The sequence below is a fragment of the Pseudoalteromonas sp. NZS127 genome (genome assembly GCF_015864805.1).
Taxonomy (GTDB): domain Bacteria; phylum Pseudomonadota; class Gammaproteobacteria; order Enterobacterales; family Alteromonadaceae; genus Pseudoalteromonas; species Pseudoalteromonas nigrifaciens.
Map to the genome: position 1 here is coordinate 1 of NZ_JADYWN010000019.1, position 57,671 is coordinate 57,671.

Here is a 57,671-nt window from a genome sequence, read left to right on the forward strand (position 1 = left end):
CTGTTACCGCTCGACTTGCATGTGTTAGGCCTGCCGCCAGCGTTCAATCTGAGCCATGATCAAACTCTTCAATTAAAAAGTTTTATGTCTTTCGACAGCTCAATGAATTCTGAATTTATTTAATATCTTTCGATATTGAATTGACTGTGCTGCAATTCCTACCTAAGTAGTTATTGCTGTTGGTCACTCAGTTTCAATTGAGACTCTAAATTTGTTTGCCTCACTACCTAAGTAGCTTGGCTGTTAGAACTCAATCTGTACGAGTGCCCACACAGATGATTGCTTTATATTGTTAAAGAACGTTGCGATTAAAGCGCTTAACTTTATCTCGCTAGGGCTGCGCATACTACGCTTTCCTATTTTTTTGTCAACACTTAATTTTAAACTTTCTTTTTGGAAGATTTAAAACCGAAGTTTTATTTAACTCTCTGAGTAGTTCGCGTCTCGCTAAGCGTTGACGTTTCCCGTCTCAGTGGGGTCGCATTATAGGGAGCCGCAGATTTTACGCAAGCGTTTTTATCGCCTTTTTTGCATTTAATTTTTACCCCAAAGATACACAAGCCAGGCTCACAGGTTACCCACAAAACCCTGTGGATAACTGCGCTTTTTATTCCTTAAACAAGCTTACTGTTATATTGCTATAAACTTAAAAATGTAAAAAGCACCTAGATAAGGTGCTTTTAAAAGTAATAGTTATTAAGTTTTAGTACAAAATACTATATAACTTGCGACGATACTTTGCTGCAAGTGCATCACCGTCGGGTAAAGAGGCAATAATAGCTAAAAAACTTGGTTTTGCTTCGTTAAAATTCAGATCTTTTTGCAGCACTGTAAATAGTACATCTAATGCTTCTTCTTTTCTGCCGGCTTCATTGAGTAAAATACTTAGCTCTTCTTTTAATTCTAAGTCATTTGGGTACTTTTCTACTTGTTGTTGCTTTTCTTTAATCTCTGGTGAATCTTTTGCTTCAAGCGCAGCTTCGCATTTTGCTTTTATATTATTAAAGTAAGCATCTTGCTCTTGTACATCTATTGTATTAATTAGTGCTTGCGCTTCATCTACTTTATGAATTTGAATACATATATCTGCAAGTACTAATTTAATACGCGCGTTGCTGTTGTCAATTTCATAAGCTTGCTTTGCATAATTAAACGCGGCATTTAAATCTGACTTTAATAATGCTTGCTTTGCTTGCTCTAATAGTAAGTCTTGTTGAGCGGGTAAATGTTTAGCTAATGCTTCACGAATTTTCGCTTCAGCTTGGGCACCCGATAATACATCAACGGGCGCTGAGTCTTTTAACAACACCAGTGTTGGTAGTGTTTGTAAACCAACTTGCTGTGCTAATTGCGAAGCCAGAGCTTGCTCGGCATCGCAATCTAAATTTGCTACTACTATATAGGCGGTATATTCAGCGGCTAATTTATCTAATATTGCTGCCTGGTTAATACATTCAGGACTTTGCGCTGAGTAGAAGTTTAGCAGTACCAACTTTTGTTGTGATGTTTCGCCGAGTACTTGCTGAAAATTTTGCGCGTTGATACTAACTATGTTGCTCATTGAATTGATTGCCATATTCATTTATTTAGGTTTTTATATGGTGCTGAACATAATTATTACAAGTCATATATCTAAATCACTTGGATATACATTTATCTCAATAAGGGAAAATCATGAAGTTAACTTACTTAGGCACAGCGCTATTATTAGCTAGCCCTCTATTGGCGGCTAAATCATTAGACTTAAATTTACATAGCAGCATGCCAGCCATTGAAAGCTTTTACCTCGATCTGCATCAATCACCCGAGCTTTCGTATCACGAGCAACAAACCGCAAAAAAAATAGCAGCGCAGTTAAACAAGCTTGGTTTTGAAGTTACAAGCAATGTAGGTGGTTTTGGCGTTGTAGGCATTTACAAAAATGGTGATGGCCCCACAGTAATGATACGTACCGATACCGACGCCTTACCTATTACAGAACAAACAGGTAAGGCGTATGCTTCTAAAGTAACAGTAATAGACGAGCACGGTGCAAAAGTAGGTGTTATGCACGGCTGCGGTCACGATATACATATGAGCTCATTCATTGGTACTGCTGAACAACTAATTGCTCACAAAAATGCATGGCAAGGCACGCTAATGATGGTGGCACAACCCGCAGAAGAAGTAGGCGGTGGCGCTAAAGCCATGCTAAAAGAAGGCTTATTTAGTAAATATGCAAAACCTGATCACATAATTGCGCTACATGTAAGTGCAAGTGTGCCTGCCGGTAAAGTTGCGATGAAAAACGAATATACTATGGCCAGCGTCGATTCTGTTGATATAACTATAAAGGGTAAAGGCGGACATGGAGCTTATCCGCATACCACTATTGATCCGGTTATTATTGCTGCGCGCACTGTGCTTGCACTGCAAACTATTACGAGTCGTGAGCTTTCACCATTAGAGCCATCAGTTATTACTGTTGGATCTATTCATGGTGGCTCAAAACATAATGTAATTTCTGATGAAGTAAAGTTACAACTTACATTACGCAGCTATAACCCTGATATTAGAAATGCACAAATTGCAGCAATTAAACGCATTACCGCCGGTATTGCACAAAGCGCAGGCCTAGAGGAAGCGCTCTACCCTAAGGTGCAAGTACATGAAGATGAGTCAATTCCATCTACATATAACAATCCGGCACAAACCAACCTTGTGCGTCAAAGTATTGCCAGCGCTATTGGTGATGAAAATGTGCTTGAAACCCTCCCTGTAATGGCAGGTGAAGACTTTGGCCTATATGGCCGCACTGACGAAAATATTCCTATCACACTATTTTGGCTCGGTGGCGTTAACCAAGCAAAATATGCAAGTGCAATAAAAGCGGGCAAAACATTACCTTCACTGCATTCAAGTAAGTTTGCCCCTGACTATAAAGTCGCACTACCAACTGGCATTAAAGCCATGAGTAATGCAGCGGTAACTTTGTTTAATCAATAGTTTTATTTAAATAATAGCTCTGTAGTTAACCTGTAACAGAGCTTTTTTTATAACTCGACTTTTTATAAGGCGTTTTTTGGCCACGTTTAATAAAACGCTTTTTAGCTGAAGTTTTAGGCAGCTTTGCAAATACATTGCTATCGCAATTTGCAGCTTGTTGTACAAAACTATTTAAGTCGGCAAGTAAAGGCTGTAAAAATTGCTGATAGCTCATTACTTGCTGTGCAATATCACCTAAGCTCGATTCCCATTTAGCGGTTAAATCGGGGCGAACTAAACCTTGCGGCAGCACGCTAATAAGTGCACTCCCGGTTTCGGTTGTTTTAATTAATTTGCCTTCACGTTTTAAAAAACGGCGTTTAAATAATAATTCAATGATCCCCGCTCGCGTTGCCTCTGTGCCTAAGCCATCGGTGTCTTTAAGTACTTTTTTTATCTGTGGATCTTGTACATAGCGGCTTATGCCTGTCATGGCTGCAAGTAAAGTCGCATCACTAAAGTGCGCTGGCGGAGAGGTATATTTTTCAACAACTTCCCCCTGTGAGCAAAAAAGTAACATGCCTTTTGTTAAAGGCGGTAGCGTGGCTTCATCTTTTAATTCAGACTTACCCATTAGCACCTTAAAACCCAAGCTTACATCTTGCTTTGCATTTGCTTTAAATAACCCGCCAGCAATAGTTATCTCTGCTTTAGTTTCGTTGTAAATATAGTCGGGATAAAACTGTATTAAATAATGACGACATATTAATTGATAAACCTTTGTCTCATCGCTACCTAAACTTGCCGACTTTAACTGTTTTGCCGTAGGGACAATGGCGTGATGCGCAGCCACTTTTGAATCGTTAAAACATTTACTACGTTTTTTACTATCAGCTGCTTTTACTAACTCAACACCTTGCCCGCCATTAGTGCTTATAGCTTTTAAAATAACAGACGCATCTTGGTGATGATCATTAGGTAAGTAGCGGTTGTCTGAACGCGGGTAGGTAATTAACTTATGACGCTCATAAAGAGTTTGGCATATATCCAGCACCTTTTGCGCTGGCATAGCAAATGCTTTTGCCGCGTCTATCTGCAAAGCAGATAAGTTATAAGGCAGTGGCGCAGTTTGTTTTTTTTGCTTTTGTTCAAGCGCCGTTAGCTCAGCATTTTGCTGTGTGATACGCGAGGCTACGTTTTCAGCCAATGCTTTATTTAATACTCGCCCTTCTTCGTCTTGATAAGGCTCACATGCCTTACTGGGTATCCATTTTGCACTAAATGATTGTTTTTCGGGGGTGACTAAGTGGGCTAATACTTCATAAAATGGCTTCGATACGAAATTTGCTATGTCATTATCTCTATTAACCACCAAGCCAAGTATGGGTGTTTGTACTCGTCCCACAGAAAGTACGTTACCAAACCCAGCTTTTTGCCCTGCTAAAGTATAAGCGCGGGTTAAATTCATACCAAACAACCAATCAGCACGAGAGCGCGCTAAGGCTGAAACGCTCAACGGAATAAACTCACGGTTAGATCGCATAGTCGTTAATGCTTTTTTTACTGCAGCTAAGTTTAAATCACTAATTAATAAGCGTTGAATATGCTGCTTTTTAGTTTTACTTATTTTGGCTTCTTCAATAACTTGATCGACAAGTAATTGCCCTTCTCTATCGGGATCACCTGCATGCACTAGTGCTGTAGCCTGTTTGATTAGCTTTTTTAACACAGTAAGTTGCTTGCGAGTTTTAGTTTTTGCTTTTAATTGCCACTGCTCAGGAATGATAGGTAGGTGCTCAAACTGCCACTTTTTAAAGCGCTCATCATAGTCATCGGGCTCGGCTTGCTCGAGCAAATGACCAATACACCAAGATACGCAATCACCATTTGCAACTTCAATGTAGCCATCGTGCTTTTTGTGCGGTTTTGGTAACGCGTCGGCAATAGCACGCCCTAATGACGGCTTTTCGGCAATATAGAGTTTCATAAGCAAGCTCTTTTACTGTTTATATACACAGTAGTTTAGCATATCAATTCACAGCGTGGGATGTTTTTATTAAACCGTACTATTTAACAACTCTGAGGTATTTGGCTGAGGTGGTGACTTTTAGTTAATTTTGACTAAAAGTCACCTGAAATCAATTACACTTAGTTTGCTTAAGCCAAGTGTATTTTTAATAAAATGACTGCTACCTTACATCGATAGGATCAGACTCTTTGGCCTTTCCTTGTAAAATAGATATTTCAACGCGACGATTACGACGGCGATCTTCATTGCTGTCATTTGGCACTAACGGCCGGGTTTCAGCACGCCCTACTACCATCATTCTATTTTTATCAAATCCAACTACTTTTTGCAGCTCACTGGCTACTGCAACTGCACGCTTAGATGAAAGATCCCAGTTATTAATATATAACTCGTTTGAAACCTGAAAATCGTCGGTATGCCCAGACACAGTAATTTCTCCAGGCACATCTTTTAATAGCACGCCAATTTCTTGAATAATGGGTTTAAACTTAGGTTGTAAAAATGCACTACCCGAAGGGAAAGAGCCATTTTCACGAATACGAATAATTATTTGCTGCCCTAATGATTCAAGCTCTATGGCACCATCAATTATTTGTTTTTCTAATTGCTGGGCGATTTTTTTAACTAAGTCGTTTGTTTGCTGTTGATCGGCCGCTGAAATTGCTTGCTCCGATGCTTGCTCTTTGGAAGTACTACGCGACTCGCCACCACGTTTATCGCCCCGCTGCTCTTGCCTTCCGCCTGCTGAGCTTTCATCACCTGCCTGAAACTCTAACATTTGCTGGGTCATTTCTACCGTTTGCTGTTGAATTGTTTCAATTGGGGTAGGCTCTGGCTTGCCCGGAGTAAACTCCATAGCAATAACTGATGTGCCTTTGGGAATATCTTTAACTTCTATTTTATTTTGTACACCAAATGCAAATTTCATCGAACCGGCAATTTGTTTAAATTTAAGTACATCCATTTCAGAAAACGCAAGCAAGAGCACAAAAAAGCACATTAATAGCGACATTAAATCTGCGAATGTCCCCATCCACGCAGGTAAACCTGGGGGTGGGCACTTGCACTCTTGATCAGACATAGTTAATCCTCAGTGTTTACTTTACGTTTTGATTCTGCAAGATAGTTTTTCAAAATACCTTCTATTACTTTTGGATTTTGACCATCTTGAATACCTAAAACCGCATCTAAAATTAAACGTTGATTCATTGCCTCTTCGTCTTTACGCAGCTCCAATTTTGTTTGAATAGGAATAGCGACTACGTTAGCTAAAAATGCGCCGTATAATGTGGTTAACAATGCCACCGCCATAGCCGGACCAATTGCTTTAGGATCATCCATATTAGATAACATCGCAACTAAGCCTATTAAGGTGCCTATCATTCCCATTGCTGGGGCTATATCACCCAAAGATTTAAATAAAGTAGCACCCGACTCATGCCGTGCTGTAGTTAATGAAATATCTTTTTGCAGTGTGGCCCGCACTACGTCTGCGTCGTGGCCATCTACTAGCATGTCAACGCCTTTGCGCATAAATGGATTCGGTATTTCTGCCTCTTCAAGTGCTAAAAACCCGCCTTTACGTGCTGAATCTGCAAGTTCAACTGCTTTTTCGATTAACTCTTCTGGCGACTCAAGCTTAAACATAAACGCTTTGGTAACCACCTTACCTATGCCAAAAAACTGTGACATAGTAAAGTTTGATAAAACGATAAATAATGAACCGCCAAATACGATTACAACAGAGGGCGTGTTGTAAAACATAGCCATTTCACCGCTACTACTCATAAACATGGACATGACAATTAAGCCAATTGCGCCAAGGATCCCAATAATGGTTGCTAAATCCACATTCCCTCCAAAGGTTTTTGCTTTTATATGCAAACGTTTGTTATTAATTGTTTATCGGCAAGATACTGAATTGCTTAAGCCATTTTTTATAGATAAACATAAAAAGCTGGATTAAGCACTATTCTAGATCAACTTGTGTTATCTATCTAATTATCAATTTTTTAAAACATAAAACGTTTATTAACGAAAAAACCATTTCATCCTTTGACCTAGTTTAGCATTCCCCCTAAAATTGACTTCTAAATTTATTATGTAAGTTGAAATAAAGATGGCGACTAAAAAACCTGAAAACTTAAGTTTCGAGCAAGCACTAGAAGAATTAACAACAATCGTTAGTGAAATGGAACAAGGTGATTTATCGCTTGAGCAGTCATTAAAACAGTTTGAGCGTGGCATTGCTTTAGCAGGCGCATCGTCTAGTAAGTTGCAACAAGCTGAGCAAAAGGTGGCTATTTTAATGGGCAAAGATGAGAAGTCTGTATTAACCGACTTTGATAATGATATGGAATAGCCGTGACTATTAAAGAACTTATTACACATGCTCAAACTGATGTAGCCAATACTCTTAACCTTTATTTTGACCAATCGCTTAATACTGACGAGACCATAAAAGCCGCCACCCATTATAGTTTAATGAATGGCGGCAAAAGATTGCGTCCTTTTTTGGTTTACGCAACGGGTAAAATGCTCGGCGCAGATAAGCAAGATTTAGACGTACTTGCTGCAGCTATAGAATGTATTCATAGCTACTCGTTAGTTCACGATGACTTACCAGCTATGGATGATGATGAATTGCGTCGCGGACGCCCAACCTGTCATATAGTGTACGGTGAAGCACACGCAATTTTAGCCGGTGATGCACTGCAAGCTTTAGCATTTGAGTTAATAGCCAAGCATAATTTTAACTGTAGTGCTCAAGCTCAAGTTAAAATGATTGCTGAACTGGCACATGCCTCTGGGTTACAAGGTATGGTGGCAGGCCAAGGGCTTGATATTGCAGCTACTGATAAAGTAATAACCGTGGCTGAACTTGAGCGTATTCATAAGTTAAAAACCGGTGCGCTAATAAGCTGTGCAATTACACTGGGGGCTTTGTGCTCGAACAATGTTAGTCAAAACACGTTAGAAAATTTAGTCACTTTTGGCTATGCCATAGGGCTTGCATTTCAAGTACATGACGATATTTTAGACGTAGAAGGCGATACCGTTACTTTAGGTAAGCCTCAAGGGTCAGATATCGCTGCGAATAAAGCGACATATCCCGCTTTATTAGGTATGCTAGGCGCTAAAGAAAAAGCGCAAAACTTAATACAACAAGCCCATGCAGCGTTAGCAAATATAGACGCCGATACCAGTGCTTTAGCGTCACTAGCTAACTATTTAATTGAACGTGACCACTAAACACGGCTTAAATGTATTGCAACTTAGCACTAAAATTATTACTGAACATCAAATAACTCAAACAACGCGTTTGCACAGTTAGTTGATGTTAGCGAAGGACATATATAAAACCATGACACTTGATAGCAGCAAGTATCCATTACTTAATTTGGTTAACGAACCAGCCCACTTGCGAGACTTAGCACAAGATAAGCTTCCTGCATTTAGCCATGAGTTGCGTGACTACTTACTCAACTCGGTATCGCAAAGTAGCGGGCATTTAGCGTCTGGTTTAGGTACCGTAGAGCTCACTGTGGCACTACATTATGTGTATAACACCCCAGATGATCGCCTTGTATGGGATGTAGGCCATCAAGCTTACCCACACAAAATACTCACCGGGCGTCGCGATTTAATGCACACCATTCGTAAAAAAGATGGTTTGCACCCTTTCCCATTTCGCGAAGAAAGCCAATACGATACGTTTAGTGTGGGCCACTCTAGTACCTCTATTTCAGCTGCGTTGGGCATGTCTATTGCTGCGCAAAAAGAAGGTAAAGGACGCAAAACGGTTGCCGTTATAGGCGATGGTGCTATTACAGCAGGCATGGCTTTTGAAGCCATGAACCACTTAGGTGATGTAAAATCAGATATGTTGATCATTTTAAATGACAACGAAATGTCGATTTCTGAAAACGTTGGCGCGTTAACAAATCACTTTGCCCGTATTTTATCGGGTAGCTTTTATACTAACATTCGCGAAGGTAGTAAAAAACTACTCTCGGGTGTGCCACCAGTTAAGCAACTTGCCAGTAAAATGGAAGAGCATATTAAAGGGATGATGATCCCTGGTACCTTCTTTGAAGAATTAGGCCTAAATTATATTGGCCCAATTGATGGCCATGATGTAAACATGTTAGTAGATACGCTGCGTAATATGCGTAACTTAAAAGGCCCGCAATTACTGCATATAAAAACCCAAAAAGGCAAAGGGTATAAACCCGCTGAAGCCGACCCTATTGGCTATCACGGCGTACCTAAGTTTGATCCTAATACATCAAGTTTACCTAAATCAAAACCCGGTGCGGCTACATTTTCTAATGTATTTGGCGACTGGTTATGCGACATAGCAAAGCAAGACAGCAAGCTTATGGCGATAACACCGGCTATGCGCGAAGGCTCTGGCATGGTGCGTTTTTCAAAAGAGCATCCTGATCAGTATTTTGATGTTGCGATTGCCGAGCAGCACGCTGTAACCCTAGCCGCTGGTTTTGCTTGTGAAGGCTTAAAACCCGTTGTCGCAATTTACTCAAGCTTTTTACAACGTGCGTACGATCAGCTAATTCACGATGTAGCGCTGCAAAACTTACCTGTGTTATTCGCTATTGACCGTGCTGGTATTGTTGGCGCAGACGGCGAAACACATCAAGGTGCGTACGATTTAAGCTTTATGCGCTGCATTCCAAATATGGTCATTATGGCGCCAAGCGATACAAATGAGTGTCGCCACATGTTATATACTGGTTATCAAGCAAATTGCCCTGTTGCTGTGCGTTATCCGCGTGGTAGTGCTGGTACGGCAGAAATTGCAACTAATATGCAATTACTTGAAATTGGTAAAGCCGATGTTGTTAAGCAAGGTGCTAAAGTGGCTATATTGTCATTTGGTACATTACTTGAAAACGCGCAACTAGCAGCTGATGAACTCAATGCGACTTTAGTTAATATGCGCTTTATTAAACCGCTTGATACTGCGTTACTCAATGAGTTAATAAACAGCCACGATGTAATAGTAACGCTTGAAGACAATGCAATTTCTGGCGGTGCTGGCTCTGCGGTTAATGAGTATTTAGCAACGCAAAAAGCACAGGTTAGCATTCTTAACTTGGGTATCCCTGATGAATTTATTAAGCACGGTACACAAGACGAAATGCACGACGAAATGGGCTTAGGCGAGCAAGGAATATTAACTGCTATCAAAGCGTTTATTAATTAACCTCCTACTCATTTAAAGCATATTAAAAAAGGAGCCTAGGCTCCTTTTTTAATATCTAAATATTAGTTACTTATCGCATCCATACTTTAATATCAGCTAAACCATTGGCTTGTAGCAAGCCTATTTGCTGTTCAACATTAGGGTTTTGCTCAAACTCAAACGCATCTAACTGCTCATCAAAGGTAATATTAGCGACCCCATCGCCACCGCGTTTTTTAACTTGATGCAGTGCAATATCAGCTAAATTAATCGAGGTTTCCCAGCTAATAACTTGGCCACCTAATAATGGTAGCGGATAAAACGACCAACCAATTGAGGCCGAAATATGAGTGCTTTTACCATTTGGCAATTGAAATCCATGTTCGGCAATTCCTTGGCAAAGATCCGACACATAGCTGTCAATTAAGTTACATTTAAAGTCACGTAATAAAAGTAAAAATTCATCGCCGCTCCAACGTGCCACATAATCTGAGCCCTGAGTACGCGAATTAAGTAATACCGCCATTTGCTGCAAACAACTATCTCCGGCAATTGGCCCATACGCATCGTTAATACGGCTAAAATTATCTAAGTTTATAATTAATAATACTAGCGACTTGCCCTGCGCTTGCAGTGACTGTGAGTTACGCTGAAAATGTTCAATATCTTTAGGTAGTTGGTCGAACAAAAAGCGGCGGCTACGTAACCCTGTAAGCTCATCTGAATGGCTCACCAGCTTAAGCTGTGAGTTAACCTTATTAAGCTTATCGTTTGCTTGGCGAAGCTCTAAGGTACGATCAGTGATCAACCCTTCTAACACTTCTTGTTTACGGCGCTCTTGCGCTCTAAATACCCAAAACACTAAATAAAACAATAAAACGAAACCACTTGTGATCAGTAATCTAAAGTAAATTGTTTCATCAAAACGCTCAGGTACTACAAAAGCGTAATCAACAGATTGGGCTATGTTCCAATCCTCGCCTTGGCGTTTTGTTTCTAACTGAAACAAAAATGCACCGGCTGGAAGGTTGGTATAAATAGCTTCGCGGCGAGTATTAGCGTATCGCCAGTCAGTATCTAAACCATTTAATTTATATCTAAACTCAATACTATTTGGCGCGTAATAATCTATAGCTGTGTATTTTAAAGTAACATCGCGCTCGTCTATTTTTAATCGCGGTTTATTACCTAATGCAGCTGTGGTTAAACTACGTAATGGTGTAGTTAATGTTTCTATTTTAGGTTTTAAACCACGTAAACCAAACAGCTCAACGCTTTTAGGTATTTCAACTACACCTTGTAAACTGGGATACCAAATGGAGTTATCCATATCAACAACCGCGTCATGCCCTAAGCCATTACAACATTGGCTCGCTTTACCATCGAGTTGGCGATCGAACGAGGAAATAACCTCTTCAACTTTTAAGCTTTGGATCTGCGTTTTAAATTGATCTACCGGCATCCGATAAACACCTTTCATGGTGCTTACCCATATTCTTTTTAATTTTTCATCGTACTTTAAGCTAAAAATAGAACCATAGGGTAAGCCATTTGCCGCATCTAATTGCTGCCATTGTCCTTGTCCACTACGATAAAACAAACCATCGTTTAACGAGCCAACTAATATTCCAACTCCATCTATATGCAAAATACTGGTTACATAAGCACTTTCTAAGGTAGTTTGGTCGCCTATTTTTTCTATTCCTCGGTCAGTAAAGTAATACGCGCCTTTACTAGTACCGATAATGCCAAAGTTTGGTGCATCTAATACAAAAGTAATAAACTTACTGCCTAAAAATGCATTATAAGCAAAGGGCCTTAAACCACTATAATTGAGTCGATACAAACCTCGGCCAGTACCAATCCAAAATCCGCCTCGGGTAGCTGAGCTAATCGCAAATACCGGGTTGTCGTTTAATGCGCGCCCAGGAAAGCTGTAAAGTGTGTCGTCTTCATAAAAGAATAACCCCCGCCCAGTAGCAATATAAAGCCGATCGCCATCAAACTGTAAATCATGCACCGAGGCATGCCCATACTTGCTACTGTTTATTATATTAATAAAGTTTTTATTGGTATCAAAGTAACCAACACCGCTTCTGTTAGCTATCCACAGTTTGTCATCGGGTGATTTACTAATCGCCATTACCGTTTCAGTCATTTTAGAAATTGCCGAGTGACGCTCAATGCGACCTTCGTGTGCCAGCCATAAACCTTCACTAAAACTGGCTAGCCAAACATTATTTTGATCATCGCGAAACATGTCAGCAAACCAAATACTTTGATCTAACTGACTTGGCTCAACCCATTGCCAATCACCTGACTTGCCACGAAATAATAAACGCCCATAAGTAGATACCCATAAGCCACCATTGGTGTCGCTCATAAATTTATAAACTGCAGAGTTATTCACATTAGGCAGTGGGAAAGAACGTAGTTCGTCATCTAAATCTAAAAAATAAGCACCCAACTCAGAGGCTAAATATAAATTACCATTTAAAAAAGAGAGATCGTGCACTATGGTTTGCGCTAAGCTGTCGGGTAATGACACTTTGGCAGTAAGCTCTAAGCGTAATTTAGAAAAGTCGGCAGCGCTTTTTGTCAGGCGCAGTAAATGTCTGTCGTTTACTAACCAAATACCTTCAGGTGCGAGCGCCATTTTGCTCACAGAGCCAACTATTTGAGTAATAACAGTGGGATTAACTATGGGTGATGGCTCATTAGTTTGATCGCGTAAATCAACCAAACTACGATCAACATAATACAGGCCATTAGCGGCTATCCAAATACCGCCTTTAGAGTCCTCTAAAATATCTCTAACCGGGCCTTTAATATTAAACTCTTGTGCACTAAGTGTTGCAGGGTCAATAACCACTAACCCATTTTTGGTGCCGATCCACAAAAAGCCTTGGCCATCTATTAGTAATTTATTAATACCATTACTTGGTAAAAAAAGACTATTTTGCGTGTTGTAGTTGGTAAAAGTATTGCCGTCAAAACGACTTAAACCAAATTGAGTTCCCAGCCACATATAACCTTGTTGGTCTTGCACAACACTTTTGAGTGATTGCGAGGGGAGTCCATCTTTAATATTCCATTGTTTAACTACGTAATCAGTAATTGAGGCCCAACTTGGCATAGCACAGGTTAGTAGTACAAAAACTAGTAAAAATCGCATCATATTGCTGCCACCTAGCTAAACAATCAAATAATAAATTAAAAGGGTAGTAAACCTACTTTTATCAGCGCTTGCAAACAAATAAGTGAAAATATACCTGCAAGTACGTCATCAATCATAATTCCAAATCCACCATGGGCACGCTTGTCGAGCACACGGATAGGGCCTGGTTTGACTATATCAAAAAAACGAAACAGTAAAAAACCAACCAATAATGTTTGCCAGCTCAGTGCGGCACCAATCATAGTGATGTAATAGCCTGCCACTTCATCCCATACAATCGCGGGGTGATCGTGTACCCCTAAATCATCAGCGGTTTTGCCACAAGCCCAAATACCAAAAACACTGATCACTACAGCAAATACTATTTGTAACCACAACGGGTAGTGCATGGTTATAAAAATAAAAGGTAAAGCGGCCAAAGTACCAAATGTGCCTGGGGCTATAGGTGCAAGCCCAGTACCAAAACCTAAACCAAAAAACTGATGTGGACGCTTTAGGTTAAATAAACGCTTGTTGTTCAACTTAAATCCTTAGAAAAGTGCTCAAAACCTTGGTGCTTAAAAGTAAATTTTTCGCCTTTATGTAACAGGTCAATTTGCCCTTCGCCACTTTTTATTTGGCCAATACAAATTGCCTCTACGCCATATTGACGCAGTTTTACATCAAGCATACTTTTATTGCTATCAGGCACGGTATAAAGCAGTTCATAGTCGTCGCCGTAATTTAGTATAAACGGTAATTGTTGTTCAAAATCAAGGCTAGCTTTCATTGCATCCGAGGTGGGTATGCTTTCAATATTAACCGTTGCGCTAACCTGCGACATATTTAGTATATGGCCTAAATCGGCTAGTAAACCATCTGAAATATCAATAGCAGAAGACGCAAGCCCACGTAATACCTGCCCTGCAGCCACTCTAGGTGTAGGGAAGTTAAGGCGCTTTTTAATATGTTTTAGATGCTCAGGTTCAATCGTTAAGCCTTGCTTGCGAGACTCTATTGCAAGCCCCGCATCTCCTAACGGCCCAGTTACAAAAATCCAGTCACCTACTTTTGCGCCATTTCGGCATAGTGCAGTGCCTTCAGGTACTGTACCTTTTGCACAAATAGTAATACTCAAAGGTCCTTGAGTCGTGTCGCCACCAATTATTTGTACATTAAAATATTCGGCAATTTCATGCATGCCGTCAGTCAATTCTTCAATCCATTGCTGATCAATACTCGGAAGTGTTAAAGCGATAGAAACCCATGTAGGCTCTGCCCCCATTGCCGCTAAATCACTTAAATTTACAGCCAATGCTCTGTGCCCGAGTGCGCGAGGTTCAATGTCATCAAAAAAATGTACACCAGCAACGAGCGTATCGGTTGTTATAGCAAGCTGACAATTTTGCGGCACAGTAACTAATGCGCAGTCATCTCCAATCCCTAAATTAACATCGCGGCGAGTAATACCACGGCCTTTAAAATAACGATTAATTAATTCAAATTCCTTCATACACAAAAAAGCCGACCTATGCCGGCTCTCCTTTTTAACGGTAATTTATACCAGCCAGTTTTGATAAAATAATTATCAAAAACCTGACTAAATATTACTTACGTAAATGCTTAACTGCTTTATCAAGTACACCGTTTACAAATTTATGGCTATCTTCAGCGCCAAACATTTTAGCTAATTCAATGCTTTCGTTGATAGCCACTTTGTATGGAACATCTTCACGAAATTTTAGCTCATAGCTGCTTAAACGTAATATTGCGCGTTCAACCATATCTAACTCATCGAATGGACGGGTTAAATGCGGTGATACAGCCTCGTCTAGTTGCTTATAATTTACCGCAACGCCACTGGCTAAATCTTTAAAATATTCAACATCAATTTTAGTCACGTCGTTTTCGATCAACATTTGTTGTTCGATATCGGCAATTGCATTGCCACTTAATTGCCAAGAATAAATGGCCTGAAGTGCTAATATACGTGCTTTACGTCTTGCTGCTGGTTTCACAAAAATTCCTTAAACTTAAATTTTATCTAACACATTAACCATTTCAAGCGCGCCTAAAGCAGCTTCGCCGCCTTTATTGCCCATTTTGGTGCCAGCACGCTCAATTGCTTGTTCAATGCTTTCTGTGGTTAATACGCCAAATGCAACCGGTATATCATACTCAAGTGATACTTGCGCAAGACCTTTGTTTGATTCGCCAGCAACTAGGTCAAAGTGTGGAGTACCACCTCTGATCACTACGCCTAATGCGATGATTGCATCATACTGTTTTTTTGCCGCAATACGTTTCGCTGCTAAAGGTAATTCAACCGCGCCAGGTACATAAACTACGGTAATATCGTCATCCGATACACCACCTGTGCGTTTTAATTCATCAATAGCGCCTGCTAATAAGCTACTACCAATAAAGTCATTAAAGCGAGAAATGACAATGGCAAATTTTTTGCCCGGAGCGTACTTACTACCTTCAATAATTTTCATTTGATAACCTTAAAAATAAGTTTGAGCGATTTCGATTGCGCAAAAATTCCAGCGCATCATACCATAAAAATAAAATAATAGCCTAGCGTCTAATTACTGCGGCTCTATGTAGTCAACAACTTCTAAATGAAACCCTGAAAGTGCATGATACTTTTTAGGGCGACTCATTAAGCGCATTTGTTTAATGCCTAAATCGGCTAAAATTTGTGAACCCACGCCTACAGTACGAGACGTACCTGTAAATTTATTCGGTGTTACGTCTTCACCCGAATCTTCGGCTGCAAACGCCTTTACGGTTGCCTCAAGCTCTGCGGTACTTTCTTGTTTGCCTAAAATAACTAATACACCATTGTGCTTAGCTATATAAGCCATTGCGTCAGACACGCCCCAGCTACGCTCAGAGTTTCTATCTGAGAGTAAAATATCGTTAAAGGTGCTTTGTAAATGCACTCGCACTACGGTTGGCGCTTGTTGTTTTATTTCGCCTTTTACTAATGCGTAATGTAGCTGTCCGTCAATGGTGTCTTTGTAGGTTACTAAATCAAACTCACCGTGCTCGGTAGGTAACTTACACTTTGCCACTTGCTCTATCGTGGTTTCGTTTAAGTTACGGTATTCAATTAAATCAGCTATGGTGCCAATTTTAATATCGTGCTGTTTAGAAAACACTTCTAAGTCAGGACGGCGCGCCATAGTGCCATCTGCATTGAGTATTTCAACAATAACCGATGAAGGCTCAAGCCCTGCTAAACGGGCTAAGTCGCAGCCTGCTTCAGTGTGCCCTGCACGCGTTAAAACACCGCCAGGTTGTGCCATTATAGGAAAAATATGCCCAGGCTGTACTATATCGCTAGGCACTGCGCCTTTAGCTATAGCGGCCTGTACTGTACGTGCTCTATCTGCTGCCGAAATACCTGTAGTAACGCCTTTTGAAGCTTCTATCGACATTGTAAAATTAGTTGAAAACGCAGCACCGTTATTTTTTACCATAAGCGGTAAATCAAGTTGCTCGCATCGCTGTTGCGTCATAGTTAAACAAATTAAACCACGGCCATGCGTGGCCATAAAGTTAATAGCTTCTGCACTAATATGCTCGGCGGCAATAATTAAATCGCCTTCATTTTCCCTGTCTTCATCGTCCATTAAAATAACCATTTTACCGGCTTTAATGTCTGCGATAATTTCTTCTGCGCTGTGTAAGTTCATAATTCACTCTTATTAGTTGTTAGTTGCGTTACTTAATAAAGCCCGCTTTTGCGAGTAAGCTCATTGAAATATCAGCGCCCGTAGGCTGCTCTGCGCCTTTTATAAGCCGCTCTAAATAACGCGCAATTTGGTCGACTTCCAAATTAACTTGGGTGCCCACTTTAAAATTAGCTATCGTAGTTTGCTCGCTAGTATGGGGCACAATCGTTAATTTAAATTTATTACCTTCTACTGCGTTCACTGTTAGGCTAATACCATCAATACATACAGAACCTTTATACGGTATGTATTTCATTAGGTTTTCATCTGTGGTTAGCCAATATTCTGTAGCACGTGCATTTGGCGTAATGGCGGTAATTGTAGCAATGCCATCAACATGGCCAGACACTAAATGCCCACCTAAACGCGAAACCGGTTGCATGGCTTTTTCAAGATTAACTGTTTGCCCTAATGTGTAATGAGCAAAACCAGTTAAATCTATCGTTTCATTCGATAAGTCGGCACTAAAACCATCGGCATGTTTATCAACAACAGTTAAACACACACCATTAGTGGCAATACTATCTCCTAACTTAACATCACTCATATCAAGGTCAGGGCTTTGTACACGAATAGCTAAATCGCCTTGTTTTTTTTGTAATAAAGCAATTTTGCCTGTGGCTTCTATTATCCCAGTAAACATAGCATTACTCTTTTGTATCAAGTGGTTTTAATGAGCTTTTTACTGCGCTAATACGTAAATCATCACCTATACGCGTACACTCATTAAAAGTTAAATTAATCGTATTTTGCATACTGATCAACTCAGGAAAATTAACTAAACTCTTGCCATCACACCCAATTAATTTAGGCGCTAGATAAAAAATAAATTCATCTATTAAATCCAGTTCAACCATTTTACCCGCAAGGGTTGCTCCAGCCTCTAGCCACACAGTATTAAATTGCAGCTTTGCGAGCTTTTTTAAAACCGCGGTTAAATCAACTTTTGAATTACTAGCAGTTACTACTATATGCTTTACAAAATGCGGCCAATGTTGCGATTTATCAACCTTGGTAGTAAAAATTATTATTTCACTTTCAATAGCAAATAAAGCAAGATTTGGGGTTAAACGATTTTGCGAGTCAATAATAACACGCACAGGTTGGCGAAGCGGTAACTGTGTAGGTAATGCCTGCGGTAATTCATTTTTACGCACATTTAATTTAGCGTCATCTACTAATACTGTGTCGGCACCGGTTAAAATAGCGCAACTTTGTGCACGATATAACTGTACGTCTTGGCGTGCTGCTGCGCCTGTTATCCACTTACTTTGGCCATTATTAAGCGCCGTTTTACCATCAATACTGGCGGCCATTTTACACGTTACATAGGGCAGGCCATGCTCCATGCGTTTAAAAAAGCCTAAATTAAGCGCCCTAGCCTGTGCTTCAAGTAACCCATACGCAACCTCAATACCAGCGTCGCTAAGTATTTTCAGCCCCTTACCAGCCACTTGTGGATTACTATCGACCATGGCGGCAATTACTTTTACTACACCGGCGGCTTTTAAACCTTCTGCGCACGGTGGTGTACGACCATAATGGCTACATGGCTCAAGCGTAACATAAGCAGTTGCGCCTTTTGCTTTACTGCCAGCCATAGCAAGTGCATTTACTTCTGCATGCCCTTGTCCGGCAAGCTGATGAAATCCCTCGCCTACTATTTCATTGTTTTTAACTAATACACAACCTACGTTTGGATTAGGCGTGGTAGTAAACCGGCCTTTTTTAGCCAGTTCTATAGCACGTGCCATATACATTTCGTCATCTTGGTTAAAAACACAGTCGCTTTGCATACTTACTCCCCTAAACGGGCAATTTCTTCGCCAAATTCGCGAATATCTTCAAACGAGCGATACACCGAGGCAAAGCGCACATAAGCTACTTTATCGAGCTTTTTAAGCGCTTCCATAATGCACTCTCCCACTAAATGGCTCGAAACCTCTCGCTCACCGGTTGCGCGTAATTGCGACTTTATTATATTAACTACTTCTTCTACTTGTTCGGTACTTACGGGGCGTTTTTCCAGTGCGCGGTTTAAACCATTTAACAATTTATCTTCGTTAAAGGGTTCGCGGCTGCCATCTTGTTTTATTACCCGTGGCATAACCAGTTCTGCGCCCTCAAACGTAGTAAAACGCTCATGGCAGTCATTGCATTCACGACGACGACGCACTTGGTGACCACCGCCAACCAGGCGAGAGTCAATAACTTTGGTATCTTTTGCGGTACAAAATGGGCAATGCATAGCTAGGTACTTCCGTTTTAAAAAACAAAAAAGGCCGCTTTAAAGCGGCCTTTATCTTAGCAAAAAACTAAGCGATTGTGATCTAAATTACTGTTTTACTTTTATTAAGCGTAAACAGGTAGTTTTGCACAAATTGCTTTTACTTTTTCTCTTACTTGCGCCTGTACTGATTCATCATTGATGTTATCTAGTACGTCACAGATCCAGCCAGCAAGCTCTTTAGATTCTGCTTCTTTAAAACCACGACGAGTGATTGCAGGTGAACCAATACGTAGGCCAGATGTTACAAACGGTGAACGTGGATCGTTAGGCACTGAGTTTTTGTTAACTGTAATATGAGCGTTACCCAAAGCAGCATCAGCATCTTTACCGGTAATATCTTTATTGATTAAATCAAGTAAGAATAAGTGGTTTTCAGTTTTGTCAGATACAATTTTGTAGCCACGTTCCTGCATAACAGCAACCATAGCTTGTGCATTTTTAACAACTTGTGTTTGATATACTTTAAATTCTGGTTGTAGGGCTTCTTTAAATGCCACAGCTTTAGCAGCAATAACATGACATAAAGGACCGCCTTGGCCACCAGGGAAAACAGCACTGTTAAGCTTTTTGTAAATAGCTTCGTCGCCACATGCCGAAATAATTAAACCACCACGAGGGCCTGCTAAGGTTTTATGTGTAGTTGTAGTAACAACATGTGCGTGAGGAACTGGGCTTGGGTAAATACCCGCCGCAATTAAACCAGCAACGTGCGCCATATCTACAAAAAAGTAAGCGCCAATTTTATCAGCAATTTCACGTAATTTAGCCCAATCAACAATACCTGAGTATGCTGAGAAGCCACCAATAATCATTTTTGGTTTGTGCTCAAGTGCTAGCGCTTCAACCTGTGCGTAATCAATTTCGCCTGTAGTTTCATCTAGGCCATACTGAATTGCATTATAAAGCTTACCTGAAAAGTTTACGTGTGAACCATGCGTTAAATGGCCGCCATGAGCTAAGCTCATACCAAGTACAGTGTCACCGGCGTTTAACAAAGCTAAAAAAACAGCCGCATTTGCTTGCGAACCAGCATGTGGTTGTACGTTTGCATAGTCAGAACCAAATAGTTCGTTAGCACGGTCAATCGCTAATTGCTCAACAACGTCTACATGCTCACAACCGCCATAGTAACGTTTGCCCGGATAACCTTCTGCGTATTTATTAGTTAACTGTGAACCCTGTGCTTCTAGTACGCGTGGGCTACAGTAGTTTTCAGAAGCGATTAATTCAATGTGATCTTCTTGGCGCGCAGTTTCTTTTGCAATTGCGTCAAATAACTCTGGGTCAAAATCTGAAATATTCATGCTACGTTCTAACATTGGGGTCTCCTGGGGCAAGGTGTATGGTATTTTTTAGAGGCTTTATTGTACGCTTAAAACGACTATTTGCCTACGCTCTTAAGTTGAGGATATTTAAACAGGGATTGAATTTATTTCACAGGCTTTTTAAGATGATATTTTTTAATCATTACATAAAAAATTAAAATATATATTAATTACTATATTTGCATAGCTAATGAAAGTATTAACACCCACACTAAAATATACCTATAAAAAAAGCGACCAAGGCCGCTTTAATTAGATCTTACTTTCAACTTAATTTTTTAAGTATTTCAGTACGTAAGGCATCATAATCAGCATTTATATCATTAGCTAAACATGGCTTGGCTAATGCATCTGCAAGTGGCTTTGGCATAGCTAGTTCAATGTTTAAAATACCTTCAACACTGTCTTTAAATTTAGCTGGATGAGCCGTTGCTAAAAAGATTCCGGCAGCGCCAGGAGCGCGATTTTCAACAAGTCCTTGGTATGCAATAGCGGTATGCGGCTCAGCAACATAACCTGTTTGTTGAATATTTTTCATCACTGTTTGCGTATCTTGCTCGTTTACGCTAGTTGAATAAAAATTATCGTAGCTAAACCAATTGTTGTCGAGCATAGATTGCACTCGTGGCCAGTTATTTGGCTTGCTTACATCCATTGCATTTGAAAGTGATTCAAGTGTCGCGTTTGGCGTCCAGTTTTTATCCAGCATAAAGCGCGGTACTGTATCGTTTTGATTAGTAGTTGCACTAAGTTTGCCAACAGGCAAACCAATAACAGCACCTATCATTGCCGCGCACACATTACCAAAGTTACCACTTGGAACCGAAATATGCGCAGTAGCCCGTTTTGCTTTTGGTAATTGTGCAATTGCCTCAAAGTAATAACAAACTTGTGCCACTAAGCGACTAATATTAATAGAGTTAGCAGAGTTAAGCCCCAGTGTAGATTTAACTTCTTCATCTAAAAAGGCATTTTTAACTAACTCTTGGCAATCATCAAAGCTGCCTTCAACCGCATAACAATGAATGTTGCCACCCAATGTAGTAAAAAGCTTTTGCTGCGCCAGTGAAATTTTGCCTTTAGGGTATAAAATTACCACGTCGATATTAGGCTTATTATAAAACGCATGTGCAACCGCCGCGCCAGTATCGCCCGACGTTGCAGTTAAAATAGTCACTTTATCGCCTTGATTAAACTGCGCTAAACACTCTGCCATAAAGCGCGCACCAAAATCTTTAAACGCTAAGGTAGGCCCATGAAACAATTCTAAGCAATAAGTGTTCTCTGCCACTTCCACCAGCTTAACCGGAAAGTTAAATGCATTTTTAACCATATGTGCAACGGTATCTGCTGGTAATTCATCGCCAATTAAATGCGAGAGTATTTTACTACTACGGGTTACAAAATCCATATCAAGTAGTGCATCAACATCCGTTAGTGGTGTTAACGACTCGGGAAAAAATACCCCTTGATTACGCCCTAAACCCGTTTTTACTGCCTCAACAAACGACACTTGTTGCGAACTATCTTTTAAATTATGTAATTGCATAACTACTATCCTATAAAACTGTTAATTGACGTGTGCCGTCGTTATCTAATTTACAAATATGGCAAAAACCTTGCTCGTTTATGTAGTTACTTTCAAGCCACTGCGCGCACTGCTGTGCAGCTTTTAATGTTTTACACACAGTAAATAATGTTGGCCCTGCACCAGAAATACTAACAATTTCGGCGCCTAGCGCTGGCAAACTCGCTTTTGCTTCACTAAAACCTGTTATAAGTGGCGCACGGTATGGCTCGGCTATATGGTCTTGCATAATACTTAATGCATCATCAAAGCGATGCATTAACAATAAACTACTAAAGGCAGATAAACGCTGCGCAAATTCTACACCTGCGTGCATGCTCAATTCTTTTGGTAAAACTGAGCGTGCTTTTGCTGTATTAAGTGAAAAACCAGGAAACGCAGCAACGTAATACCAGTTTTCATCAACTGGTAAAGCAATTGATTTATTAGGAATTAAATCGCCAGTTAGCTGCAGGCCACCTAAATAACATGGCGTGATGTTATCGTAATGACGACCACCACTAACAACTGCTTCAAAGTCGGCCATTAATTCAATAAGTTCAACTTGGCTAAGCTTGGTACCGGCAAATTTATCAAGGGCAGCAAAGGTTGCAACCACCGAACACGCACTTGATCCTAGCCCTGAACCTATGGGCAAGTTCTTTTTCAGCTCCAACTTTACACTTGGCATATTAGGCGCTACATGCGCTCTAAAATGCACTAAACATTGATACGCTAAGTTTTCACTGGCATCACTTGGTAGCTTATGCGCGTATTCGCCAGAGCAAATAAACTCATCGCTCGATGCGGCACTAACAACGGCTACATCGCCTAATAAACTGCCGTCAATAGGTGCAAGAGCTGCGCCTAATGCGTCAAAACCAACGGCAAAATTACCAATAGATGCGGGAGCATATACTTCAATCATTGTTTGCTCCTAGCGCGATAACGTTTTTAAAATATCAGCAAATACACCAGCGGCTGTTACTGCCGAGCCTGCGCCATAGCCTCGTATAACAAATGGGCGTGGCTGATAATACTGACTTAAAATTGCTAATGCGTTTTCGCCATCACGAATATCGTAAAGTGCATGCTTTGCATCAACGGCTTCTATACCTACCTTACAGTGACCTTGCTTAATTGTGCCTACGTAACGCAGTACTTTACCCTCTGCGGCAGCACTTGCTATTCGGTCGTTAAAACCTGCGTTTAGGCTAGGGAGCTTTTCCATAAACGTATTTACATCATCGCCTTGTGCAAAACCGTGCGGTAATACCGACTCCACTTCAATGTCGCTTAGCTCTAGTGGCATCCCAGATTCGCGGGCAATAATTAATAGTTTTCGTGCTACGTCTGTCCCCGATAAGTCATCACGCGGATCAGGTTCAGTAAAGCCACTTTCTTTAGCTTTAATTGTTGCCTCAGACAGTGACAAGCCATCTTGCAGCGCACCAAACATGTACGATAGCGAGCCTGATAAAATACCACTAAATTCTAGTAACTCGTCTCCTGCACCAAATAACGATTTTAAGTTATCAAGTACCGGTAAACCGGCTCCTACATTGGTTTCGTATAAAAACTTACGGCCATTTTTTTGCGTTGCTGCAATTAAGTCTTGATAGTAAGCATACGAGCTTGTATTGGCCTTTTTATTTGCAGCTACGACATGGAAACCGGCATTTAAAAAGTCTACGTATTGCGCCGATAACGCATCTGACGAAGTACAATCAACTAATACTGGGTTTATTAAATGATTTTGCTGTACAAATTGTTCAACTAGTTTTAAATCAAAAGCTTGCTCTGATGCGCCAAGCTTTTGCTGCCAGTCATCAAAGGCAATACCTTCACTGTCTAAGTGTAGCTGGCGAGAGTTGGCAACCCCATAAAGCTTAAGTTTAATATTGCGTTTTTCAAGCCAAGCTTGTTGACGCTCTAATTGCTCAATAAGCTCTTGACCTACTAAACCACACCCTAATAAAAACACGTCAATTGATGGAATATGGGTAAAGAAATTCTCATGACAAACCTTTACAGCGCCATTACAACGTTCACCATCGATCACGGCCGAAATAGAACTTTCGGTAGAGTCTTGGGCTATAGCTACAATATTTACTTGTGCTTGAGCAAGTGATGCAAAAAACTTAGCCGCTAAACCTTTGTGCGCACGCATATTATCGCCCACCAAAGTAACAATAGCTAAGTTACGCTTTACTTGTATTGGTTCAATTAAACCTGCTTGAGACTCTAATTTAAATGCGGTTTGCAGCGCTTCAAGTGCCAGCGCTAAATCGACCTCATGAACACAAAAACTAATACTGAACTCACACGATGACTGGGTAATTAAAACAATCGACACATTATCAAGGGCAAGGGCATTAAATACTTTAGATGCCATCCCTACTTTACCTTTCATGCCCGGGCCCGACACGGTAAGCATTGCTAAATCTTGTAAACTTGATAGTGCTTTTACTGGCTCAGATGAAACGCTCTCGTTACTAATAAGTGAGCCTTGTGCATTGGGGTTACGCGTGTTTTTAATTTCGCACGGTACACCCGCTTTAGCGCAGGGTAAAATTGTTTTAGGGTGTAATACTTTTGCACCAAAGTAAGAAAGCTCCATCGCTTCTTTATAAGATAAAAAATCAACTTTAGTGGCGGTTTTTATATAACGCGGATCAGCACTGTAAACACCATCTACATCAGTCCAAATTTGGCAAACATCGGCTTCTAAACAAGCTGCCGCAATTGCCGCAGAATAATCTGAGCCATTTCGGCCCAAAGTGGCTAGTTCGCCTTGCTCATTACTGGCAGTAAAACCGGGCATAATATAAATAGTTGCTGGTTGTTCTTTTAATACGGCTTGAAAGCGCACTTTACTGGCAACTAAGTCTGCCTCTGCATCTATGTAACCACCGGTTGATACTATGCAATTGGTCGCTTCAAGGTACTGCGCGTTTAAATCACCGAGTAAGCATTGCATTAACGACACACTAACGCGCTCACCAAAGCTAATAATAAAAGCACGTACTTGCTCAGGGCAGCATTTAATAAGTGATACACCATCAAGTTTATTTTTAAGCTCGGTAAAATTTGGCCAGTTTTCAATTTCACCATAGCCTTGCTCTACTGCTTTTTTTAACTCGTCACATCGATTTACCAGTGCTTGCCACAAGTGACTAAAGTCTTCACCCTGCTCAGCCGCTGAGGCTAATGCAACTAATGAATCTGTCATGCCACCGGGGGCTGAAAGCACTAATAACATTTCATCTTTTAATTGTGCTTTTGCAAGCACGGCAACCATCTCTAAGCAAGCAAAGTCGGCAAGCGATGATCCGCCAAATTTTAAAACGCGCATTTTTTATGTTTCCTCATTCCATAAAACGAAAAAAGGCCTGGGTTCTAAGTGAACACAGGCCTTTAAATTTGTTGCACCGACCTATGCCACTATCCAGTTAGGATGATGGTTGTAATAATAATGGTCGCTGCAAGACTAAATGTTTTCATAGCTTAAGACTGCCTTAACACAGGCTATACTGTCAACCCTCATTAAGAAGATAAAACAGTCTTTTTTTTCATCTTAACTTCTAGTAAATGCCAAATTTATGCAAAATATTATTAAGTATTATTTTGCCAACTGGCTTTTCGATAAACCCTATAACACCTAATTGTGCTACGCGCTGCTGCATTTGCTGTTGAATATCTGCCGAAATGACTAATACAAAACACTCCATTTTTTCTGCTTTAATATGCTCCAACACCTGCACACCATCGAGTATCGGCATAGTTAAATCGAGGCAAACTAAATCAAAATGTTGTTCTTTCAATAACGCTAACGCATCTACTCCATTTATCGCTTGGCGTATATCGGCGGTTATACAGTCATTTAAGCAACGTATCACTTGTTTGCGGGCTACTGCTGAATCGTCACAAACTAAAATAGAAAAGTTCATCATGAAAACCAGTTACTAAGGCGATGTATTAAAGCCAGCATAAAAACAACCTCTCGTTCAGCCAAACTTAAAGCCGAAAAACTTCAAAAATATCGAGCTTCACTATAACTGAATTAATGTAAAATACACTAGGGCGTGTTAATTTTTCAAAATTGAAATTTATTCAACTAAGAGTGATTTATATTTGGCCTAGCCTGCGCATTATCAAACCCACCATTAAACTATAGTGTAATGCAAAAAGCTAAACGCTAAATACATATGCGCTTAGTTTTAAACGGCCTGTATAAAAGTGTAGCAACTTATTGCGCAACAAGTGCGCAGCGACAGCAAGCAAGATTACACATACTCAATTATGACTGCGCTCCTTAAAACAACTTGCTATTTTTTAAATATGCCACAATAAAATCAGCCATTTCGAGATACTGATTTTATTGCTATGATTGTGCAAATTTTTCAAATGGATCTGTATTCCTATGTGGTTTAGTAACCTTATATGTTATCGCTTTAAACAAGATGTTTCGTATACACAAGAAGATTTTGACAAAGCATTAGAGCAAGACTTATTTCGTCCATGTACGGGCCAAGAGCTGGCTACATTTGGCTGGACAAAAGCGTTTGGGAAACACGGCGAAACTTTATCGCATTTTTCACAAAAAAGTATTTTAGTTTGCGCTAAGCGCGAAGAAAAAGTATTACCTGCATCGGTTATAAATGAGCTAGTTGCAGAAAAAGTCGATTTAATTGAAGCTGAAGAAAATCGCCCAGTTAAAAAGAAAGAAAAAGACGAATTAAAAGAAAACATTTTACATACACTGCTACCACAAGCATTTAAAAAGTCGAGCTTACAGTTTGCATTTATTGACCAAGAAAACGGCTGGGTTGTAGTTAATAGCGGCAGTTTTAACAAAGCCGAAGAGTTACTCGCACTTTTACGTAAATCATTAGGCACACTGCCTGTAGTACCTGCATTTGCCAATTACGACCTAGATGTATTTTTAACCGACTGGTTAACTAACTTCAGCACGCCTGAAGGCTTTGCAATTGGCTCAGATGCAGAGCTAGAAGAAGCAGACGATAGTGGCGCGCAAGTTAAGCTTAAAGGCCACGACCTATCGTGCGACGAAGTTAAATCGCATCTTGAAACCGGTAAACGTGTTACTAAGCTTGCACTTGATTGGCAAGAACGCGTTAAGTTTATGCTGCAAAACGACGGCTCTATTAAGCGTTTAAGCTACAGCGATACCTTAAAAGAAGAAAATGCTGATATTCCAAAAGAAGACATGGCAGTAAAACTCGATGCTGACTTTATTTTAGCTTCAGAAGAAATTAAACAGCTACTTGAAGAGCTAACTCAAGGCTTAGGCGATATAGACGACTTAGCTTAAGCGCTAACCCTTGCTAAGTTAAGCCAAAAAAAGCACGATTTAATCGTGCTTATTTTACACTTACTACTTAATTACTATTAGCAAAACATCTCTTTTATATCGTCAACCATAGCGTGATACTCATCGCTGGTGAAAAGCTGCATAGAAGGAATAATTCCTTTGTTAATATAAACCTGTAGCGCGGCCGACTTATCTGACACTTGTAGCGTGCCCTCTAAAATTGCACCAATCCTAATAAAATCAATATAGCTTACCTGCTCAGGGCGATGACTGGCATCAGCCCAGTTTTGCGCCACATCAACAAATTCATCAGGAAACTCCCACGCTTTCATTATAGAGCCACCAATTTTACCACTGAGCTTTTGAATTGCATGGGCTAAAAAGCTAGGATTAGCAAATACCTCAGGATGGCGTTCGGCTTCGGTTAAAATGGGTAATACTCCAATATTATAAATTAATGATGCCAAGGTAATCGAATCTCTATTTAAAGAGTTTTGCTTATTATTCTTTAAGTAAAATTCCATTAATGCAATTGAGTGACTCGCTACTATTAACGTTTTTTGCCACGCTTTGCCCATGTAACCTTTAATTAGCTCGTTGTTAGATACAAACAATTGCTCCATTGCCATAGCCGTTGCAATATTTTTAATTTGTCGTAAGCCTATGCGAGTAACTGCTTGATGTAAGTTAGATACCTTAACTGAGCGCCCCATAATTGCACTGTTAGCTACTTTAATCATCCGGGCTGTTAGTGCTGGATCATGTGCAATCACATCGGCCATTTGCATCAAATTCACGTCATTATTATCAGCAGCTTGGCGCACTTTAATTGCCACTTCAGGTAAAGTAGGCAGCACCAAAGTGTCGTTATTTATTCTATCAATCAAAATTGTTAACAATGCATTTTCAGTAGACATAACATCCCTATGATTAGTTATTTATAAGCTAAAACAAGCCCTATATTGTTGTTATTATATGCTTGAGTATTACTTAACTTATAGTTAAAGCTAACAAAATTACATAAATTTATTTTTTACTTACTATTTAACATCAATTAATTACACCTCTAACGCCTAAAACTTGCTATTTACCACGGTGTTTTGCTTTAATGCAGTCACTATAAGGCAGTATTTTTAAGATAGTAAGCGCCTTAGCGAACTGCGTACAAATAATAAATCTTACTTTTAAATAGGCAAAATAATGAATTTAAATAAAATTAGCCAAGCAATTATGCTCTCCGGCATCGTTTTTCTTAGTGCTTGTTCAGAGCAAGCACCTTCTTCTAGTAATAAAACGGCTGTTAAAACAGAGCAAGTAAAGCCAGTAGGTCCAACACTTATAAATACCGATAAACAACGTTTAGACATTTACACTGACTTTAGCTTACAAACTGATTTATCACATTTAAGTGATAACCAAAAAGCCATGGTGGCAAAGCTTATAGATGCTTCAATAATTATGGATGATTTATTTTGGCAGCAAGCGTTTGGTGAAAATAAAGAGTCATTTTTAGCTAAACTAGCTGATGACAAAGTGCGTAAATTTGCCGACATAAACTACGGTCCATGGGATCGTTTAAACGGCGATAAAGTGTTTTTATCAAGCTATAAAGAAAAAGCAACTGGTGCACAGTTTTACCCTGCAGATATAACTAAAGAAGAGTTAAATAAAGCTGATCTTGCAGATAAAAATGGGCTTTACTCTATTATTAAACGTGATGAGCAAGGTAACCTTTACAGCGTGCCATATTCTAAAGAGTACGCAACCGAGCTTTTAGAGGCTGCTAACTTGCTACGTGAAGCAAGTAAACTAGCAGACGATAAAGAGTTTGCTAACTACTTAAACCTTCGTTCAGACGCGCTACTAAACGATGACTTTCAAGCGTCTGATTTTGCGTGGATGGATATGAAAAATAACCCTGTAGATGTGGTTATTGGTCCAATTGAAACTTATGAAGACCAATTGTTTGGTTACCGTGCTGCTTATGAGTCTTATGTATTAATTAAAGATTTAGCATGGAGCGAACGCCTGGCTAAATTTGCTGCCTTTTTACCTGAGCTACAAAAAGGCTTACCGGTTGATGATAAATATAAACAAGAAGTTCCGGGATCAGACGCCGACCTAAATGCCTACGACGTTGTTTACTATGCAGGGCACTCAAATGCGGGCAGTAAAACCATTGCAATAAACTTACCAAACGACGAGCAAGTACAGCTTGAAAAAGGCACGCGCCGTTTACAACTTAAAAATGCTATGCGCGCTAAGTTTGACAAAATTTTAGTACCAATTGCAGAGCAACTTATTGTGCCTGAGCAACGTAAGCATATTACCTTTGATGCATTTTTTGCTAATACCATGTTCCATGAAGTAGCTCATGGCTTAGGCATTAAAAATACCCTTACTGGTAAGGGAACTGTGCGCCAATCATTACAAGAACACGCCAGTGCGCTAGAGGAAGGTAAAGCCGATATTTTAGGTTTATACATGATTGAGCAACTACTTAAAAAAGGCGAAATTACTGAAGGTACACTAGAGGATTACTACACCACCTTTATGGCTGGTATATTCCGCTCAGTACGTTTTGGTGCATCTAGTGCTCATGGTAAAGCGAATATGATCCGCTTTAACTTTTTTGCTCAAGAAGGTGCTTTTTCTAAAAATGAAGCCGGTTTATACCGTGTAAATATGGAAAAAATGAGCCATGCTATGGCTAAATTATCGCGCTTAATTTTAACCATTCAAGGTGATGGCGATTATCAAAAAGTAGATCAGCTTATTGCTACGCACGGTAATATTAAAGCAGAGCTAGCAGAGGATTTAGAAAAGCTAAGCCAAGCTAATATTCCGGTTGATGTTACTTTTAAACAAGGCAAAGCAGTGTTGGGCCTTAAATAGTTTATAGCCTATTTACTACCTAAAATAGCCTAGTAAATAAAAACTAAAAAAGCGTTACAGCTCAAAACTGTAACGCTTTTTTATTGAGTTAAAAGTGCTCGGTGTCGTTATTTAAGCTAAACGCTAATTATTTAGTAATAATTACTTAGCAGTAATAACGCTGCGCACTACAGGCTCTAAACTACTCATTCCCCAATGCTTTCCCTTTGCTAGGGCCGATTCAATATCAAGCCCCTCTGCATGAGCAGAAATAGCCATTAAAGCTCCTACTCTATTGCTACTAGCACAATGTAACAGCACAGGTTCGCCGTTTAGTTCTGCCATTATTTTAGCCAGCTTTTGTGCGTTTTCAACGCTAACATCTTGCGCGCCAGCAATTGGCAATGCGTGATACTGCATCCCTAACGAAGCCACCAACTGGGCTTCATCCCAGTCTTGCTCGTTTTCGCCACGTAAATTAATTACGTGCTTTACTCCAGCATTAGCGAGTTGTTTAAGCTGCTCGCTCGTTGGTTGTGCCGCAGACAACGTTTGATTTTCGTGAATAACTAAATTACGCACATCGCTAGTTTTAACTGCTGTAATATTAATAGACTGCTCTGTTGCAAACGCTGCGCCTGTAGTTAATAGCGCAGTGATAAATAATGCATTGGCAAACAACTTAATATGTCTCATCTTGGCTCTCTCTATAAGGTTTTAGAATTAAAAGTGGGCTTTTATTTTTGCTATTTTCTCGTCTTCATATGGCACTGCCGGGTGTTTACCCCATACTGGCGCAGGCCAAGCGGCATCGCTAGTAAAACGCGCAATATGATGAATATGTAATTGCGGCACCATATTACCAAGCGCCGCCACGTTTAATTTATCGGGATTAAATACCCGCATTAATAAATGACTCAATTTTGCCGACTCGCGCAAATAAGTAACTTGCTCATCCTCGCTTAAGTCAATTATCTCTTTTAAACCGGCTTTTTTTGGCACCAAAATAAACCAGGGGTACTGGCTATCGTTCAATAGTAATACTTTACACAGCGGCCAATCGGCAAGCTCTATACAATCGCGCTTAAGCTCTGGGGCTAGTTCAAATGTGGGGTGGGTCATCATAGTGTCCTACTTTGTCTTTAATAATTACCACTTTATAGCATTTAGTTGCAGTTGCACACGCTTGGCTTTACCATTCTAAGCAATATTTATTAAAGCGAAGGCAACCCTGTGCTAAAAAAAATAAAACATCTTTCACTGGCCATCCCTCTGCTAGCAAGTGCTGTTAGCGTACAAGCAAAACCACTCTCGCTAGAGCGTATTTTTGACGACCCGAGTTTATCGGGTAAATCTCCAGTGCAATTAAAGTTTTCGCCCGACGGCAATCGCGTTACTTATTTACAAGGCAAAAGTGACGACTATAACCGCTACGACTTATGGGAATATAACTTAAAAGATAACACCAACCGCATGCTGGTCGATTCAGCTAAGTTATTCTCGGGCCCAGAGAACCTCTCTGACGAAGAAAAAGCACGCCGCGAGCGCCAGCGTATTTTTGGCCAAGGTATTCTTGAATATAAGTGGTCTAAAGATGGTAAAGCGTTATTGTTCCCACTTAACGGCGATTTGTATTACTACGAACTAGCAGCAAATAAAAGTAAAAAACTCACCAATACCGAGGCATTTGAAACCGATGCTCGCTTTTCGCCCAAAGGTAATTTTGTATCTTTTATTCGCGAGCAAAACCTGTACGCTTTAGCGCTCGATTCTGGTAAAGAAATACAATTAAGTAGCGATGGCGGCGGCATTATTAAAAATGGCATGGCCGAATTTGTTGCACAAGAAGAAATGAGCCGTATGACCGGCTATTGGTGGGCCGACGACGAGTCTAAAATTGCCTTTACTCGCGTTGACGAAAGCCCAGTAAAAGAAGCGCTACGCAACGAAATTTACGCCGACGAAGTAAAACTATTCAATCAACGTTACCCATTTACTGGCACTAACAACGTTAAAATACAGCTTGGCGTAGTTACCTTAAACAATCAGCAAGTGGATTGGGTTGATTTAGGCAAAGATGAAGATATTTACCTTGCCCGAGCAAAATGGTTAAAAGATAGTAATACGCTCTCGTATCAATGGCAAAACCGCTCACAGCAAACGTTAGAGCTGCGCTTTTATAACAGCAAAACTAAAAGCCAAAAAGTAGCGCTCACCGAAAGTAGCGATACCTGGATAAACTTACACTTTGACCTTGAGTTTTTAAAAGACAAAAAGCATTTTGTGTGGGCGTCTGAGCGTGATGGTTTTAAACATTTATACCTTTATCGCACCAATGGCCAATTAGTACGTCAAATTACTAACGGCGAATGGGCGGTCGATAGCTTAAAAGGCATAGATGAGAAAAAAGGCCTCGTTTACTTTTCAGGCAGAAAAGACACCCCACTCGAAAGCCACTTATACAGTGCCTCGTTATTTAAAAAAGGCGATATTAAACGCATTACCGAGCAAGGCCAATATCACGACGTCGTACTTGCCAAAGACAACAAAACCTTTATTGATAATAGCTCGGCGGTTAATCAGCCAAACGCTGCAGCTCTGCGTAAAATAAATGGCGAGTTTATTACTTGGCTTGAAGAAAACAAGCTAGATAACACGCACCCGCTTACGCCTTACTTAAGTGATTTAGCGACGCCTGAATACGGCACACTTAAAGCCGAAGACGGCCAAGTAATGCATTATAGGTTATTTAAACCAAGCAATATAAGTGACGCTAAAAAACACCCTGTTATTGTAAACGTATACGGTGGCCCACATGCACAGCGAGTAACTAATAGCTGGCGTAGTAAAAACCTATATTTTCAATATATGGCGCAACAAGGCTATGTGATTTTTCAACTTGATAACCGCGGCTCATACAACCGTGGCAAAAAGTTTGAAGATGCTATTTATAAAAATTTAGGTGAAGTAGAAGTTGCTGATCAAATTAAAGGCGTGGAATTTTTACGTACGCTTGATTATGTAGACCCACAACGTATTGGTATTTACGGCCACAGTTATGGCGGTTACATGGCACTAATGACCATGTTTAAAGCTGGCGATTACTTTAACGCAGGTGTTTCTGGCGCGCCAGTAACCGACTGGGCACTTTACGACACTCATTATACTGAGCGTTATTTAGGCCACCCGGCCACTAATGCTAAAGGCTATGAAAACAGTGCGGTATTTCCGTATATTGACGGCTTAAAAGGTCCATTAATGATTTACCACGGCATGGCCGACGACAATGTGTTGTTTACTCATGCCACTAAATTATTTAAACAATTACAAGATACCAATAAACCGTTTGAAATGATGACCTACCCAGGCTCTAAACACAGCCTACGCGGTAAAACAGTGCAAACGCACCTACACCAAACCATTACTAACTTCTTTAATCGTCATTTTAATGTTAAATAACAACTAAATGTTGAATAAATAGACTAAAGGCTGATTATAAATCAGCCTTTTTTTTGCCTTAATAAGTGCTAAGTTTAGTTATATAAATAAACTTAATAAAAGCACAGCAGTGCTGTACCCATTAAGGAATAAACATATGCTCAACCTTCGTCGTTTTACTATTTTTCAGCGTTTTGCACTGTTAGTTGGTATCGTTGTATTGGGACTGGTTATATTAAGTATTTCGAGCTTAAGTAATCAGTATCAAGCGCTTAAAAATGAGCAATATCTTAAAACTCAAAACCTAGTAGAAACCGCCTATAGCGTTATTGATCACTTTTATAATCTTGAGCAAAGTAATACCCTCACCCAACAACAAGCGCAGTCGCAAGCTTTAGCTACAATTAGTGCCCTTAGGTACGATAATACCAACTATTTTTGGATAAATGACTACCACCCAAAAATGATAATGCATCCATTTAAGCCAGGCTTAAATGGTACAGATTTAACTAATAACAAAGACCCCGATGGCACAGCATTATTTGTAGAAATGGTAAAGGTGACTCAACAAGCAGGTTCAGGGTTTGTACCTTATAAATGGCCTAAACCAGGTAAAGACAAACCAGTTGATAAAATAGCGTTTGTGAAGGGCTTTAACCAATGGCAATGGGTTATAGGTTCGGGCGTGTACCTCGACAGTATTGATGGTGCATTTGCTGAGCAACGTAATTTAATAATTATAAATGCCGTGGTAATGATTATTGCACTGATTATATTAAGCTACTTTATTGGTAAAAGTATTATTACTCCAACACGCTTAGCTGCCGACATGATGAAAGATATTTCCCAAGGCGAAGGCGATTTAACCCGCAGCTTAGATGAAACCGGAAATGACGAAATATCTGAGCTTTCTCATTCATTTAACGCGTTTATATTGAAAATGCGCGAATCGTTAACGCATGTATCGCAAAGCGCACACGATGTTAATCAACATGCGCATACCGTTGACGAAGCAAGTAAAACAAGCCAATCATTTATTGAATTACAAAACGACAGTAGCACTCAGGTAGCTGCAGCAATGGAGCAAATGACCCATCAAATTCATGATGTGAGTCGCAATGCTGAAGCCGCCGAGCAAGCTGCAAACGATGCAGCTAGTAATGCATCATCAGGTAAAAATGTCGTTGCCAATACAATAACGGCGATTGAAACACTCTCCAGTAATATAGAAACCGTGAGCCGAGTTACCGCCGATTTAGCCAGCGAAAGTAATAATATAGGATCAGTTCTTGAAGTAATTAGAAGTATTTCAGAGCAAACTAATTTACTTGCCCTTAATGCTGCGATTGAGGCTGCCCGTGCAGGTGAACACGGCCGTGGGTTTGCCGTTGTGGCAGACGAGGTGCGTACTTTAGCAAGCCGTACTGGTAAAAGCACCGACGAAATTCAAGCTATGATCACTAAGCTGCAAAACGGTGCAAAAGCAGCGGTAGAAGCGGTGAAGTCGAGCCAAGCTCTTTCAGCATCAACGGTTGAGCAGGCATCATCAGCAAACACATCATTAAATGAAATTGAACGCTTAGTTAGTGTGATCACCGAAATGAACAGTCAAATAGCGCGTGCTACTGAGCAGCAAACTTTAGCTGCAGATGAAGTGAACTTGCGTATTAACGATCTAGCTAATTCAACTAAAGAGTCACTCGATAATACCAAGCAATTAACCGGTGCCAGCGAGCAGTTAAAACAAAGTAGCTCACAACTCTCAAGTGTAGTAACTCGTTTTAAATTAGATTAAAAATTAAAAGCCCTGTATTTACAGGGCGTTGTTAATTACTACTTTATGGTAATTACAAACAGTAACTAGCAAATAAACTACTTACCGAGGCTGCCGTTGGCTTGCCATGCTGCCAATCGCCGCCCTCTACTGCGCTACCCGCTATGTCCATATGTACATAAGGTAGTGGCTGAGCTGAGTCGTTACCATGCTTGTCTAAGCCGCCAACAATTGCTAAAAACGCCATAGGGAACTGATGTCCTCGTGCCGTTACAGCCGATGCTGCGTTATTACTAGAAAGTACATCGTCTGCTAAAGTACGCGGCTTGATAAAGTCATAATCCTCACGACGAGAACGCGATACTTCTGCGCCATCGGCCCATAAGTCGCCGTTATCAGCGAGCTTTCGTGAAATATTAGCACTACGTGCTGGTCCATTTTCAACGTAAGCACCATAAGGACCCATAGCGCGGGCTGCATGGCCGGTTAAAGTGGCCACTGTAAATAGCGTTGGGTTAATTTGGTTTTTAGCTAAATCTTTCATTTCACTTAACAGGTCGCCCATAGCTAAGCGCCCTTCTGCATCTGTATTACCTATACGTACTCGCACACCTTCACGGCTAGTAATAATTTCATCTGGTACAAAACAATCAGAGCCAATTGAGTTACGTACTACCGCTAAGTAAGCAATTACTTTAACGCCCTTAGGTTGGTAGTCGGCCACTGCTTTCATAAAGCCGGCCACAGAAGCTGCACCGCCCTTATCGCGGCTCATGCCCGCCATATGGCCGCCCACTTTTAAATCAGCGCCGCCGGTATCGTATACTAAGCCTTTACCTACAAACATGAGTGTACGAGTTACCTCGCCCTCTGGTACATATTCTAATTTAACTACACGCGGGTGATGATGCTCAACAGCGTACGATGCACGAGCTACTGTGCTAAGCATAGGGTAGTTTTTATCTATAACTGCAAGGTCATCAATAACATCAACTACAACATTACTGCCTTTAAATAAATCAACACAGTAATCTGCAAAACGTGGCGGCGCCATGCGCTCAGGCTCAGTGCCACATAAATCACGCGCTGCGTATTGTCCAGCTGCAAGTGCATTCACTGCTTTAATTGTTTGCTCTGTGGCATCAACCAAACCAATTTGCGTAATTGGCTCAATAGCCTCGCCATGATATTCGCGCGCTTCTAATGGCTGCCACAATGCTTGGCAAGTTCCTAAGTAAGCAACTTCTAGCGCATGCTGATAACGGCTGTCGGCATTTATATTAGGCAAGTAAATAGCAGGGTTAACACTGCCCGATGCTTTAGCTTCATTTATTGCTAATTTTGCAGCATCAAAATAACGGCGTACATCGTCGTAGTCTCTATTTAATGGCCCAGTAGGCGCCAGTACTACACGTTTATTGTTAATAACTAATAAAGTTACTTGCTTACCGATACGTGAATCTACTTTTGCTTGCGCTGCAATAGCATCGCGTAATGGGTTATTAGTTAATTGAGAAAAGTCATCACTAATTATAATAAGTGCGTCATGCGCGTTGCATTCAAGGCTAGCGCTCACTGGCTGAGCCACTACTGCTTTAGGGTATGCCATAAATAAAGGTCCTGTTAAAAACATAAGCCTCTATTATCGTTGATTTGAATATTGAAGACCAGCAAGCTGCGATAAGCTCCCAGCTTAAGTTAACATGCGCTGGCAACTTGTCACTACAGGGTTTACATATCAAGTATGCTCAGCTGCAAATTGTGTTGCGGCTGATTCTTTATTCCTACCCCAATACCTAACAAACGCACTGGTTGCTGTAAGCCGCGTTGATACGCTTTAGCTAATAGTTCGCTAAAAATATCGCTATTTAATTGCTGATGCGCCTGATCGGCTGAGGTCACTACAAAATTGGCAAATTTCACTTTAACACTAAGTTTATTTACCTGATTTTGCAGCTGCTGCTTGTTTAGTCGAGTGGTTAACTCCTCAAGCAGTGAAGGAAGTTGTTCTAGGCATTCTTGTAAACTATTTTTATTGTACTCATAAGTATGCTCAACGCTTAGCGATTTACGTACGCGCTCAGTAGACACCCGGCCTATGTGTTCACCAGCGCACTTTTGATATAACGACACGCCAAAATTACCTACATGTTGCTGCATCCAATTTACGCCTTTTTTGCGTACATCTTGGCCTGTATACAAACCTTTTAAGTTAAGCTTTTCGAGCGTGACCTTACCTACCCCCGGAATTTTACCCAGCGGTAGCTGTGCTAAAAAGGCATCAACCTGATCGGGCAATACTACAAACTGACCATTGGGTTTGTTTTCGTCACTGGCTATTTTGGCAATAAATTTAATTGGCGCAATACCAGCCGAGGCAGTAAGCCCTGTGGCATTATAAATATCAGCACGAATTTGCTGCGCAATAAGTGTAGCGCTGCCTTTACACTGCTCACTATGGGTTACATCTAAATAGGCTTCGTCAAGAGAGAGGGGTTCAATTAAATCTGTATAGCGACTAAACACGGCACGTATTTGCGTCGACACGTCTTTATAAACAGCCATACGCCCAGGCACTATAACTAAGTCGGGGCATAACTGCTTAGCATGATAATTAGACATAGCCGAGCGCACGCCATATTCCCGAGCAATGTAATTTGCAGTAGAGAGTACGCCACGGCGACTATTACCACCAATTGCTAGTGGTACATTGGCAAGTTTAGGGTTGTCGCGCATTTCGACCGCCGCATAAAAGCAGTCCATATCTATATGAATAAACTTTTTCATTACCACTATAACAACTGTTTATTTATACAGCCATTATTATAGAATCACCTGTAATTAGCAAGCTTGTACCCTATTAAAAACAGCGTTTATTATTTTTACGCTTTTTAAAAGAGTACAGCCAAAACCCTGCTTCCAACGCAAAGCCCACAACTGTTAAAGCAATTACACCCGATGCATTACCCATCGCGTAGCAAATAAATGCAGCTATAAAAACTAAACAGACTAAAAGCCAATTAACGACACTTTTCATACATATCTCCCTAGCTGTGTTATATAACAATAAAGCTTTTATTTAATTAAACCAAACATAAAATACCCTAGGTTAATTACCTTGAGGTAATAACCCCATATTGATAACCTAAACACTTTAAAATTAAAGGGCGTAAATGTATGCAAACGTTTAAAGATCAACATCCTATTCATACTGATATTACTGTGGCATGGGGAGATATGGATGCCCTGCAACACGTAAATAATGTCGTTTATTTACGCTATTTTGAAATAGCTCGCATCGATTTTTTAAATAAAATAAATCTTTTTGAAACCATTAGCAGCAAAGGTATTGGCCCTGTGATCAGCGAAAACACCATTCGCTATAAACGCCCGGTTACTTTTCCCGATACTCTCACTGTAGGTGTCACCATTAGCGATATTAAAACAGATCGCTTTATGATGAACTACAACGTGTTTAGCCACGCGCAAAATGCCATTACCACTACGGGCACTTCGCAAGTCGTAATGTTTGACTTTCAAACTGGTAAAAAGTCGCCAATCACTGAGCCGCTTTTATCTGCTATACAGCAATATACCCAAAACTAAGCCAGTAAATAAGGAGCTTATATGCAATACAACCCACTAGGTAGCAGTGGTGTAAACGTCTCAAGGGTCTGCTTAGGTAGTATGACGTGGGGGTTACAAAACACGCAAAGCGATGCAGATCAGCAAATAGCTTATGCGCTTGAGCAAGGTGTTAACTTTATTGATACCGCCGAAATGTACGCTGTACCGCCATCTCCCGACACCTACGGCAAAACAGAGCAAATTATTGGCAACTGGTTAGCGCGCAATCAAGATAAACGTAGCGACATAGTACTTGCCACTAAAATTGCCGGAAACGGTTTAGAGTGGATACGTGAAGGTAGCAATATTACCCACCAAACAGTCATTGCCGCGGTTGATGATTCGCTTAAACGCTTGCAAACCGATTACATTGATTTATACCAACTACACTGGCCCAACCGCGCCACGCCACATTTTGCTAAACAATGGCCAGGAATGCTTAAATTTACCGAGGTAGATTCGCAGCAACAAACTGCCGATATGCTCGATATATTAGAAGGTTTAAACGACTGCGTAAAAGCCGGAAAAATAAAACACTGTGGCCTTTCAGACGATACACCTTGGGGTGTTAACCAGTTTTTAAACTTAGCTAAAGAGCATAATTTACCGCGCATGGTGTCGATTCAAAACGAATTTAGCCTAGTACACGCCAAAGATTGGCCTTACTTAATAGAACAATGTGTACACGAAGATATTGCTTATTTACCTTGGTCACCATTAGCTGCGGGTTCATTAACCGGTAAATATTTAAACGGCGCACGCCCTGAAGGAACGCGTTGGACCTTTATGCAACGTAACGGTATTTTCCGCGATACGCCAAACGCACAACAAGCAATAAAGCAATACGTAGAACTTGCTCACGCCCATAATTTAACCCCAGCAGAACTTGCCCTAGCTTGGTGTAATAAAGTAGATGGCGTAACTTCTACTATTATTGGTGCCACGTCTATGGCGCAATTAAAAGAAGATATAGGCGCGTTTAACCTTACTTTAAGCGATGAAATTCTCGGCGCTATTAATCGTATTTTTAGACAATACCCTATGCCTTATTAAGCTAATGCGCATTAATTAAAAAGACCAAGTTAAAAGTAAAAACCGCAAGCTAAGTGCACCTACTCCATAGATGCACTTTTAACTTTGCATTATTACTCGGCCTGCCATTTATGCGCTAATATACGTTGCTCATTGGCGTACAGCGTGACACTAAATATACTGCCCGCCGTTACTTCACCAACCCCTGCAGGTGTGCCGGTCATTATCACGTCGCCATCTTCTAAGTACATAAAGTCACTAATTTCAGCTAAAATTTGCGCTGGTTTATGTAACATAAAATCGCTATTGCCTTGTTGTATTAGTTGATCGTTTATTTTGAGCTCAAAGCTAAAATGTTGCATGTCCTCGCTAAGCTCAACAAACGGCGTTAATAGCACAGAGCCGTCAAACGCTTTTGCTCGCTCCCACGGCAAGCCTTTGTTTTTTAACTTAGCCTGCACTTCGCGTTTGGTTAAATCAAGCCCCAAGCCAACGCCAACTAAACGACTATTTTTTACCACAAAGCAAAGCTCGGTTTCGTAATGTAAAACATCCTTATTATGCTTTGCTAGCAACTTAGTACCAATTGCACTATTAGGCTTATTAAATAACACCATTTGCTCTGGCAGTTCATTATTTAACTCTGCAATGTGTGCGGTGTAATTACGCCCTACACACACCACTTTTGAGGGCAATACGTTGTCACAACCCAATATTACTAACTGCATAAATCAACTCTATATTGTTGGTTAAATAAGTGTTTCGAGCAAAGCTAAATTAATTGGTTTAAGCAGCACTTGCTCAATTTCAAGCTGTTTAATTTTTACTGGATCAGGTTCCATACCACTAACAATAACGCGCTTTAATTTTGGATAATGTTGTTTTATGTGGTTTGCTAAATCTAAACCACTGCCGTCGGGCAGGTTCATATCTAGCAGTACTTTATCGTAGTTAGCGTCTGCTTTAAGTATGGCTAAACAATGCTCATAACTGCTTGCTATTTGTGTTTCAACCCCTAAGCTTTCTAGTAAAAGTTGCGTTATTTGCGCCGCATCGGCGTCGTCTTCTACTAATAAAAAGCGGGTATTACTATGGGTAACTTCGGGGGGAATTAATACATCTGCTGTTTTATTATTTTTACTAAGCGTATCTTGTAAGCACTGATACAGTAAGTTGGAATCGACTGGTTTTGCTATCACATTATTAAACCCTAATGCCGATAACTCATTATGAATGCCTTTCATAGTTGCTGCCGTTAAGGCAATAATTGCGCCTTCAAAGCCAATTTTTCTAAGCTCTATGGTGGCTTCTTTTCCGCCCATAATTGGCATATGTATATCCATAAAAATAGCGTCGTAGTCTATTCCTTGTTGCTGGGCATTACGTACTTTTTCAAGCGCTTGCTTACCGTGCTCAGCGTAATCTACTTTTGCTCCTGCAGAAGTGATCATGTGGCCAACTAAAACGCGTAAATCACGTAAATCATCAACCACTAATACCCTACCATTAACTTTACATGGTGCATTTTTTTGCTGCATATTAGGGGTTAAGTCGAGCCTTAATATGCTACGCTCTACATTTTTAATATTGCCCGGATAGAGCGAAATAATAAATTTAGAGCCTTTGCCTATTGCTGAATCTAAGGCTATTGAGCCCTGCATTCTGTTAAGTAGCTCAGTACAAATAGCAAGTCCTAAACCTGCACCGCCCACTGCACGCGACTCAACATCGGCTATTTGTTCAAACGGTTTAAATATAAGCGCTTGTTTTTCGGGGGCAATGCCCATGCCCGAGTCTTCAATACTAAAAAATAGCATTTCACGGTCGCTAACAAACTCAGTCCAAGCACAAAGAGTTATTTCGCCTTGCTCGGTAAATTTAATTGCATTGTTGATAATGTTTATAAGTATTTGTCGAAGGCGAGTTGCGTCAATATTAACGATTAAAGGCAAGGGTTGCAGCGATTCAAAGCGTAATGACAAGCCCTTATCAAGCGCCGACACTCGCATTAAAGTAAATACGTCAGCCATTAAGCTATCAAGATTTACATCACTGCAATTAAGTTCAAGCTTATCGGCCGCTATTTTTGATAAATCGAGGACGTCATTAAGTAAGCTTAATAAGTGTTTACCATTGCGATAAATTACACCTAGCTCGTTTTCGGCTTGTTTACTAAAGTCGCTTTGCATTAATAATTCGGTGTAACCTAAAACCGACGACAGCGGGGTACGTAGTTCGTGGCTTAAGTGCGCTAAAAAGCGATCTTTCGAGCGGTTTTCGGCTTCGGCTTTTAATCGTTCGAGTCGCTCATCTTCAACATCGCGACGGGCTAAAGCATAACGTATTGCGCGCGCAAAGCGGCTAGTGGTCATTTCACTTTTAACTAAATAGTCTACAGCGCCGGCATCAAGTGCAGCCGAATCTAACGCTTCATTAGATTGCCCTGTTAACATAATTATTGGGCCACTAAAGCCGTTTTTTATTGCTTGTTTTAATACACTTAAGCCATCTGAGGCACCTAAGCGATAATCTAGCAGACAAATGTCATGCTTATTCTCACTAAGTACTTTAACTGCTTGCTTAGGGTCGCTAACCCACTCAATCTCAAATGTATGGGAACTGAGCTGCTCAAGATAATCGCTAGTAAGAATATAATCATCTTCATCATCTTCAACAAGTAGCAGCTTGGTTGCCTTAATAGACATGCAATCTCCCGTTTTAGTGGCTGTTTTTAATCATTATAAGTATTTGGTAACTCTACAAACTCAACCCAGTACTTACCGAGTGCTTTCATTAGTTCAACTAAACCATCAAAGGTAACTGGCTTAGTTATATACGACGCAGCACCTAAGTCGTAGCCTTTAACCATATCTTCTTCTTGCTTTGAGGTAGTTAAAATAACAACAGGTATACCCTTTAAGCATGGGTTTGCTTTAATAGCTTGCAATGCCTCGCGGCCATCCATACGTGGCATATTTAAGTCTAATAAAATTAAACCTGGTCTGGGTGATGTATCTTTTTGCTCAAATTTACCTTTTCGCTCCAAGTACTCTAATAGCTCCACACCATCTTCAACAAAATGTAACTCGTTAAGTACACGGCTTTCGGTGAGGGCATCTTGAGTTAATAAACGATCATCTTCATCATCATCAGCCATTAAAATAGTGATTGGTTTTACTTTCGTAAGTGGCATTTAAGCCTCTCCTTGCAATGTGAAAAGCTCGCTTTCCACAGGTAGTTTTATTATGAAGCTTGCACCCTCACCCATGTTACTTTGTGCTGTTATAGTACCGCCATGACGCTCTACTATACGCCGACAAACAGATAAACCTATGCCGGTGCCTTTATATTGCGAACGCCCATGTAAACGCTGAAATGGAACAAATATTTTATCTGCATAATCTGGCGAAAAACCAATACCGTTGTCTTTAACGGTAATTATTTGCCAACAAACTTCGGTATTATGCCCTTCACTAAACTCACTCGTTTTTATGTGTTCAATATTAATAACTGGTTGTTGTTCTGGATGCCTAAATTTAACTGCGTTTGAAATTAAGTTTAAAAATAACTGTTGCATCTGGCTTGGGTCGGCCTGAATTATTGGCATATCGCCCACATTAACCTGTGCATTAGATTCTTTAATAGCAATTTCTAAATCACTTAAAATATCATTTAATACACTACTTAAATTGGTATCAACAAAATTTTTGCCACGAGTGGTAATACGCGAAAACTCTAATAAATCATTAATTAAATTAGACATGCGCTGCGCTGCATTTTTCATGCGTGCTATATAATCCATACCTTTTTCACCTAGCTCGTCTTTAAACATAGTTTCGAGACGATCACTAAATGCTTGAATTTTACGCAGTGGTTCTTGCAAGTCATGGCTTGCTACAAACGCAAACTCTTCTAGCTCGCGGTTACTGCGGCTCAACTCATCTGAATAAAGCGTTAGTTCTTGAGTTCGCTCTGTCACTTTACTGGCTAAAGCTTCGTTTTGTTTTTCAAGCTCTGCACGATACTGCGCAGTATTTCTTAAATTTAACCGTGTAAGTACAAACATGCCTATAATTAGCAAACCACTAGTGACTGCGGTAATAACAAAAGTAATTTTAGCTTCATTTTTTATTTTTGCTAACTTAGAAAAATGACTAACTTTAAACAGCATTTCTCGATCTTGAATTTCGTTTACCGCTAAGCGAATTTGTTTATACAGCTCTCGTCCTTTGTCTGTGTTTACTAAATACAGCGCTCTGCGCTCTTTATTATTTTGCGCTAAGTTAACGGTCTTTTTTAATTCAATTTCCTTTTGAGCCACTAACGATAATAACAGCGCAATGCGCTCTGCCTGACCATTAATTTCTGAACTTAACGATTTCACATACTCAGTTTGTGATTCAAGCTGCTCAAGTGCATCGTAATAAGGAACTAAATAATCACTTTTTTCTGTAAGTAAATAACCTCGCTGACCCGACTCTGCCTGCACAACTGACAAATGTAACTTTTCGATAGCTGTAGTGAGCATATTGGTATTATCTAAGCTATTTTGTGTTTGGCTTAACCCGTGTATGGTATTTACTGCCAAAAATGCGTTACCAATAATAATAGATAACACCACAACAATAAATGTTGCCCAAATGACATTAGCTTTACTTGGTTCTTTTTGCGTACTCATTTAGCATCCTAATTCAAAGAGATAAATTATTGCGAGTCTGTAATTGTTTGTAAGCTTTCGCTGCACTGTTGGCAGTTAGCAATAATTTTATTTAGCGCATCGAGTGCTTTCTCTTTTGGCATATCGTTTTCTAGCACCAGCTTTATAAGCTCTGCATTCATCGAAATTCGATTAAGTGGTGCTCTAGCATCGTGTACTAACTCATTCAGAGGTTTTTTACTGTCATTGCTCATTGTTTTCCTCAAATTTTATTTATATTCGCCAATGCCACCATAAGCATTTAGGCGGTTATAAAGTGTTTTAGTACTAATACCCAGCATTTGTGCAGCCAAGGTTTTATTACCTTGTACTTTATCGAGCGTGGCATGAATAAGTTCTTTTTCTACTTCCTCAATGGTTTGTCCTGCCGACACTTGCTTGTCGTTAGTTTGGCTATTCACTTTTGAAAATGGCGACTCTAAATTATCGGGTAAGGTAATATCACTGGTTTGTGGATCGCTCATAATAAACGCACGATGTATGGCATGGCGCAGTTCGCGCACGTTACCAGGCCAGTCATAGCTTTGTAGCTCTTTTAACTGGTCGTTATTCCAGTTAAATGCGGTGCCATTTTCATCATTTAATTGCTCTAAAAAGGCGTTTGCTAATAGTGGAATATCTTCTTTACGATCGCGCAGTGCCGGTATATCAATAGGAAACACTGCCAATCTAAAGTAAATATCTTCACGAATAATATTATTTTGCGCTAAATCGGTAAGCGAGCGGTTAGTGGCGGAAATAACTCGGCAATTTGTAGGTATTTCGCGGTTTCCGCCAACACGTGTTACTTTTTTTGTTTCTAGCACGCGCAGTAAGTTAGGTTGCATACCAATTGGCATTTCGGTTACTTCGTCTAAAAATAACGTGCCGTCATTTGCTTGTTCAAACACGCCTTCTTTACGTGCAATAGCACCGGTAAATGCGCCTTTTTCATGGCCAAACAGCTCACTACTAATTAACTCTTTTGAAAAACCACCACAGTTACTTGCCACCAGCGGTCCTCCACATTCGCTGGCATTATGAATGGCCTGAGCAACCACTTCTTTACCCGCACCACTTTCGCCCATAAGCATTACGTTGGCGTGGGTTTTAGCCACTCGCTCTATCATGGTGTACAGCTTATGCATTGCTGTAGACTCGCCTATTAGCGTACCAAAGTGGCGGGTTATAGCTGATGATTTCGTTTTTTTAATGGTTTTTTTCGGGCCATTTAACACCCTTTCAAGATCTTCACGCTGCAATGGCTTTAATAAATGCGCAACATTAGGTTCGCACATGTCGGCTAAAATCCCCTTTACCGAAGGGTGCCCAGATATTAGAGTTATTTTAGGTGAATGGCCTATCATTTTTAAATGATCAAGTAGGTGTAAGCCGCTACCGTCGGGGAGCATAAAGTCGAGCAGTATGTGATCAAAACTATTGTTTTCTAGCCACTGATGGGCTTCTTTTAAACTGGTTGCTGTACTTATGTTATGGCCGAGGAATTCGACTATATGACAAACCACGTCACTAAACTCAACGTCATCGTCCACTAATAGTATATTTAACATGATTAATCCCTATGCTTTTTTATTATTCTACTTGGCCTTAGCACTAAAAGAAAGGCGCGCTATTTGTCGCTTAAATTACAGAGCTTATATTATTTAGTTACATTTTCATCAGTGAACAGTGTAAGCATACTTGATGTACTTAAACTTAAAAAACACTCACTTTATATACTATTTAATAAAAACCTAAAATAAATAACTGATATAATTTAACTTTATTACAGGAGAGCCAATGCGCCCATTAAAAACCCTCATTCACCCAAGTATTAATATTGAACAAGGCAGCCAATTTACACGTATTACCGCCCGCGCTATTGCCATGCATAAACAGCATATTTTATTAATGTATACAAAGAGATACGATGACTTTAGTTTACCTGGTGGCGGTGTTGATGAGCACGAAAGTATAGAGCAAGGGTTAATACGTGAGCTACAAGAGGAAACCGGCGCACAAAATATAGTAATAAAAAAAGAGTTCGGCCTATATGAAGAGTACCGCCCTTGGTACAAAGACGACTTTGACATTATTCATATAAAGTCTTATTGCTATGTATGTAATATTGACCAAAAGTTAGGCCAAACGCAGCTTGAACACTACGAGCAACAAAATGGTATGGTTGCCAAGTGGGTAGATATAAATGAAGCAATTGAGCATAACGAGCGAACACTTGCCACCAGCGATAAGCAGGGGCTGTCGATTATTCGCGAAACCTATTTACTCAAAGAAATAGCTAAACAGTTATAGCCTGTAATTAGCTTTACTTACACCTGAGTAAAGCTCAACAAGGTATTTTTTTTGTGCTATAAAAACGATACAAGCCAACTAAATTACTGCTTAAAAATAAGCTTTCCATAACAATAGCGACCGGTGAGCCTGCAAAAACGTTATGGCTTATCCAAAATAAAGTACCTACAACCATACATAAACGCATATGTAAGTCGTGCTTTTGAAACGATGCAAACGTTTGAATTAACGTCGCAATAAGTGCCAGTGCGCTAAACCAATCTTGCCAAGTAAAATAAACAGCCACGCAACACAGCAGCATAAAAGCATACATTGCCCACGTTTTACGTGCATAAATGCAGTAAAAATACCTAAAGGCGGCAATTAACATTAAGCAACCTGCGCTATTGTGCCCCAACATAAAAAAGTGCACTGCAGTCAGCAATACCGACATAAATAAGCAGGTTAAAATTAACGAACGCGACTTAAACTGAAACGAAGCAAGATCAAGTAATGTTGCTATAGCAACTAACGACTGAGCAATTAAAAACATAGTGACTCCTTAAAACAGCAAGTCTAACTAGCTTTAACGTTATTACTCTTAACTTAAGTTAAGTCGTTTACGAATTCTTGATAAAGAAATTGCCGAAATACCAATATACATAGCCACTTGAGTTAAACTTAGCTGCGCCAACCAATGGGGCTTTTCGGCTAATAAATAACGGTAGCGTTGCTCGGGTGTATTAAGCAATAAAAATGCTTCTTTGGCCTCTTTAAATATAAGCTGCTGCGCAATAAGTTGTTGCTTAATTATTTGCCATTCGGGTTGATTAAATACATTCAATGGGACGCTAATAACGCTTACCCTATTAATTACTTTTAGTTGATAAAACGCTTCGGTATTCGTTAGCCAGTTTCCATAAAGTAGCGCAAACTCATCTTTAAAGTAAAACTCCTTACACCTTTGCCCGCCCTGTGCATCATCATGTATTGCACCTAACACCCCATCAAGAATTAAATAGCCATAACGCTGCTTTTGCCCTTGTTGTAACAATACGGTATCGCGCGCTATATGCTTAATTGGGTATTGCGCTGCAAGTTGCAGTTTTAAATTTTCAGCAAGTTCTTGATAGCTATCGCCTAGCGGCAAGATTGAAATTTCATTCATTTATATTAACCATTTTTTGATGAGGGTTTACTGGCTCTAACTAGCAAGCTAATAATAAAAAGCTAAGCCTAAAAACACGTAAATTACTTTAATTTTCTTGTAAATTTTGCAGCTACTTGCATTATTTACAATAATATAACAGATAAATAAACTATAAAAATATTAAATTCATATTATAAAAAACATTAAATTTATTAATAACATAAACTTATAAATAAACTCGAATAGAACCTTAACTGGCATTACCTTTGCACTTCTCAGTACAGACAAACATAGAGGAGATTACAATGAGCAACACAGTTAATACGATCAATCCAACAACTGAGCAAATCATTAATACCTATACGCTGCTGTCGCAACAGCAAGCTGAGCAGGTAATCGAAAAATCTCATCAAACCTATTTACAGTGGCGCTTAGTGTCAGTGACCGAACGTGCAAAACACTTAAACAAATTAGCTTCATTATTCGAAGAGCAAAAAGATGCCATAGCCAAGCTTATGACCGAAGAAATGGGTAAAGTATACGCCCAAGGTTTGCAAGAAGCTGAACTGTGCGCAGGCATTTGTCGTTACAGTGCCGAGCACGGCCCTAAAATTCTTGCTGATGAAGAACGTGACATGGACGGCGGTCGCGCAATTGTTAGCTATCAGCCTACGGGTGTACTACTTGGCATTCAGCCTTGGAACTTTCCGCTTTACCAGGTAATTCGTTACAGCGCCGCTAATATTATGGCCGGCAACACCACAGTGTTAAAGCATGCCAGTAATGTATTTGGTATGGCCGAAAAAATTGAAACCTTGTTTAAACAAGCCGGATTTCCTGAGCACTGCTTTAGTAACCTACTTATTGATGGCAAAACAGCCAGCGCACTCATAGCGCATAAAGCGATTAGCGGCGTTACCTTTACCGGTAGCGATAGCACAGGTAAAAAAGTGGCCGAGCAAGCAGGTAAATACGTTAAAAAAACCGTACTAGAGCTTGGTAGTAACGACGCATTTTTAGTACTTGATGACGCCGATTTAGAGCTTGCCGTAAAAACCTGTGTAACAGGACGTATGATCAACAACGGCGAAACGTGTGTTTCGGCAAAACGTTTTGTAGTGGTTGAGTCTCTGTATGATGACTTTAAAGCGAAAGTAAAACAGCAGTTTGAAGCCATGAAAATGGGCGATCCAATGGCCGACGGCACTGATTTAGGCCCAATGGCACGTAAAGATTTACGCGATGGTATTCACGAGCAAGTAATGCAATCGGTTAAAGCAGGAGCAAACATAGTCACCGGTGGTGAAATACCAGAGCAAACCGGCTTTTACTACCCTCCTACGCTACTTGATAATTTAGCGCCAGGCATGCCAGCATACGATGACGAATTATTTGGCCCTGTTGCCTCGCTTATAAAAGCGAAAGACAACAACGATGCAATGAAAATTGCTAACTCGTCTCGCTATGGTTTAGGTGGCGGCATTTTCTCAAAAGACGAGAAAAAAGCCATTGAGCTGGCTAAAAAGCACTTCGACACCGGCATGATCAACATAAACGGCTACGGTTTAGCGCAACCAAACTTACCATTTGGTGGAGTTAAAGAAAGTGGCTACGGTCGAGAGCACGGCGGCTTTGGCATGCGCGAATTTGTGAACGTTAAAAGCATCATGATCCACAGCTCATAAACTTACTATAAAGTACGAGTACTAAACACTCGTTACTAGAAAGTAAAATAAAACACCGCGCTAATTCAGCGCGGTGTTTTTGTATTCAATTTATCTAACATCAATTTTTGTTATTACGATTTTATATCGCACTTTTACTCATCATTTTTATCACGTGCTAAAACGCAGCACCTAAGCTCTTTATAAATTAATTACTGAAAGCTTAACTCTTTTCAAACACTGGCACTTTGCGTTTATCTGCTTTGCTCATAGCGAGTTGTTGAATCTCTTCTTGCTTGTGCTGCGCCGATTTAGTTTCTAGCGATTGTTGGTCGGCATTTTCAAAGGTTAGCTCGGTTAATAGCGCGAAGTGATCAGAACCGTATTTAGCTAATCGTTTTATACGCTTTACTTTAAACCCTTCGCTGTGAAATAAATGATCCAGCGGCCAGCGCATAAAAAAGTAACTAGCATGAAACGTGTTGTAAAAGCCACGGCCTTTACGGGGGTCTAATAAGCCACTAATTTGCATAAACAAACGAGTGCTGCGCGACCAAGCTACGTCGTTTAAGTCGCCTGCAACTATGGTTGGCCGTGTTGGGTTTTTAAGTGCTTTTGCTACCATAATTAGCTCTGAGTCGCGCGGCCGCGATGAGTCTTCTTCGGTGGGGCTTGGTGGCGCTGGGTGAATAAAGTGCGCTTGCATTTTAACCCCTTGTGCACTTGCAAATAAAATATGAATTGACGGTATGTCGTCTTCTATTAGCTGGCATATTTGTGCGTCAAATATTTTAAATTTACTGTATAGGTGCATGCCGTAACGGTTGTCTTTAGGGCACTCTATGTAATATGGATAGTCTTTTTTAAGTACTGATAACTTATTTTGCCACCAGCTGTCACTTTCAAGGGTAATAAGCAGGTCGGGTTGATGCTGATTAACCAAGCTAATTAATTGCTCACTGTTATGGTTCGACATAAGTACATTTGCCGACATAATTCTTACACTGTGCGCAATGTGTTTTGAGGCGCTTTGCACTTCTTTTTTTGCCAGCCAAGTATATGGGTATATCCACTTTCCCTGTAAAAACAGAATTAATACAGCGCCTGCAACAATATACAAAAAGTCTGTGGCGTTATTAAATGCAAAGTACCCAGCAACACATGCTATAAAGCTTGCAATATAAAACACTTGTAAGCGAATAAAGTCGCAACCACGCACCAGGTAATGCTGGCTATACGCCATAGGTAATAGCGTTATAAATAATAAAAAGCTTGTTATTATTGCCAGCGTAATAAACATTTAAATTCCTGTTGGTTGCTTATCGACTCAAAATAGACAGTATTTCGCGCGTGTCGTGTACCATATGAATAATAGTACGATCTACCTCTATGCGTACAGTACCTTTATCTCGGTATCTGTCTATTACTTTGGCACGCTTATAAATATCACGCTCTAAAATATCACCTCTGTGGTAACTTTTATGCCAACCCGGTGGTGTCCACCCTTGACGAATAAGTTTTTTAGCTTCTTTTTTAGATAAGTGGTTATCGTGGCGATCATATTTTTTATGGTGTTTTTTCCACTCATGCTTATTTGAATAGTGTTTTTTATTATGGTGCTTTTTATTGTAGTGCTTGTTTGAGCCATGCTCGTATTTACTATGTTTATTATGGTGCTTATCATAATAATCATCTTTGTCGTGCTTTGCTTGTGCGTTAAATGAGCTCAACATTAAAATAATTAATGCGCTATAAATGGTTTTATACATAGTTAATCTCTGCTTTAGTTAATAACGCAAGATTAACAAGTTAGCCTGAACATTATATGAAACTCTGTATAAATTAATCTTAACGCTGCTTATATTGCGTTTTACAATGGCTGCGCATAATGGCGGGATCACGCAGCTTTAAATGTTTGGTTTTGCGCCCAGCGTGGCGTTTTCGCCATACTTTAAAGCTGCCGCTGGCAATATTTTGGCGCATAAAAACCACCAACTGCGAATAGTTTAAGCCATAAAGTTGCTCTATTGCTTCAAACGGGGTTCTATCCTCCCATGCCATTTCTATAATGCGCGATTGCTGCTGGGCGTTAAACATAGTTATTTTCTCTTTAAAAAATAACTAATACGAAGCACTAAAATTGCACGATCAATTTAACTTAAGCCATATAAAATAGAGATATATTTAATTACGGTTATTTTTTATCATTATTTTAGAAGAAGAAAGTTTAAGTGTATGATATTAAATATATCTATAACCAAGTATAGAGAAGTTAACTATGTTTACAAAGCTGCCACGCTGGGTTGAATATGGCGCATTTACACTGGCATTTATTGCCGGCATTGTGAACGCCGTGGGTTTATTAGGATTTGAACATCAGGCTATTTCTCATTTGTCGGGCTCTGTTACTTTATTTGGCATTAAATTAATGAGTGATGGCAGTGCGGCATTATTACTGTTTAGTATCATAATTAGCTTTATGCTTGGCTCTGCGTTGTCGGGGTTTTTACTCAACGGTGGTTCGTTAAAGTTAGGCCGACATTACGATACTTTATTGTTTATTGAAGGGTTATTACTACTAGCCAGTGCCTACTTACTTTATAGCTCCTTTGTTTATGGCATAGTGCTGGCATCTGCCGCTTGTGGTTTACAAAATGCGCTGGCAACCAATTACAGTGGCGCAGTAGTACGTACTACACATTTAACCGGTATTTTTACCGACCTTGGTTTAATGATGGGCCGCGCATTAAAAGGCGATGCTGTAGATGGCCGAAAATTCATGGTGTTTTTACTGATCACCCTAGGTTTTTTATGCGGTGGTGTAATTGGGTTTATGCTATTTGAATTGTTTTCTGTAGCAACTTTAGTAGTACCGGCTGTTATGTGCTTTATTTTATCAATTACTTATCGGCTTTATCGTTTACGCAATACCGTTTAACGCAAGTTATTTCAATACGTTTGCCTAACGCTTACCATAGCACTATTGCCATATAATCAATGTGTAGGAATATATGAAACGCCATTACTTACCCCCTTTGCTGTTACTCTCTCAGCTACCACTTATAGCCATTGCCAAGCAAAATGATGCTCAGCCAATTGAGCGCATAACAACCACTGCGTCGCGTGTTGAGGCGCTTAGTACACAGTTACCCGTAATTATTAGCGTGCTCAATGAAGCACAATTAAATGCCATTGCTCCTACGCATATTGAAGAAGCCATGCAAAGAGTCGCTGGCGCAAATATACAACGCGGTAATGGCCAAGAATATTTACCCGCGCTGCGCTCACCTGTTTTATCCGGCGCAGGTGCCTGTGGTGGTTTACTCACACTTGAGGATGGTATTGCACTAAGAGCAGCTGGGTTTTGTAATATAAACGAGTTGTTTGAAGCACATAGCGAAATGGCGCAGCGTATAGAGGTACTTAAAGGCCCTGGTTCTGCCCTGTATGGCTCAAATGCGGTGCATGGGGTTATTAACGTGATCACCCCAGATACAACGCAAGATGGCGGCTTAATCGGACTAGATTATGGCTCGTTTGGCTATAACCGCTATAAATTACGTGCTGGCCACGATATGGGCAGCAGTGGGTTAGGTATTAACGCCAGCATTACTGACGACAGCGGCTATCGCGATGATGAAAGCGTAAAACAACAAAAGGTAAACTTACGTCACCGGTATAATAATAGCGATTTAGCGCTTACTTCTGGGCTTACTTATACCCATTTAGATCAACAAACCGCAGGCTTTATTACTGGCCTTAAAAGCTATAAAGACGAGAGCATAGCCCAACAAAACTTTGATCCGGATGCGTTTAGAAAAGCACGTTCGTTACGAGTATGGAGTAACGCCACTTGGCAACTAAATGACGATACGCTCTCAACAACGGTGTATTTTCGTAACCAAAGTATGGACTTTTTTAAGCATTTTTTACCTGGTACGCCACTAGAGTACAACAGTCAAACCGGTGTGGGGCTGCAGTCGCTTTATCAACATCAGCTAGAGGATAATATTAAGCTTAACTTTGGCCTAGATGGCGAATACACCCGCGCCGACTTTTTACAAAGTCAAAACAAGCCAACTCAAGGCTCGGCATTTTTAGTTGCTACAGTACCCCAAGGTAAGCATTACGATTACGACGTAAATGCCACCTTATATGCACCTTTTGCCAGTGTTGATCTGCAACTAAACGATTGGTTAGTGACTCTTGGCGCTCGTTATGAGCACATGCAATACGACTACACTAATAACATGTTAACGGGGCGCACGAAAGAAGACGGTACAGAGTGCGGATTTGGTGGTTGCCGATATAGCCGCCCTGCAAGTACAAAAAATAATTTTAGTAACTTATCGCCAAAACTTGGGGTTAGCTATCAGTACACTGTTAATAACCTGCTTTATGCTAACTTTTCGCGTGGCTACCGAGCGCCACAAGCCGCCGAGTTATATCAGTTACAACGCCAGCAAAACACCACTAATTTAAGTGCCGAAATAGCTAATAATGCTGAGTTTGGCTTAAAAGGCGTTTATCAAAATAGTCGTTATAATTTATCGGTTTATGCTATGAGTAAGCACCATACTATTTACCGCGACAGCGACTTTTTTACCGTGAATAATGGCAGCTCGCGCCACCGCGGGATTGAGCTTGAACTTGAGCATGCTCTCACCTCAACTTGGTCAGTTAACTTTGCAGCCAGTTATGCCAAGCATAGTTATACTAATGAGCAAATACTCAATAATATCAATATTAAAGATAATGATGTTGATACCGCCCCGCGTAAAATTGCCAATTTAGATTTAACCTGGCAGGCGTTTAATAACGCCAATGTGGCACTGCAATGGCATCATGTTGGTCGTTACTATACCGATCCTGAAAACTTACACAGTTATGACGGGCATGACATTTTAAGTTTACGAGCACAGTGGCAAATAACAAATAACTTAGCGCTTGCAGCGCGTATTATTAACTTAACCGATACCGCTTATGCCGAGCGCGCCGATTACACTAGCTTTACCGGCGACCGCTACTTTCCAGGGCGGCCACGTAACGCCATGATCTCAGCAATTTATAGCTGGTAAACATCCAGATCGCTCATGTAACGCATGGGCGATTTTTTCATTACTTTTTTAAACATAGTAATAAACGCACTCACCGACTCATAACCTAATAGCTCCGATACCTGCTGCACACTTTGCTGATTAGATAACGCCTGCAGTGCAATTATAATATGCAATTGAGTGCGCCATTTACCAAAGGTCATACCGGTTTCTTTTTTTATTAACCGCGCTAAAGTACGTTCAGTTAAAGCAAATTGCTGTGCCCATTGTGGCAATGTTTTACGGCTATAAGGCTGGCTAATAAGTTGATTGCTCATGTTTTTAATAACACTGTTTTTTGATAGTACAAAGTCTAAAGGTTGAATTGGCATATCCACCAGCTGATCAAATAATACCTGTGCAAGCCGTGCGGTTTTACCCGTTAAGCTATAGTTTTGCTGATTACTTGCCAAACTAAGCATTAACTCTTTTATTAATGGGCTAATGGTTAATGTACAGGCTGTACTTGGCATACCTTGTAAGTTTGCATCAATAAATAAGTGGCATAAATGCGCATTATCAGATGCTCTATTACTGTGCTCTACATTTGCCGGGATCCAAATGGCGCTATAAGTAGGCACCATCCACATTTTTGTTGCCACTTCACAGGTAACATAACCGTGCAGGGCTAAAATTAACTGCCCTTTTGGATGAGTATGCAGCGGAATTTCACGGCTAAGCTGGGCATATTCTATTTTAGCAATAACCGGCTGCGGCATGATTTCAAAGTTTTTTATTTCATTCCAATCTTGGGGAAGCTGCATTTTGTCTGTTTTTAGTTATTTAATGTCTCTTTTACTAAATTATAGTGGTGACTTAGCCTTTATACTAGTCTCTATTGCTTCTTGCTAAATAACCAACCTGCTAGGACGTTTACCTTGTTAACTCAACAATCTCAATCTCGCTTATCTTACGCATTATTAGTACTGGGAATTTTACTTATTGCCAGTAACTTACGTGCGCCAGTGACTGGTTTAGCCCCCGTGCTGGACCAAATAATTCTTAGTTTTAATTTAAGCGCATCACAAGCCGGTATGCTTACCACCTTACCGTTAATTGCATTTGCTTTAGCAAGCCCATTAGCCACTAGTTTAGCTAAAAGACAAGGCTTAGAAGTGTCGCTTTTTATTGCCCTTATTTTAATTGGCTTAGGCTTAGCATCGCGCATGATAGATTCTGTGCCGGTACTTTATTTAGGCACCGCCGTCATTGGGGTCGGCATTGCGATAGGTAATGTGCTGTTACCGAGTTTAATTAAGCGCGACTTTGCACACAAAGTGGCTGTAATGACCTCGGCGTATGTGCTTGCTATGGGTATTTTTGGCGGTAGTTACTCAGCGTTAATTATTCCCCTTGCCGAATATAAACAAATGGGCTGGCAAATTGCTTTAGCCAGTTACGCGTTAATTACTTTAATAAGTTTATTTATTTGGTTACCGCAATTAAAGCTACGCACCAAACCGACTAAAGATCTGGTAGAAAACACCGGTGACGTTAAAGTGTGGCGCCAAGCCCTTGCGTGGCAAATTACCTTGCTACTTGGCTGTAACTCGTTATTTACTTATATAATTATTGGCTGGTTGCCAAGCATTTTAATAGACAGTGGCCACAGCGCACAACAAGCGGGTGCGCTGCAAGGCTCATTTCAGGTAGCTTCGGCTTTACCCGGTATTATCTTAATTCCCTTATTAGCAAAACTAAAAGATCAGCGCGTACTCACCTTTGTTTTAGGAGTGTTGGCAAGCCTGTCGTCGATTGGACTGTTGTATATGCCAGACTATGCGTCTGTGTGGTCAATCACTATGGGGTTTTGCTCGGGTGCATGCTTTATATTGGGCTTGTCGTTTATTAGTTTACGTACTCACGACTCACATCAAGCTGCGGCACTTTCTGGTATGGCGCAGTGTATTGGTTATTTACTTGCCGCTACTGGGCCTATTATTGCAGGTGCGCTGCATAGTTATTTTGGTAACTGGGCATCTACTTTATGGTTTTGCGCAGGTGCGAGCGCGCTATGTGCGGTGTTTGGTTATTTAGGCGGGCGTAATATTACTATGCGCAACAAAGCGTAAGCGTTAATTAAAAGTGGGCGGTGTAATCATTTGCCCACTTTTATAACTAATTATAGTTTAGTACTTTTTATATATTTAGCTTAAACAGCGCCAATACATTCAACCTCTACAACTGAATTTAGTGCTAACGCTTTTACTGCAAACGCACTGCGCGCAGGATATGGCGGGGTAAAGTATTCAGCATATATTTTATTAAACATTTTAAAGTCATTTATGTCGGTTAGCATAACCGTACACTTTACTATGTTTTTCATACTGTAATTATGCTGCTCTAGGGTGCTTTTTATATTTTCGAGCGTTTGCTTAGTCTCTGCTGCAAAACCACCTTGTGCTAGTTTAC

The 57,671-nt window shown here is 40.3% G+C and carries 52 protein-coding genes and 1 rRNA gene (1 of these 53 running past the window's edge); 15 read left to right on the top strand and 38 right to left on the bottom strand.

Annotation, left to right across the window (positions count from 1 at the left end; genetic code table 11):
- Both I6E78_RS14910 and I6E78_RS14915 read right to left on the bottom strand, forming a co-directional pair.
- A 16S ribosomal RNA gene (locus I6E78_RS14910) occupies positions 1–75 on the bottom strand; the annotation flags it as partial.
- A gap of 628 nt (positions 76–703) precedes the next feature.
- Positions 704–1,561 carry a tetratricopeptide repeat protein gene (locus tag I6E78_RS14915; RefSeq protein WP_197182811.1) on the bottom strand — a complete coding sequence of 286 codons (858 nt, stop codon included), beginning with the start codon at positions 1,559–1,561 and terminating at the stop codon, positions 704–706.
- Positions 1,562–1,674: 113 nt separating this feature from the next.
- Here I6E78_RS14915 and I6E78_RS14920 point away from each other — a divergent pair, with 113 nt between their 5' ends.
- Positions 1,675–2,985, top strand: a complete 1,311-nt coding sequence (locus I6E78_RS14920; protein WP_197182812.1) for a M20 metallopeptidase family protein — start codon at positions 1,675–1,677, stop codon at positions 2,983–2,985.
- A 25-nt stretch (positions 2,986–3,010) separates the two neighbouring features.
- On the opposite strand, the gene I6E78_RS14925 is transcribed toward I6E78_RS14920, so the two are convergent.
- From I6E78_RS14925 to pomA, 3 genes are all read right to left on the bottom strand, one after another.
- The gene (locus I6E78_RS14925; protein WP_197182813.1) at positions 3,011–4,951 is read right to left on the bottom strand and encodes a DNA topoisomerase III; all 1,941 of its coding nucleotides are present in this window, start codon (positions 4,949–4,951) and stop codon (positions 3,011–3,013) included.
- A 202-nt stretch (positions 4,952–5,153) separates the two neighbouring features.
- Positions 5,154–6,074, bottom strand: coding sequence for a flagellar motor protein MotB (locus I6E78_RS14930; protein WP_011329012.1), 921 nt, complete (start codon positions 6,072–6,074; stop codon positions 5,154–5,156).
- Between the two features lie 2 nt (positions 6,075–6,076).
- Positions 6,077–6,844, bottom strand: coding sequence for a flagellar motor protein PomA (pomA, locus tag I6E78_RS14935; RefSeq protein WP_041454537.1), 768 nt, complete (start codon positions 6,842–6,844; stop codon positions 6,077–6,079).
- Between the two features lie 268 nt (positions 6,845–7,112).
- Here pomA and I6E78_RS14940 point away from each other — a divergent pair, with 268 nt between their 5' ends.
- The 3 genes from I6E78_RS14940 (at position 7,113) to dxs (ending at position 10,220) form a co-directional block, all read left to right on the top strand.
- The gene (locus I6E78_RS14940; RefSeq protein ID WP_011329014.1) at positions 7,113–7,355 is read left to right on the top strand and encodes an exodeoxyribonuclease VII small subunit; all 243 of its coding nucleotides are present in this window, start codon (positions 7,113–7,115) and stop codon (positions 7,353–7,355) included.
- Between the two features lie 2 nt (positions 7,356–7,357).
- Entirely contained in the window at positions 7,358–8,245 is an 888-nt protein-coding gene (ispA, locus tag I6E78_RS14945; RefSeq protein ID WP_089368677.1) for a (2E,6E)-farnesyl diphosphate synthase, read from the top strand.
- A gap of 112 nt (positions 8,246–8,357) precedes the next feature.
- Positions 8,358–10,220 carry a 1-deoxy-D-xylulose-5-phosphate synthase gene (dxs, locus tag I6E78_RS14950; RefSeq protein ID WP_086993171.1) on the top strand — a complete coding sequence of 621 codons (1,863 nt, stop codon included), beginning with the start codon at positions 8,358–8,360 and terminating at the stop codon, positions 10,218–10,220.
- 70 nt (positions 10,221–10,290) lie between these two features.
- Here the strand turns inward: dxs and I6E78_RS14955 are convergent, their stop codons facing one another.
- The 14 genes from I6E78_RS14955 to I6E78_RS15020 form a co-directional block, all read right to left on the bottom strand.
- Positions 10,291–13,377, bottom strand: a complete 3,087-nt coding sequence (locus tag I6E78_RS14955; RefSeq protein ID WP_011329017.1) for a ligand-binding sensor domain-containing diguanylate cyclase — start codon at positions 13,375–13,377, stop codon at positions 10,291–10,293.
- 35 nt (positions 13,378–13,412) lie between these two features.
- Positions 13,413–13,898: a phosphatidylglycerophosphatase A family protein gene (locus I6E78_RS14960; RefSeq protein ID WP_011329018.1), complete on the bottom strand. Its 486-nt coding sequence runs from the start codon at positions 13,896–13,898 to the stop codon at positions 13,413–13,415.
- A complete protein-coding gene (gene thiL, locus I6E78_RS14965; RefSeq protein WP_041454538.1) occupies positions 13,895–14,869 on the bottom strand; it encodes a thiamine-phosphate kinase in 975 nt (324 codons plus the stop codon). Before thiL ends, I6E78_RS14960 begins: the two co-directional genes overlap by 4 nt.
- Positions 14,870–14,963: 94 nt before the next feature.
- Positions 14,964–15,374 carry a transcription antitermination factor NusB gene (gene nusB / locus I6E78_RS14970; protein WP_011329020.1) on the bottom strand — a complete coding sequence of 137 codons (411 nt, stop codon included), beginning with the start codon at positions 15,372–15,374 and terminating at the stop codon, positions 14,964–14,966.
- A 15-nt stretch (positions 15,375–15,389) separates the two neighbouring features.
- Entirely contained in the window at positions 15,390–15,854 is a 465-nt protein-coding gene (ribH, locus tag I6E78_RS14975; RefSeq protein ID WP_011329021.1) for a 6,7-dimethyl-8-ribityllumazine synthase, read from the bottom strand.
- A 93-nt stretch (positions 15,855–15,947) separates the two neighbouring features.
- Positions 15,948–17,060, bottom strand: a complete 1,113-nt coding sequence (gene ribBA / locus I6E78_RS14980; protein WP_011329022.1) for a bifunctional 3,4-dihydroxy-2-butanone-4-phosphate synthase/GTP cyclohydrolase II — start codon at positions 17,058–17,060, stop codon at positions 15,948–15,950.
- A 28-nt stretch (positions 17,061–17,088) separates the two neighbouring features.
- Positions 17,089–17,742 (bottom strand): riboflavin synthase, encoded by a 654-nt coding sequence (locus tag I6E78_RS14985; protein ID WP_086993175.1) that lies wholly within the window; start codon positions 17,740–17,742, stop codon positions 17,089–17,091.
- A gap of 4 nt (positions 17,743–17,746) precedes the next feature.
- Positions 17,747–18,895, bottom strand: coding sequence for a bifunctional diaminohydroxyphosphoribosylaminopyrimidine deaminase/5-amino-6-(5-phosphoribosylamino)uracil reductase RibD (gene ribD / locus I6E78_RS14990; protein WP_197182814.1), 1,149 nt, complete (start codon positions 18,893–18,895; stop codon positions 17,747–17,749).
- A 2-nt stretch (positions 18,896–18,897) separates the two neighbouring features.
- Positions 18,898–19,347 (bottom strand): transcriptional regulator NrdR, encoded by a 450-nt coding sequence (nrdR, locus tag I6E78_RS14995; protein WP_011329025.1) that lies wholly within the window; start codon positions 19,345–19,347, stop codon positions 18,898–18,900.
- Between the two features lie 104 nt (positions 19,348–19,451).
- Positions 19,452–20,708 carry a serine hydroxymethyltransferase gene (gene glyA, locus I6E78_RS15000; protein ID WP_011329026.1) on the bottom strand — a complete coding sequence of 419 codons (1,257 nt, stop codon included), beginning with the start codon at positions 20,706–20,708 and terminating at the stop codon, positions 19,452–19,454.
- Positions 20,709–20,979: 271 nt separating this feature from the next.
- On the bottom strand, positions 20,980–22,263 hold the full coding sequence (thrC, locus tag I6E78_RS15005; RefSeq protein WP_011329027.1) for a threonine synthase: 1,284 nt from the start codon (positions 22,261–22,263) through the stop codon (positions 20,980–20,982).
- A gap of 10 nt (positions 22,264–22,273) precedes the next feature.
- A complete protein-coding gene (gene thrB / locus I6E78_RS15010) occupies positions 22,274–23,209 on the bottom strand; it encodes a homoserine kinase (RefSeq protein WP_011329028.1) in 936 nt (311 codons plus the stop codon).
- A 9-nt stretch (positions 23,210–23,218) separates the two neighbouring features.
- On the bottom strand, positions 23,219–25,636 hold the full coding sequence (thrA, locus tag I6E78_RS15015; RefSeq protein ID WP_197182815.1) for a bifunctional aspartate kinase/homoserine dehydrogenase I: 2,418 nt from the start codon (positions 25,634–25,636) through the stop codon (positions 23,219–23,221).
- A gap of 229 nt (positions 25,637–25,865) precedes the next feature.
- Complete coding sequence (locus I6E78_RS15020; protein ID WP_086993178.1) at positions 25,866–26,234, bottom strand: response regulator; 369 nt, start codon at positions 26,232–26,234, stop codon at positions 25,866–25,868.
- Positions 26,235–26,704: 470 nt separating this feature from the next.
- On the opposite strand from I6E78_RS15020, the gene rdgC reads away from it, so the two are divergent.
- Positions 26,705–27,616 carry a recombination-associated protein RdgC gene (gene rdgC, locus I6E78_RS15025; protein ID WP_011329031.1) on the top strand — a complete coding sequence of 304 codons (912 nt, stop codon included), beginning with the start codon at positions 26,705–26,707 and terminating at the stop codon, positions 27,614–27,616.
- A gap of 77 nt (positions 27,617–27,693) precedes the next feature.
- Here rdgC and I6E78_RS15030 read toward each other — a convergent pair whose 3' ends face one another.
- Positions 27,694–28,533, bottom strand: coding sequence for an HDOD domain-containing protein (locus I6E78_RS15030; protein WP_011329032.1), 840 nt, complete (start codon positions 28,531–28,533; stop codon positions 27,694–27,696).
- Positions 28,534–28,816: 283 nt separating this feature from the next.
- On the opposite strand from I6E78_RS15030, the gene I6E78_RS15035 reads away from it, so the two are divergent.
- Positions 28,817–30,511, top strand: coding sequence for a dipeptidyl-peptidase 3 family protein (locus I6E78_RS15035; protein ID WP_197182816.1), 1,695 nt, complete (start codon positions 28,817–28,819; stop codon positions 30,509–30,511).
- 141 nt (positions 30,512–30,652) lie between these two features.
- On the opposite strand, the gene I6E78_RS15040 is transcribed toward I6E78_RS15035, so the two are convergent.
- Both I6E78_RS15040 and I6E78_RS15045 read right to left on the bottom strand, forming a co-directional pair.
- The gene (locus I6E78_RS15040; RefSeq protein ID WP_086993181.1) at positions 30,653–31,186 is read right to left on the bottom strand and encodes a fused DSP-PTPase phosphatase/NAD kinase-like protein; all 534 of its coding nucleotides are present in this window, start codon (positions 31,184–31,186) and stop codon (positions 30,653–30,655) included.
- A gap of 27 nt (positions 31,187–31,213) precedes the next feature.
- Positions 31,214–31,612, bottom strand: a complete 399-nt coding sequence (locus I6E78_RS15045; RefSeq protein WP_041454540.1) for an HIT domain-containing protein — start codon at positions 31,610–31,612, stop codon at positions 31,214–31,216.
- Positions 31,613–31,723: 111 nt separating this feature from the next.
- Between I6E78_RS15045 and I6E78_RS15050 the strand changes: the two genes are divergently transcribed.
- Positions 31,724–33,949 carry a S9 family peptidase gene (locus I6E78_RS15050; RefSeq protein ID WP_197182817.1) on the top strand — a complete coding sequence of 742 codons (2,226 nt, stop codon included), beginning with the start codon at positions 31,724–31,726 and terminating at the stop codon, positions 33,947–33,949.
- Positions 33,950–34,085: 136 nt separating this feature from the next.
- A complete protein-coding gene (locus tag I6E78_RS15055; RefSeq protein WP_197182818.1) occupies positions 34,086–35,723 on the top strand; it encodes a methyl-accepting chemotaxis protein in 1,638 nt (545 codons plus the stop codon).
- Positions 35,724–35,775: 52 nt separating this feature from the next.
- Here I6E78_RS15055 and I6E78_RS15060 read toward each other — a convergent pair whose 3' ends face one another.
- The 3 genes from I6E78_RS15060 to I6E78_RS15070 form a co-directional block, all read right to left on the bottom strand.
- Positions 35,776–37,311, bottom strand: coding sequence for a M17 family metallopeptidase (locus I6E78_RS15060; RefSeq protein WP_197182819.1), 1,536 nt, complete (start codon positions 37,309–37,311; stop codon positions 35,776–35,778).
- A gap of 122 nt (positions 37,312–37,433) precedes the next feature.
- Positions 37,434–38,489 (bottom strand): DNA polymerase IV, encoded by a 1,056-nt coding sequence (dinB, locus tag I6E78_RS15065; protein ID WP_011329039.1) that lies wholly within the window; start codon positions 38,487–38,489, stop codon positions 37,434–37,436.
- Between the two features lie 73 nt (positions 38,490–38,562).
- Positions 38,563–38,739 carry a hypothetical protein gene (locus I6E78_RS15070; RefSeq protein ID WP_179807513.1) on the bottom strand — a complete coding sequence of 59 codons (177 nt, stop codon included), beginning with the start codon at positions 38,737–38,739 and terminating at the stop codon, positions 38,563–38,565.
- Between the two features lie 140 nt (positions 38,740–38,879).
- Between I6E78_RS15070 and I6E78_RS15075 the strand changes: the two genes are divergently transcribed.
- Positions 38,880–39,308 (top strand): acyl-CoA thioesterase, encoded by a 429-nt coding sequence (locus I6E78_RS15075; RefSeq protein WP_086993205.1) that lies wholly within the window; start codon positions 38,880–38,882, stop codon positions 39,306–39,308.
- A gap of 21 nt (positions 39,309–39,329) precedes the next feature.
- The gene (locus tag I6E78_RS15080; protein WP_197182820.1) at positions 39,330–40,382 is read left to right on the top strand and encodes an aldo/keto reductase; all 1,053 of its coding nucleotides are present in this window, start codon (positions 39,330–39,332) and stop codon (positions 40,380–40,382) included.
- Between the two features lie 92 nt (positions 40,383–40,474).
- Here I6E78_RS15080 and I6E78_RS15085 read toward each other — a convergent pair whose 3' ends face one another.
- Genes I6E78_RS15085 through I6E78_RS15110 form a run of 6 tightly spaced genes read right to left on the bottom strand, consistent with a single transcriptional unit; the run spans position 40,475 to position 46,628 of the window.
- Complete coding sequence (locus I6E78_RS15085; protein WP_192531637.1) at positions 40,475–41,089, bottom strand: fumarylacetoacetate hydrolase family protein; 615 nt, start codon at positions 41,087–41,089, stop codon at positions 40,475–40,477.
- A 21-nt stretch (positions 41,090–41,110) separates the two neighbouring features.
- On the bottom strand, positions 41,111–43,066 hold the full coding sequence (locus I6E78_RS15090; protein WP_192531636.1) for a hybrid sensor histidine kinase/response regulator: 1,956 nt from the start codon (positions 43,064–43,066) through the stop codon (positions 41,111–41,113).
- Between the two features lie 26 nt (positions 43,067–43,092).
- Positions 43,093–43,554 carry a response regulator gene (locus I6E78_RS15095; protein WP_011329045.1) on the bottom strand — a complete coding sequence of 154 codons (462 nt, stop codon included), beginning with the start codon at positions 43,552–43,554 and terminating at the stop codon, positions 43,093–43,095.
- A complete protein-coding gene (locus tag I6E78_RS15100) occupies positions 43,555–45,039 on the bottom strand; it encodes a sensor histidine kinase (protein WP_197182821.1) in 1,485 nt (494 codons plus the stop codon).
- Between the two features lie 26 nt (positions 45,040–45,065).
- Positions 45,066–45,272, bottom strand: a complete 207-nt coding sequence (locus tag I6E78_RS15105; protein WP_182678284.1) for a histidine kinase — start codon at positions 45,270–45,272, stop codon at positions 45,066–45,068.
- Between the two features lie 15 nt (positions 45,273–45,287).
- Positions 45,288–46,628, bottom strand: a complete 1,341-nt coding sequence (locus tag I6E78_RS15110) for a sigma-54-dependent transcriptional regulator (protein WP_197182822.1) — start codon at positions 46,626–46,628, stop codon at positions 45,288–45,290.
- A 229-nt stretch (positions 46,629–46,857) separates the two neighbouring features.
- On the opposite strand from I6E78_RS15110, the gene I6E78_RS15115 reads away from it, so the two are divergent.
- Entirely contained in the window at positions 46,858–47,370 is a 513-nt protein-coding gene (locus I6E78_RS15115) for an NUDIX hydrolase (protein ID WP_011329049.1), read from the top strand.
- Between the two features lie 34 nt (positions 47,371–47,404).
- Here the strand turns inward: I6E78_RS15115 and I6E78_RS15120 are convergent, their stop codons facing one another.
- Positions 47,405–47,902, bottom strand: a complete 498-nt coding sequence (locus tag I6E78_RS15120) for a YgjV family protein (protein WP_011329050.1) — start codon at positions 47,900–47,902, stop codon at positions 47,405–47,407.
- 48 nt (positions 47,903–47,950) lie between these two features.
- Complete coding sequence (locus tag I6E78_RS15125; RefSeq protein WP_197182823.1) at positions 47,951–48,517, bottom strand: Crp/Fnr family transcriptional regulator; 567 nt, start codon at positions 48,515–48,517, stop codon at positions 47,951–47,953.
- 287 nt (positions 48,518–48,804) lie between these two features.
- Between I6E78_RS15125 and I6E78_RS15130 the strand changes: the two genes are divergently transcribed.
- Entirely contained in the window at positions 48,805–50,184 is a 1,380-nt protein-coding gene (locus tag I6E78_RS15130; protein WP_197182824.1) for an NAD-dependent succinate-semialdehyde dehydrogenase, read from the top strand.
- A gap of 202 nt (positions 50,185–50,386) precedes the next feature.
- On the opposite strand, the gene I6E78_RS15135 is transcribed toward I6E78_RS15130, so the two are convergent.
- The 3 genes from I6E78_RS15135 to I6E78_RS15145 form a co-directional block, all read right to left on the bottom strand.
- Positions 50,387–51,463, bottom strand: a complete 1,077-nt coding sequence (locus I6E78_RS15135; protein WP_197182825.1) for an endonuclease/exonuclease/phosphatase family protein — start codon at positions 51,461–51,463, stop codon at positions 50,387–50,389.
- Between the two features lie 19 nt (positions 51,464–51,482).
- Positions 51,483–51,932 carry a hypothetical protein gene (locus tag I6E78_RS15140; RefSeq protein ID WP_197182826.1) on the bottom strand — a complete coding sequence of 150 codons (450 nt, stop codon included), beginning with the start codon at positions 51,930–51,932 and terminating at the stop codon, positions 51,483–51,485.
- Between the two features lie 79 nt (positions 51,933–52,011).
- Positions 52,012–52,260 carry a TIGR03643 family protein gene (locus I6E78_RS15145; protein ID WP_011329055.1) on the bottom strand — a complete coding sequence of 83 codons (249 nt, stop codon included), beginning with the start codon at positions 52,258–52,260 and terminating at the stop codon, positions 52,012–52,014.
- 181 nt (positions 52,261–52,441) lie between these two features.
- Here I6E78_RS15145 and I6E78_RS15150 point away from each other — a divergent pair, with 181 nt between their 5' ends.
- A complete protein-coding gene (locus I6E78_RS15150) occupies positions 52,442–53,101 on the top strand; it encodes a YoaK family protein (RefSeq protein ID WP_011329056.1) in 660 nt (219 codons plus the stop codon).
- A 73-nt stretch (positions 53,102–53,174) separates the two neighbouring features.
- Complete coding sequence (locus I6E78_RS15155) at positions 53,175–55,241, top strand: TonB-dependent receptor (RefSeq protein WP_197182827.1); 2,067 nt, start codon at positions 53,175–53,177, stop codon at positions 55,239–55,241.
- Here the strand turns inward: I6E78_RS15155 and I6E78_RS15160 are convergent.
- Positions 55,229–56,023: an AraC family transcriptional regulator gene (locus tag I6E78_RS15160; RefSeq protein WP_197182828.1), complete on the bottom strand. Its 795-nt coding sequence runs from the start codon at positions 56,021–56,023 to the stop codon at positions 55,229–55,231. The two genes, I6E78_RS15155 and I6E78_RS15160, sit on opposite strands and share 13 nt — an antisense overlap.
- Positions 56,024–56,137: 114 nt before the next feature.
- Here I6E78_RS15160 and I6E78_RS15165 point away from each other — a divergent pair, with 114 nt between their 5' ends.
- Entirely contained in the window at positions 56,138–57,331 is a 1,194-nt protein-coding gene (locus I6E78_RS15165; protein ID WP_011329059.1) for an MFS transporter, read from the top strand.
- An 80-nt stretch (positions 57,332–57,411) separates the two neighbouring features.
- Here the strand turns inward: I6E78_RS15165 and I6E78_RS15170 are convergent, their stop codons facing one another.
- Positions 57,412–57,671: the 3' portion of a Rid family detoxifying hydrolase gene (locus tag I6E78_RS15170; protein ID WP_041454544.1), read on the bottom strand. The gene runs 181 nt beyond the window's last position; 260 of the gene's 441 nt are visible here — the last part of the coding sequence; its start codon lies beyond the right edge, outside the window; its stop codon occupies positions 57,412–57,414.

Excerpts from the sequence above, each read along its gene's own strand:
- I6E78_RS15080 (WP_197182820.1), top strand. The coding sequence starts at position 39,330 with ATGCAATACAACCCACTAGGTAGCAGTGGTGTAAACGTCTCAAGGGTC.
- I6E78_RS15085 (WP_192531637.1), bottom strand. The coding sequence starts at position 41,089 with ATGCAGTTAGTAATATTGGGTTGTGACAACGTATTGCCCTCAAAAGTG.
- I6E78_RS14940 (WP_011329014.1), top strand. The coding sequence starts at position 7,113 with ATGGCGACTAAAAAACCTGAAAACTTAAGTTTCGAGCAAGCACTAGAA.
- I6E78_RS15115 (WP_011329049.1), top strand. The coding sequence starts at position 46,858 with ATGCGCCCATTAAAAACCCTCATTCACCCAAGTATTAATATTGAACAA.
- I6E78_RS15155 (WP_197182827.1), top strand. The coding sequence starts at position 53,175 with ATGAAACGCCATTACTTACCCCCTTTGCTGTTACTCTCTCAGCTACCA.
- I6E78_RS15125 (WP_197182823.1), bottom strand. The coding sequence starts at position 48,517 with ATGAATGAAATTTCAATCTTGCCGCTAGGCGATAGCTATCAAGAACTT.
- I6E78_RS15105 (WP_182678284.1), bottom strand. The coding sequence starts at position 45,272 with ATGAGCAATGACAGTAAAAAACCTCTGAATGAGTTAGTACACGATGCT.
- I6E78_RS14985 (WP_086993175.1), bottom strand. The coding sequence starts at position 17,742 with ATGTTTACTGGGATAATAGAAGCCACAGGCAAAATTGCTTTATTACAA.
- thrB (WP_011329028.1), bottom strand. The coding sequence starts at position 23,209 with ATGATTGAAGTATATGCTCCCGCATCTATTGGTAATTTTGCCGTTGGT.
- I6E78_RS15095 (WP_011329045.1), bottom strand. The coding sequence starts at position 43,554 with ATGCCACTTACGAAAGTAAAACCAATCACTATTTTAATGGCTGATGAT.
- ribH (WP_011329021.1), bottom strand. The coding sequence starts at position 15,854 with ATGAAAATTATTGAAGGTAGTAAGTACGCTCCGGGCAAAAAATTTGCC.
- I6E78_RS15045 (WP_041454540.1), bottom strand. The coding sequence starts at position 31,612 with ATGACCCACCCCACATTTGAACTAGCCCCAGAGCTTAAGCGCGATTGT.
- dxs (WP_086993171.1), top strand. The coding sequence starts at position 8,358 with ATGACACTTGATAGCAGCAAGTATCCATTACTTAATTTGGTTAACGAA.
- ribD (WP_197182814.1), bottom strand. The coding sequence starts at position 18,895 with ATGCAAAGCGACTGTGTTTTTAACCAAGATGACGAAATGTATATGGCA.
- I6E78_RS14930 (WP_011329012.1), bottom strand. The coding sequence starts at position 6,074 with ATGTCTGATCAAGAGTGCAAGTGCCCACCCCCAGGTTTACCTGCGTGG.
- I6E78_RS15140 (WP_197182826.1), bottom strand. The coding sequence starts at position 51,932 with ATGTATAAAACCATTTATAGCGCATTAATTATTTTAATGTTGAGCTCA.
- I6E78_RS15150 (WP_011329056.1), top strand. The coding sequence starts at position 52,442 with ATGTTTACAAAGCTGCCACGCTGGGTTGAATATGGCGCATTTACACTG.
- nrdR (WP_011329025.1), bottom strand. The coding sequence starts at position 19,347 with ATGCATTGCCCATTTTGTACCGCAAAAGATACCAAAGTTATTGACTCT.
- I6E78_RS15020 (WP_086993178.1), bottom strand. The coding sequence starts at position 26,234 with ATGATGAACTTTTCTATTTTAGTTTGTGACGATTCAGCAGTAGCCCGC.
- I6E78_RS14925 (WP_197182813.1), bottom strand. The coding sequence starts at position 4,951 with ATGAAACTCTATATTGCCGAAAAGCCGTCATTAGGGCGTGCTATTGCC.
- I6E78_RS15030 (WP_011329032.1), bottom strand. The coding sequence starts at position 28,533 with ATGTCTACTGAAAATGCATTGTTAACAATTTTGATTGATAGAATAAAT.
- I6E78_RS14915 (WP_197182811.1), bottom strand. The coding sequence starts at position 1,561 with ATGAGCAACATAGTTAGTATCAACGCGCAAAATTTTCAGCAAGTACTC.
- I6E78_RS15060 (WP_197182819.1), bottom strand. The coding sequence starts at position 37,311 with ATGGCATACCCTAAAGCAGTAGTGGCTCAGCCAGTGAGCGCTAGCCTT.
- thrC (WP_011329027.1), bottom strand. The coding sequence starts at position 22,263 with ATGCAATTACATAATTTAAAAGATAGTTCGCAACAAGTGTCGTTTGTT.
- I6E78_RS15040 (WP_086993181.1), bottom strand. The coding sequence starts at position 31,186 with ATGAGACATATTAAGTTGTTTGCCAATGCATTATTTATCACTGCGCTA.
- I6E78_RS15090 (WP_192531636.1), bottom strand. The coding sequence starts at position 43,066 with ATGTCTATTAAGGCAACCAAGCTGCTACTTGTTGAAGATGATGAAGAT.
- I6E78_RS15035 (WP_197182816.1), top strand. The coding sequence starts at position 28,817 with ATGAATTTAAATAAAATTAGCCAAGCAATTATGCTCTCCGGCATCGTT.
- I6E78_RS15120 (WP_011329050.1), bottom strand. The coding sequence starts at position 47,902 with ATGTTTTTAATTGCTCAGTCGTTAGTTGCTATAGCAACATTACTTGAT.
- rdgC (WP_011329031.1), top strand. The coding sequence starts at position 26,705 with ATGTGGTTTAGTAACCTTATATGTTATCGCTTTAAACAAGATGTTTCG.
- glyA (WP_011329026.1), bottom strand. The coding sequence starts at position 20,708 with ATGTTAGAACGTAGCATGAATATTTCAGATTTTGACCCAGAGTTATTT.
- I6E78_RS15075 (WP_086993205.1), top strand. The coding sequence starts at position 38,880 with ATGCAAACGTTTAAAGATCAACATCCTATTCATACTGATATTACTGTG.
- I6E78_RS14955 (WP_011329017.1), bottom strand. The coding sequence starts at position 13,377 with ATGATGCGATTTTTACTAGTTTTTGTACTACTAACCTGTGCTATGCCA.
- I6E78_RS15145 (WP_011329055.1), bottom strand. The coding sequence starts at position 52,260 with ATGTTTAACGCCCAGCAGCAATCGCGCATTATAGAAATGGCATGGGAG.
- I6E78_RS15135 (WP_197182825.1), bottom strand. The coding sequence starts at position 51,463 with ATGTTTATTACGCTGGCAATAATAACAAGCTTTTTATTATTTATAACG.
- I6E78_RS15055 (WP_197182818.1), top strand. The coding sequence starts at position 34,086 with ATGCTCAACCTTCGTCGTTTTACTATTTTTCAGCGTTTTGCACTGTTA.
- I6E78_RS15070 (WP_179807513.1), bottom strand. The coding sequence starts at position 38,739 with ATGAAAAGTGTCGTTAATTGGCTTTTAGTCTGTTTAGTTTTTATAGCT.
- thiL (WP_041454538.1), bottom strand. The coding sequence starts at position 14,869 with ATGAAGGAATTTGAATTAATTAATCGTTATTTTAAAGGCCGTGGTATT.
- thrA (WP_197182815.1), bottom strand. The coding sequence starts at position 25,636 with ATGCGCGTTTTAAAATTTGGCGGATCATCGCTTGCCGACTTTGCTTGC.
- ribBA (WP_011329022.1), bottom strand. The coding sequence starts at position 17,060 with ATGAACTTACACAGCGCAGAAGAAATTATCGCAGACATTAAAGCCGGT.
- I6E78_RS15110 (WP_197182822.1), bottom strand. The coding sequence starts at position 46,628 with ATGTTAAATATACTATTAGTGGACGATGACGTTGAGTTTAGTGACGTG.
- I6E78_RS14920 (WP_197182812.1), top strand. The coding sequence starts at position 1,675 with ATGAAGTTAACTTACTTAGGCACAGCGCTATTATTAGCTAGCCCTCTA.
- I6E78_RS15160 (WP_197182828.1), bottom strand. The coding sequence starts at position 56,023 with ATGCAGCTTCCCCAAGATTGGAATGAAATAAAAAACTTTGAAATCATG.
- dinB (WP_011329039.1), bottom strand. The coding sequence starts at position 38,489 with ATGAAAAAGTTTATTCATATAGATATGGACTGCTTTTATGCGGCGGTC.
- I6E78_RS15100 (WP_197182821.1), bottom strand. The coding sequence starts at position 45,039 with ATGAGTACGCAAAAAGAACCAAGTAAAGCTAATGTCATTTGGGCAACA.
- I6E78_RS15130 (WP_197182824.1), top strand. The coding sequence starts at position 48,805 with ATGAGCAACACAGTTAATACGATCAATCCAACAACTGAGCAAATCATT.